Origin of the sequence: Pantoea sp. B270, assembly GCF_018726825.1 — a bacterium.
Lineage (GTDB): Bacteria > Pseudomonadota > Gammaproteobacteria > Enterobacterales > Enterobacteriaceae > Pantoea > Pantoea dispersa.
This window is the reverse complement of sequence record NZ_JAHCSX010000004.1, coordinates 57,672-105,344: the sequence shown is the minus strand read 5'-3', so window position 1 is coordinate 105,344 and position 47,673 is coordinate 57,672. Positions and strand designations below refer to the sequence as shown.

The 47,673-nt window shown below is 50.4% G+C and carries 44 protein-coding genes and 5 pseudogenes (1 of these 49 cut by a window edge); 10 read left to right on the top strand and 39 right to left on the bottom strand.

What is annotated here, in order from left to right; genetic code table 11:
* Positions 1 to 669: 669 nt before the first annotated feature.
* The 3 genes from KOL70_RS23015 to KOL70_RS23005 all read right to left on the bottom strand — a co-directional run bounded on the left by KOL70_RS23015 (position 670) and on the right by KOL70_RS23005 (position 5,410).
* The gene (locus tag KOL70_RS23015) at positions 670 to 1,680 is read right to left on the bottom strand and encodes a DUF4365 domain-containing protein (protein WP_215481710.1); all 1,011 of its coding nucleotides are present in this window, start codon (positions 1,678 to 1,680) and stop codon (positions 670 to 672) included.
* A 260-nt stretch (positions 1,681 to 1,940) separates the two neighbouring features.
* Positions 1,941 to 4,484 carry a DEAD/DEAH box helicase gene (locus KOL70_RS23010; protein ID WP_215481709.1) on the bottom strand — a complete coding sequence of 848 codons (2,544 nt, stop codon included), beginning with the start codon at positions 4,482 to 4,484 and terminating at the stop codon, positions 1,941 to 1,943.
* Positions 4,484 to 5,410: a DUF1837 domain-containing protein gene (locus tag KOL70_RS23005; protein ID WP_215481708.1), complete on the bottom strand. Its 927-nt coding sequence runs from the start codon at positions 5,408 to 5,410 to the stop codon at positions 4,484 to 4,486. The genes KOL70_RS23010 and KOL70_RS23005 overlap by 1 nt, the downstream gene beginning before the upstream one ends.
* A gap of 605 nt (positions 5,411 to 6,015) precedes the next feature.
* On the opposite strand from KOL70_RS23005, the gene KOL70_RS23000 reads away from it, so the two are divergent.
* Positions 6,016 to 7,038 (top strand): tyrosine-type recombinase/integrase, encoded by a 1,023-nt coding sequence (locus tag KOL70_RS23000; RefSeq protein WP_215481707.1) that lies wholly within the window; start codon positions 6,016 to 6,018, stop codon positions 7,036 to 7,038.
* Positions 7,039 to 7,208: 170 nt separating this feature from the next.
* Here KOL70_RS23000 and KOL70_RS22995 read toward each other — a convergent pair whose 3' ends face one another.
* From KOL70_RS22995 to KOL70_RS22960, 8 genes are all read right to left on the bottom strand, one after another.
* Positions 7,209 to 7,877 (bottom strand): zinc ribbon domain-containing protein, encoded by a 669-nt coding sequence (locus KOL70_RS22995; RefSeq protein WP_215481706.1) that lies wholly within the window; start codon positions 7,875 to 7,877, stop codon positions 7,209 to 7,211.
* Positions 7,843 to 8,718: a recombinase family protein gene (locus KOL70_RS22990; RefSeq protein WP_215481705.1), complete on the bottom strand. Its 876-nt coding sequence runs from the start codon at positions 8,716 to 8,718 to the stop codon at positions 7,843 to 7,845. Before KOL70_RS22990 ends, KOL70_RS22995 begins: the two co-directional genes overlap by 35 nt.
* A 306-nt stretch (positions 8,719 to 9,024) precedes the next feature.
* The gene (locus KOL70_RS22985; RefSeq protein WP_371824686.1) at positions 9,025 to 9,207 is read right to left on the bottom strand and encodes an integrase core domain-containing protein; all 183 of its coding nucleotides are present in this window, start codon (positions 9,205 to 9,207) and stop codon (positions 9,025 to 9,027) included.
* Between the two features lie 288 nt (positions 9,208 to 9,495).
* The gene (locus KOL70_RS22980; protein WP_215481703.1) at positions 9,496 to 10,686 is read right to left on the bottom strand and encodes a multidrug effflux MFS transporter; all 1,191 of its coding nucleotides are present in this window, start codon (positions 10,684 to 10,686) and stop codon (positions 9,496 to 9,498) included.
* A gap of 59 nt (positions 10,687 to 10,745) precedes the next feature.
* Positions 10,746 to 11,360 carry a TetR/AcrR family transcriptional regulator gene (locus KOL70_RS22975; RefSeq protein WP_215481702.1) on the bottom strand — a complete coding sequence of 205 codons (615 nt, stop codon included), beginning with the start codon at positions 11,358 to 11,360 and terminating at the stop codon, positions 10,746 to 10,748.
* 39 nt (positions 11,361 to 11,399) lie between these two features.
* Positions 11,400 to 12,809, bottom strand: coding sequence for an efflux transporter outer membrane subunit (locus KOL70_RS22970; RefSeq protein ID WP_215481701.1), 1,410 nt, complete (start codon positions 12,807 to 12,809; stop codon positions 11,400 to 11,402).
* On the bottom strand, positions 12,806 to 15,940 hold the full coding sequence (locus tag KOL70_RS22965) for an efflux RND transporter permease subunit (RefSeq protein WP_215481700.1): 3,135 nt from the start codon (positions 15,938 to 15,940) through the stop codon (positions 12,806 to 12,808). The genes KOL70_RS22970 and KOL70_RS22965 overlap by 4 nt, the downstream gene beginning before the upstream one ends.
* 11 nt (positions 15,941 to 15,951) lie before the next feature.
* Positions 15,952 to 17,094 carry an efflux RND transporter periplasmic adaptor subunit gene (locus KOL70_RS22960; RefSeq protein WP_215481699.1) on the bottom strand — a complete coding sequence of 381 codons (1,143 nt, stop codon included), beginning with the start codon at positions 17,092 to 17,094 and terminating at the stop codon, positions 15,952 to 15,954.
* A 233-nt stretch (positions 17,095 to 17,327) separates the two neighbouring features.
* Between KOL70_RS22960 and KOL70_RS22955 the strand changes: the two genes are divergently transcribed.
* Positions 17,328 to 17,513: a hypothetical protein gene (locus KOL70_RS22955; protein ID WP_215481698.1), complete on the top strand. Its 186-nt coding sequence runs from the start codon at positions 17,328 to 17,330 to the stop codon at positions 17,511 to 17,513.
* On the opposite strand, the gene KOL70_RS23840 is transcribed toward KOL70_RS22955, so the two are convergent.
* The 4 genes from KOL70_RS23840 to KOL70_RS22935 form a co-directional block, all read right to left on the bottom strand.
* The gene (locus KOL70_RS23840; protein ID WP_215481697.1) at positions 17,503 to 17,847 is read right to left on the bottom strand and encodes a zinc ribbon domain-containing protein; all 345 of its coding nucleotides are present in this window, start codon (positions 17,845 to 17,847) and stop codon (positions 17,503 to 17,505) included. The two genes, KOL70_RS22955 and KOL70_RS23840, sit on opposite strands and share 11 nt — an antisense overlap.
* Positions 17,813 to 18,235 carry a recombinase family protein gene (locus KOL70_RS22945; RefSeq protein WP_215481696.1) on the bottom strand — a complete coding sequence of 141 codons (423 nt, stop codon included), beginning with the start codon at positions 18,233 to 18,235 and terminating at the stop codon, positions 17,813 to 17,815. Before KOL70_RS22945 ends, KOL70_RS23840 begins: the two co-directional genes overlap by 35 nt.
* 177 nt (positions 18,236 to 18,412) lie before the next feature.
* On the bottom strand, positions 18,413 to 18,589 hold the full coding sequence (locus KOL70_RS22940) for an integrase core domain-containing protein (protein WP_371824687.1): 177 nt from the start codon (positions 18,587 to 18,589) through the stop codon (positions 18,413 to 18,415).
* A gap of 1,890 nt (positions 18,590 to 20,479) precedes the next feature.
* Positions 20,480 to 21,106, bottom strand: coding sequence for an esterase-like activity of phytase family protein (locus tag KOL70_RS22935; protein WP_215481694.1), 627 nt, complete (start codon positions 21,104 to 21,106; stop codon positions 20,480 to 20,482).
* A 493-nt stretch (positions 21,107 to 21,599) separates the two neighbouring features.
* On the opposite strand from KOL70_RS22935, the gene KOL70_RS22930 reads away from it, so the two are divergent.
* Positions 21,600 to 22,720, top strand: a protein-coding gene (locus tag KOL70_RS22930; protein WP_215481686.1) for an IS3 family transposase whose coding sequence is annotated in 2 segments (ribosomal slippage) — positions 21,600 to 21,858 and positions 21,858 to 22,720 — 1,122 coding nt in all. Because the reading frame shifts where the segments join, the coding sequence is not laid out codon by codon here.
* Positions 22,721 to 22,828: 108 nt separating this feature from the next.
* Here the strand turns inward: KOL70_RS22930 and KOL70_RS22925 are convergent.
* The 3 genes and pseudogenes from KOL70_RS22925 to KOL70_RS23705 form a co-directional block, all read right to left on the bottom strand.
* Complete coding sequence (locus KOL70_RS22925) at positions 22,829 to 23,176, bottom strand: addiction module toxin RelE (protein WP_215481693.1); 348 nt, start codon at positions 23,174 to 23,176, stop codon at positions 22,829 to 22,831.
* 23 nt (positions 23,177 to 23,199) lie between these two features.
* Positions 23,200 to 23,427 (bottom strand): type II toxin-antitoxin system Phd/YefM family antitoxin, encoded by a 228-nt coding sequence (locus tag KOL70_RS22920; RefSeq protein ID WP_004114519.1) that lies wholly within the window; start codon positions 23,425 to 23,427, stop codon positions 23,200 to 23,202.
* A 443-nt stretch (positions 23,428 to 23,870) separates the two neighbouring features.
* Positions 23,871 to 24,086 (bottom strand): annotated as a pseudogene (locus KOL70_RS23705) (reverse transcriptase N-terminal domain-containing protein); the annotation flags it as partial.
* A gap of 12 nt (positions 24,087 to 24,098) precedes the next feature.
* On the opposite strand from KOL70_RS23705, the gene KOL70_RS22915 reads away from it, so the two are divergent.
* Positions 24,099 to 24,467, top strand: a complete 369-nt coding sequence (locus tag KOL70_RS22915) for a hypothetical protein (RefSeq protein WP_215481692.1) — start codon at positions 24,099 to 24,101, stop codon at positions 24,465 to 24,467.
* A gap of 68 nt (positions 24,468 to 24,535) precedes the next feature.
* Positions 24,536 to 25,339: a DsbA family protein gene (locus KOL70_RS22910; protein ID WP_215481691.1), complete on the top strand. Its 804-nt coding sequence runs from the start codon at positions 24,536 to 24,538 to the stop codon at positions 25,337 to 25,339.
* A 277-nt stretch (positions 25,340 to 25,616) separates the two neighbouring features.
* On the opposite strand, the gene KOL70_RS22905 is transcribed toward KOL70_RS22910, so the two are convergent.
* The 13 genes and pseudogenes from KOL70_RS22905 to KOL70_RS23695 all read right to left on the bottom strand — a co-directional run.
* Complete coding sequence (locus KOL70_RS22905) at positions 25,617 to 25,904, bottom strand: hypothetical protein (protein WP_215481690.1); 288 nt, start codon at positions 25,902 to 25,904, stop codon at positions 25,617 to 25,619.
* A 274-nt stretch (positions 25,905 to 26,178) separates the two neighbouring features.
* On the bottom strand, positions 26,179 to 26,472 hold the full coding sequence (locus KOL70_RS22900; protein WP_215481689.1) for a hypothetical protein: 294 nt from the start codon (positions 26,470 to 26,472) through the stop codon (positions 26,179 to 26,181).
* Positions 26,473 to 26,534: 62 nt separating this feature from the next.
* On the bottom strand, positions 26,535 to 26,840 hold the full coding sequence (locus KOL70_RS22895) for a hypothetical protein (protein ID WP_215481688.1): 306 nt from the start codon (positions 26,838 to 26,840) through the stop codon (positions 26,535 to 26,537).
* Between the two features lie 234 nt (positions 26,841 to 27,074).
* Complete coding sequence (locus KOL70_RS22890; RefSeq protein WP_215481687.1) at positions 27,075 to 27,395, bottom strand: hypothetical protein; 321 nt, start codon at positions 27,393 to 27,395, stop codon at positions 27,075 to 27,077.
* 365 nt (positions 27,396 to 27,760) lie between these two features.
* Positions 27,761 to 28,881 (bottom strand): IS3 family transposase gene (locus KOL70_RS22885; protein ID WP_215481686.1). Its coding sequence is split into 2 segments (ribosomal slippage): positions 27,761 to 28,623 and positions 28,623 to 28,881, totalling 1,122 coding nucleotides; the frame shifts between segments, so codons are not numbered across the junction.
* Positions 28,882 to 28,944: 63 nt separating this feature from the next.
* Positions 28,945 to 29,028: pseudogene (locus KOL70_RS23835) on the bottom strand (Tn3 family transposase); the annotation flags it as partial.
* Positions 29,029 to 29,056: 28 nt separating this feature from the next.
* Positions 29,057 to 29,365: pseudogene (locus KOL70_RS22875) on the bottom strand (ATP-binding protein); the annotation flags it as partial.
* Positions 29,366 to 30,014: 649 nt separating this feature from the next.
* Positions 30,015 to 30,239, bottom strand: a complete 225-nt coding sequence (locus tag KOL70_RS22870; RefSeq protein ID WP_215481684.1) for a YegP family protein — start codon at positions 30,237 to 30,239, stop codon at positions 30,015 to 30,017.
* A gap of 310 nt (positions 30,240 to 30,549) precedes the next feature.
* Positions 30,550 to 30,924 carry a hypothetical protein gene (locus tag KOL70_RS22865; RefSeq protein ID WP_215481683.1) on the bottom strand — a complete coding sequence of 125 codons (375 nt, stop codon included), beginning with the start codon at positions 30,922 to 30,924 and terminating at the stop codon, positions 30,550 to 30,552.
* An 867-nt stretch (positions 30,925 to 31,791) separates the two neighbouring features.
* A complete protein-coding gene (motA, locus tag KOL70_RS22860; protein WP_215481682.1) occupies positions 31,792 to 32,694 on the bottom strand; it encodes a flagellar motor stator protein MotA in 903 nt (300 codons plus the stop codon).
* Between the two features lie 1,048 nt (positions 32,695 to 33,742).
* A complete protein-coding gene (locus KOL70_RS22855) occupies positions 33,743 to 33,958 on the bottom strand; it encodes a DUF2767 family protein (RefSeq protein WP_215481681.1) in 216 nt (71 codons plus the stop codon).
* A gap of 1,181 nt (positions 33,959 to 35,139) precedes the next feature.
* A complete protein-coding gene (locus KOL70_RS22850) occupies positions 35,140 to 35,370 on the bottom strand; it encodes a hypothetical protein (protein ID WP_215481680.1) in 231 nt (76 codons plus the stop codon).
* A gap of 475 nt (positions 35,371 to 35,845) precedes the next feature.
* Positions 35,846 to 36,094 (bottom strand): annotated as a pseudogene (locus KOL70_RS23695) (DUF905 family protein); the annotation flags it as partial.
* A gap of 1,091 nt (positions 36,095 to 37,185) precedes the next feature.
* Here KOL70_RS23695 and ltrA point away from each other — a divergent pair.
* Complete coding sequence (ltrA, locus tag KOL70_RS22840; RefSeq protein ID WP_215481678.1) at positions 37,186 to 38,853, top strand: group II intron reverse transcriptase/maturase; 1,668 nt, start codon at positions 37,186 to 37,188, stop codon at positions 38,851 to 38,853.
* 294 nt (positions 38,854 to 39,147) lie between these two features.
* On the opposite strand, the gene KOL70_RS22835 is transcribed toward ltrA, so the two are convergent.
* The 5 genes and pseudogenes from KOL70_RS22835 to KOL70_RS22810 form a co-directional block, all read right to left on the bottom strand.
* The gene (locus KOL70_RS22835) at positions 39,148 to 39,465 is read right to left on the bottom strand and encodes a HigA family addiction module antitoxin (protein WP_215481677.1); all 318 of its coding nucleotides are present in this window, start codon (positions 39,463 to 39,465) and stop codon (positions 39,148 to 39,150) included.
* A gap of 178 nt (positions 39,466 to 39,643) precedes the next feature.
* On the bottom strand, positions 39,644 to 40,009 hold the full coding sequence (locus KOL70_RS22830) for a type II toxin-antitoxin system PemK/MazF family toxin (protein ID WP_123803252.1): 366 nt from the start codon (positions 40,007 to 40,009) through the stop codon (positions 39,644 to 39,646).
* Entirely contained in the window at positions 40,009 to 40,281 is a 273-nt protein-coding gene (locus KOL70_RS22825) for an antitoxin (RefSeq protein WP_215481676.1), read from the bottom strand. The genes KOL70_RS22830 and KOL70_RS22825 overlap by 1 nt, the downstream gene beginning before the upstream one ends.
* A gap of 412 nt (positions 40,282 to 40,693) precedes the next feature.
* Positions 40,694 to 40,891 (bottom strand): annotated as a pseudogene (locus KOL70_RS23830) (conjugation system SOS inhibitor PsiB family protein); the annotation flags it as partial.
* A 173-nt stretch (positions 40,892 to 41,064) separates the two neighbouring features.
* Complete coding sequence (locus tag KOL70_RS22810; protein WP_215481674.1) at positions 41,065 to 41,595, bottom strand: JAB domain-containing protein; 531 nt, start codon at positions 41,593 to 41,595, stop codon at positions 41,065 to 41,067.
* A gap of 50 nt (positions 41,596 to 41,645) precedes the next feature.
* Here KOL70_RS22810 and KOL70_RS22805 point away from each other — a divergent pair, with 50 nt between their 5' ends.
* The 3 genes from KOL70_RS22805 to umuC (KOL70_RS22795) all read left to right on the top strand — a co-directional run bounded on the left by KOL70_RS22805 (position 41,646) and on the right by umuC (KOL70_RS22795) (position 45,415).
* Positions 41,646 to 42,473 (top strand): fimbrial protein, encoded by an 828-nt coding sequence (locus tag KOL70_RS22805; protein WP_215481673.1) that lies wholly within the window; start codon positions 41,646 to 41,648, stop codon positions 42,471 to 42,473.
* A 565-nt stretch (positions 42,474 to 43,038) separates the two neighbouring features.
* On the top strand, positions 43,039 to 44,313 hold the full coding sequence (gene umuC / locus KOL70_RS22800) for a translesion error-prone DNA polymerase V subunit UmuC (RefSeq protein ID WP_215481715.1): 1,275 nt from the start codon (positions 43,039 to 43,041) through the stop codon (positions 44,311 to 44,313).
* A gap of 22 nt (positions 44,314 to 44,335) precedes the next feature.
* Positions 44,336 to 45,415 (top strand): translesion error-prone DNA polymerase V subunit UmuC, encoded by a 1,080-nt coding sequence (umuC, locus tag KOL70_RS22795; protein WP_371824685.1) that lies wholly within the window; start codon positions 44,336 to 44,338, stop codon positions 45,413 to 45,415.
* A 196-nt stretch (positions 45,416 to 45,611) separates the two neighbouring features.
* On the opposite strand, the gene KOL70_RS22790 is transcribed toward umuC (KOL70_RS22795), so the two are convergent.
* The 3 genes from KOL70_RS22790 to KOL70_RS23690 all read right to left on the bottom strand — a co-directional run bounded on the left by KOL70_RS22790 (position 45,612) and on the right by KOL70_RS23690 (position 46,947).
* Positions 45,612 to 45,911, bottom strand: coding sequence for an XRE family transcriptional regulator (locus tag KOL70_RS22790; protein ID WP_065647948.1), 300 nt, complete (start codon positions 45,909 to 45,911; stop codon positions 45,612 to 45,614).
* Positions 45,908 to 46,267 (bottom strand): type II toxin-antitoxin system RelE/ParE family toxin, encoded by a 360-nt coding sequence (locus tag KOL70_RS22785; protein ID WP_215481672.1) that lies wholly within the window; start codon positions 46,265 to 46,267, stop codon positions 45,908 to 45,910. The genes KOL70_RS22790 and KOL70_RS22785 overlap by 4 nt, the downstream gene beginning before the upstream one ends.
* A 230-nt stretch (positions 46,268 to 46,497) precedes the next feature.
* A complete protein-coding gene (locus tag KOL70_RS23690; RefSeq protein ID WP_254185916.1) occupies positions 46,498 to 46,947 on the bottom strand; it encodes a hypothetical protein in 450 nt (149 codons plus the stop codon).
* A gap of 49 nt (positions 46,948 to 46,996) precedes the next feature.
* Between KOL70_RS23690 and KOL70_RS22775 the strand changes: the two genes are divergently transcribed.
* On the top strand, positions 46,997 to 47,673 hold the 5' portion of the coding sequence (locus KOL70_RS22775) for a hypothetical protein (RefSeq protein ID WP_215481671.1). Its footprint extends 625 nt past the window's final position; the window shows 677 of its 1,302 coding nt (coding positions 1-677); the start codon lies at positions 46,997 to 46,999; the stop codon falls past the right edge of the window.

The window sequence follows — 47,673 nt, the reverse complement described above, 5'->3', positions numbered from 1 at the left end:
GGGAAACCCTGGAAAAAGGACGATAATGCGGACATCTCAATATAGCCAGAGGCGGACATCTGAATTTAGCCACTACAAAATAAATGCGCATAATGCTATTTATGTTAAATATGGTGACTGCTAAGTTTTACAGCGCGGCGACGATCCGGGACAAAGCTTGTATGTGGCCCCGATTGTCGTCTGCCGAGTGAAGGCTGGAGAGGCCCGCAAACGAAGGAAGAACGCTTTGTTGCACTGATACTGAAGGCGCCGCAAGGTTTGCATGACAGCATAGAACAAGGGCTGGGAAGATAGTTGGCAAGGCGGGAATGAGCAACGCAGTGCTAGCCGTAGCAGCTAGTCACAGCGGGCGAGCATGAAGCCTCTCAGCGGAGGCTACAGGCCTAGTTTTTCAGAGACGATGACGTGGTCGACGCCGACGCGTGGGACGCACGCCATAATGCAGATTATGGGTATACGAGCACATTGCGCAGTTTCAGGAAGGGTTAAGGAGACGGGCGAGAGAGTGCGTGTAATCTCCGGAATTATAGTTGAAGGCCATGCTTTGATATGGCAGGACACTAGCGCCGCTGCGCGGACATTGCCCCCTCGCACCTGAATACCCGCTAATTCATTATGGATATATTTATAGCTGCACCGCTGGATAAACAGTCTGAACAGTCGAATTTATTAAATTTTTCTGTTATGCCATGGGGCTATACTTATGAATTCAGGTTGCCCTACGTTTATCTCAATTAAACCAATTTTGGTCATAAAAGTTATCCACTCAACCATTTGTTCACCGAGTTCATTTAATTTCATACCACACTTGTATTCGATGTACTCATTGGCTGCGTTAACACCTGTTAGTGTATCTCCATTCGACAAGATCATTTCAATAGAATCTTCATCCTCGTCGTCCCACCAGTCTCTTTCACTCTCTTCAACAAAGAATTCTGCGTATGGATAGGTTTCTTCAAGGTCTTCAATAGACATCATGTACTGCCAGTGATCTCGTAAAATGAAATTAGATTCTGCGCTTTCCTCAAAAATTTTAAGCTGGCTCCGTGTTTTCGTCATCCAGTCCCAGAAAACTAAATTGTGTTTAACATTCCTTTCATTTGCGGTGCTTAAGTGCCAAATCAGGTCATAATCTCTGTAACAATAATTTATTTTTTCATCACTAACATTAAGCACTTTCCTCCATTCTTCAATATCATTTTTTTCCAAAATGAGTCGAAAAACCTGACCGTCTAACTTGGCATTTTTGGGAATATTAATGGTGAGCGTTTTTTGGTCCATATTCATGATGTTATGGCCGAAATTATCCTGAACATATGAAGAAATATTTAGTATCAGAAATTCATCTGCTGCCTCTATGTAGAGTACGAGATATGTTGGTAAGGGTTGTAAATACCAATAGGTAAGGTGTGTAATTTCAAAGGATAATTTAACTACATCCTGAGCGTTATATTCATCAATTGAAAGAGTGCTAGCCATTTTACCCTTCATCTGGAACCAGATTAACGCACTGGTCATCTGCTCTTTACCAGATGAAAACTTCCTGGTTAAATGCAGTCCAATATCTCTAGCCCCGCGGTCGTGCTCATAATGTACAAACTCACCATACTGTGAGGCAATAGCGCGAAATTTTTCCATGTAAACGCGCTCGAAAGCATCATTTTTCCCAATGTTAAGCATTAAATTTTCCATCCAGAGTTGATAATCAAAACGTTATAAAATTACATCTGCGGCGATTTGAAATACAGTAGTTAGGAGGGTAAATGCTTTAAAGCAATCAAAATTGGTGATTTTATCCTCCTTACCAAAATCTCTCTTACAGGATCCTCTACACGCATCAAAAAAAAGGAAGACAAAGTGTATTTCACCTAGAATGTTGATAGTCTAGTGTTTTAGCAAAAACATTCTAATAAATTCATATGGTTAAAAGCAGATCATAATTATGCAGATTTTTTATCGACTAAAAGATTTAACTCTCTAATTTGGAAATTAGGCAAGTCATAACTATTAAAGTCTTTCTCTCTCAAATATTCTAAAGTTTGTTCAGGAGAAAAGCTTTTGGGGATTTTGAATTTTCTTCGTAGAGCTATAGCGGTACTACGAGAGATGCCTAAAGACATAAGATTTAATTCTATTGAATTGCAAGAACCGAATTCAAGATAAGCACTAATATTTTCGACTTTTTCGGCTTTATCTTTCATACCTGCTTCGATCAACACATGAATAAGGACCTCTCGATATACTTTAAGGTATCTCACAAGATTATATCTGACTTGATTTTCAAGCGTGTTAAGAACTTCTCTTATCAAAGTGGATATCTTTTTCTTTCCTTTGGGGTTGTTCAATCCATCATGCAAAATGCCATTAAGTAACTTATATTTATTTATTTTATAATTTATCATTGACTTCAGTGACTTAGATGTCATCCACTGATGTGCTATAGTACTAATTAATTTGGCATAGCCTTGTGAAACAGGCCATTTGAATATATCCATAATGATATCAATTGCTTTATCAACTCTGGCTTTTCCTCCTTTTTGATATGGTGCTGTTAATATTAAATCATCTAAAGACTCATGGTTTTTAAAATAGTCGTATAACCTTTGAATACAATCAGGCCTAGTCCCGCTATTAATTTTGATAAGTTCTTCAGGGACTGTTATTTTCATGGAAGAAACCTTTTCATAGTTGTACTCAAGTATCTCATGTGCTCCATCAACAAAATCACTATTAAAATAAGACAACTGATAGCCATCACGTTTTACTTCCTGATAAAACCTCGCGAATGCTACTTCAGCTAATTCTATGTTATCCTTTTCTCCATAAAGATTATCTATAGCGTTCGTTATTAAACTTCCACCATCTTCCATAATTTTAGACATGGATGATTTAATTTCATGTAATCCTTGACCTTGAAACGATTTCTCATCCCAATTGTCACTCCGTATACACCAGACATTGCCTTGGAATTCATATTTAAGCCTGCCAGCACGCCCAGCCAGGTTCAGGAAATCAGACCGTGTCATCGGCTGTTCACCACTATGTGGATTTTCAATTATAAGATGTTTTGCTGGCAAATTAACACCTTGTAGCAAGGTGCTAGTGCAAACTAAAAAATTGATCTCTCCAAGTTTGAAAAAGTATTCAATTCCATTTCTTATTATGGATGGCATATTACCATAGTGAAAAGCTGATCTGTTTTTCAGGCACTCGATTAATATATAGTCTTCGTGCATTTCCTCAGCAACTAAGGCTATAAACTCAAGGTAGTCATTACTCAAAGCCTTCGACTCGCTAATTTTAGGTATAAGAGATGCGGTTTCTTCAGCAGTCGATGGATTGTTGTCAAAGATAATAACTGCACCTCCCGATTTTGAAATCATTTTAGCGAAAAGGGCTTTTTGAAGAGTCTTCTTTCCTCTTAATTCAAAATCAATTGGAATTACCCCCAACTCTACTTTGTTTTCTAGGTTTATAAGATTGGCCCAAATCTGCCTTGGATGATTCTTTTTTTCATTAATTAAGATCAGATTTTGAGTGACCGGTGAAACAGTCTCAACAAAAGATTCACCATTTCTTCGCCATCTGAATATAGAAAAGAAATATTCAGGGTTACTAATTAGAGGGCTTGAGAACATAACTTGCATGTGAGGGTGTTGCTCTAGAGCTAACTCTATTGAATTTTGAAGTACAATGCCGCGCTTGCCTTTTTGAATTTCATGTGCTTCATCAATAAATAACGAATTTATGAAAAAATTTTTAGAGTTATAAGATGCTGATAAAAGACTAATAACCCTTTCTTGTGTGAGTACGTATATTAGCCCTTGAGCAATATTTTCGATCTCAACTGGCTCGGGTATTGTTCTCACGATGACCTCATTCAAGCCAGCCGAAATGCACTCATTTCTTATTTTTAATGATACTTCAGTAATTAATGCTCTAGTTGGAACAACATAGACAATGCATTCCTTTGCATGAAGCTTTATTTTATTTATTATGGCTAAGGCTAAGACGAAACTTTTTCCAGCGGATGTAGGTGCTGAAACGCTCAAGTAATTACTCTCGATCATAGATCTCAATAGTTTATATTGAAAGTTAGTTAGCATTATATCATCATGTGTATTTTCCGACTCTCTCCCTATTCTTTCTAATGATAGAGGAATATTTAGCCTAGGCATAACCCCATTATTATACTTTTTTCTCAATAGATCTCTTCCTGGGAAGTTACCTATCCTTGATAGAATTATATCACATGCTGAAATTATCTTTTCATCATGGCTGTCCTCTATGTCTAAAACTCTACTAATGATATCATATGCCCTTTTGACATCATTATCTTCATCGGATAAAGCTAGCAGTGAAGAATAGGACAATAGTTTTAAAATTGTTTTCCCATCCAATTTTTCTGTTTGTGAAATGTTAAGGTATTTAGATATACTTTGCTTGATGAGTTTTTCATAAATAATTTCAATTGACTCTTCCATTAATCAAGTGCCTTATTAAATTCATTTCTAAAATCGATTACTGATGGGAAAGGAACAAAGAAAACTTCGAACCTTAAATGTTTCCTTTCGAATAGACTGAATTTTTTATCAAGTAGGGCTATCCATCTCGGCATTGCTTTTTTTACTAGCTCTATGAATTGATGGTTTATTGCTATAGATGAAGATATATTTAGTTTTGAAAATTGGCTCCAATTGAATCCGATCAAACAAGCATGATTTATTCTAACCCTAGAACCGGGCTCTCCAGAAACAAAAAGTTCTTTTATTGCTTGCTTTACCTCTTCTTGAGCGTATTTGAAGTGTTTTGTTGCCATCGTAAATTCATGGCTGTACATTTTATTTTCATGAAAATCATTGATGCTTATCAATGCTGCATCAATAGCATCAGACATTTTTTTATATAACTTTGATTCGCCAAAGTAGAAGTCAACAATATTATCACGGTCATTCCATTTTATATGGATTCCGTCTGAACCTTTAACTTCATCATTTGAATTTGTTTTCAGTTCCATCTTAGAAACTAATTGTGGTGCACCAATTATTGCTTCCATCAAAAAGAATAATAATGTTTCGCCTGCTTCTCCAGTTTTGTCAGGTGACTCGTCACTAATTTCAGGGTGTCTGAAAAGTGAGCGGGCTTCTTTTGATAACGACATAGCCTGTTGTGCTGTCAACTTATCTGGTCTGTCTTGCATCGAAAGACAATAATCAATTATAAATTCAAAAAGTTTATTAGCTAAAGCAGCAACCATTGGCTTTCCGTTCCCATCAAACTTTAAATGATGAAGACGTATCTCAGCTGTTAAAGAATCAACTTTCAATTCATGTTCTATTATGTTTAAACATGAATCAAAATCTGATCTACGCACAGCAATCATTTCATCAAGATTTTTTATTATGCTCATTTAAATCTCGGTATATTAGTCGTGTGTAAGATATTGTTTGAGGTTTTTTAATTTTAACAAAGCTACCGCCCTCAGCGATAAGCCGATTTAGCATTTAGGGTTCGACAACGTTGTAATGACATTAAACAATATTCGGCCATAACACAATGAATTTAATGAGAATTCAATTGATTTTTATACGAGAGGGTTCTAGTAGAAAAATATTTCATTATTAACCAAATACTAACCTTCCTCTTTATGAATGTCCCATCCCATTTAACATATCCTAAAGCATAGAAGAAGCTCAAAAAAGTTATGCTTACTAACTAAGAAAGACGGTCTCAAGGCGTACTTTTTGCTGAATCCCACCTCTATATGATTAGGGTTATCAGCCGCTCCACTCCCTAACCTGCCACTATCGGCTAACTGTGCAAAATGGTGACTTTATATAATAGGGTTTATATGAAGCTGGGATCCGACTGAGGATCCGGGTATGATGGGGATCCGGCCTGCACGGGGCAAAAACGAATAAAAATGCGGCAGCGCTGCGCGAATTCTGCAGGGGTAAGGCCCTGCTTTTTTCTCAGAATTCACGTAGCGACGCCAGATGAATAATCGGTGGAAACATGACACATACTGCACTCCTGCCAGGCCTGACCGGCCCGGAGGACGGCGACATCACCGGGCGGCTGCGTGAATTCGTCAGCGATAGGGAAGCCTTCTCGGACAACACGTGGCAGCAGCTGCTTAGCGTGATGCGCATTGCCGGCCGCTGGGCGGCGGAGCACGGCCGGGCACTACTGCCGATGGCACCGGCCGATCTGCGCGATTATCTTTTGTGGCTGCAGGCGTCCGGACGCGCCTCCTCCACCATCAGCACGCACGCCGCGCTCATTTCTATGTTACACCGTAACGCCGGACTGATACCGCCTAACGCATCGCCGCAGGTATTCCGGGCGGTGAAGAAGATCAACCGCACTGCTGTTATTGCCGGCGAGCGTGCCGGTCAGGCCATACCCTTCCGCCTGCAAAACCTGCTCTCGCTCGACGAGTGCTGGTCAGTTTCCGATCGCCTGCAGCAGCGGCGCGACCTGGCTTTTCTGCACGTGGCTTACGCCACCCTGCTGCGTATCAGCGAGCTGGGCCGCCTGCGCGTGCGTGACATCTCGCGCGCGGCGGACGGCCGGGTCATCCTGGACGTGGCGTGGACCAAAACCATTGTGATGACCGGGGGGCTTATCAAGGCCCTGGGCGACCTCTCCTCACAGCGCCTAACGGAATGGCTGACGCTTTCGGGGCTGGCCGGCGAACCCGACGCCTTCATCTTCGGTCCGGTTCATCGCTCGAACCGGGCAGTCGCTGCGGCTGAAAAGCCCCTTTCCGCCCGGGCGCTGGAGGATATTTTTGCCCGCGCCTGGCTGGAAGCCGGCGATGCCAGCAGTGTGCGGCCAAACAAGAACCGTTACCGCGCCTGGTCCGGTCACAGTGCGCGGGTCGGCGCCGCCATCGATATGGCCACGAAAAAATACAGTACCGCGCAGATCATGCAGGAAGGAACCTGGAAAAAGCCGGAAACGGTGATGCGTTATATCCGCCACGTTGACGCGCACGCGGGGGCAATGATCGATCTGATGAAGCAGTTCGACTGATTTCCGGTACCAGATGCCGTAAGTGACTAGTGCTGAGTCTCAAGATGCAGGCAAGGCACAAAGCGGAGCCGTAAAACGAAAACCGCGACAGATGAGCGTTTAACCCCTTATGCGTGAAACCGTGCTCACCGCAGCAAAAATGTGGCTGATTATCAACGCCCGCGCCGCTATTACATATAAACCTCTTCTTCTCCAAGGTAAGCCATCGCATCAAGAATGGATGACCAGCTAACCTGTCGGGCCAGCGGAAAGTTGTATATCCTCATGCCGTTGTTGAGAAATACGTCGCACGTTTTTGCCTCGGTATGCATCCTGATCTCCCGGATGAGGCTTCTTGCCGTCAGCTGGCACGCCTTGCGATCGTTGATATCCAGCAGGTTCAGATCCGTTGCGCAGTTACGCATCTGTCGGACGCCAGCCATCTCTCCTTCCAGTCTTTTTATCTCTCCGGAAAGGCTCTTTGCCCGCTCACAGAGTTCAGTCACGTCCGGCGCGATTTCAATCGCCCTGATGACATTGTGCAGACTTCCGGTCAGCTGCAGATGCCGCGCCGTCAGCGGCCGCAGCGTATCTTCAGCTGAAACGCGCCCGTTAGTGGCGGATGCCCCCTGCACCAGACCACTTATCAGATAACGATCGGTCAGGTCTCGGCGTATCGTGACGGCTTCACAGCGGTTCTGCCGGCGCATTGAACATACGTAGTAGCCATAGCCCTTTACCGAGATTCCGGTAAGGATCACCGCGTGACCGCAGAGGCCGCACCGCATCAGCCCGCGGAAAATATTGATAAGGTAAGGGTTAAAATTACCATCCCTGCGGCTTTCCGGTTCCCGGTACATCAGCTGCGCGCGCGAAATCCTCTTCGCTCATGATCGACGGGTAGTAACCGGGTATCTCCTCCGCCTCTGTCGCGGTGCACTGATGTGACGGCACGAGATACCCTATTACCGCCTTTTTTCTGACCAGTCGTTCAATGGATGAAGAGTTCCACTGTGATACTTTTCCCTTCAGATTCTCCTTCCCCTGCGCGTTCAGCGTGCAGCTGATCCTGACAAAGGACATGCCCTCAAGACGCATGCGGAAAACTGAGCGGGTTACCTCTGCGCGCTCTTCCAGCACCTCAAAGCCGTCCCGTGCAGCGTTAACCTTCAGCCAGTAGGGGCACTTCGCTGTCATGATCGTTCCCGCTGCAGCCGCCTTCCGCTTTTCCGCCCATGCGGCGCGCATGCGCCTGGACTTCATTTCGCTCTCTTCATTCGCCCGCTGGGCAATCATAATGGCCCTGATAAGGGCGAAGGGATCGTCCAGCGAACCGCGGGTATATCGAACATTATCGCTGAGCGTGACGACGTCAATGCCGGCTTCCAGCACCGCCCGCAGACGGCCTGTAGATTCACCGATTTTCTCGCGCGACAGCCTGTCGAGGCTTTCAATCAGCAGTACCGTACCGCTCTCGACGAACCCCCGCTCAACCGCTGCCATAAAAACGGCGAAGGCACCCCGGACGGCATGTTGGCCACGCCATGCGCTCAGCCCCATGTCCTCATATGTAACAGGATCAAGGTAATAGTCGGGATTGTGGCTGAGCCATTCACCGATAAGTTTTTTCTGGCGCCTGGCTGAGTCACCTTTCGCCTGCTGCAGCGAGGAAAAACGAAGGTATGCAATCGCCTTTTTCATGGAAACACCACCTGAAAAGTCAGTTCAAGACGTGCAGCGTACGCGTGTCGTGCAGTCTGACTACAGCGTCTTTCCACCGGTAAGATTAACGGTACAGTTCCGGCAAAACTGTCGTTCGGCTCAGATTTTATCGCTGACTAACAAGGTTTTGCCACAGCGGTCTGCTGCGTCAAATCAGGCTTGGGGTGATCATTAAAATGACTCTGAACTATGGCCTGCTCCAGTCTTAGACAACGACCAGTAAGTGATGTTATTTTGTGACCCTGGCCCGGAATATAACCCATTCATAATCAGGAATAACCGGCTTCAGGTTGCAAGCTTATTCTGGCAACCGGCAGATTTTTCGGTGAATTCTGTTGGGGTCATCCAGCCCAGCGCGGAATGGGGACGGCTCGGTTTATAGTTTATGCGCCATGCTCCGATCTTGCACCGGGCATCCTCCATAGACATGACGGAATTCTGTTTCTGAATGGAATGGACCAGGGGCATTTGTCCATGGGCTCGGGGTTACTCCACTAAATGACTCTGGGGTGTCTGTTAAACCCGTGGCGATTCACTGTTTCAAATGGACGGAATAAACTCTAGCTGCTGCGGAGCAGCCGTTAGACGATGACTTAGATATTTCCCTATGCATAAAATGCCTACTCCCCGCACAAAGCGAAATGACACGCAGGCCGATATCCGCTATGAGCTTAAAGCGAAAAGCGAACACAAATTTTCTGATAATAGTCAGGGTGAACAAAAACTATGCAATTAAAAAACAGATTTGATTAATAATCATTGGAATCTCTGCAAATCTGACTGATTGTAGTATGCTCGCTTACCGAACAAAAAGAATATAAAAGCCAGACAGTAGCTCACCAGGATCACTGCGCTCATTGATACGCCGGACGTTCCGACTATACCTGTCAGGGGCGCGCTGATGCCGCCCATAGAATACATCAGCATCCCCAGCCATGCTGACGCCGTGCCTGAATGCCTGCTCTGTTGCTGTAGGGCAATCGAGCTGGCAAGTGTGCAGATGCCGCTGTTAATGGATACGGCCAGAAACAGCAGTATGATCGCCGACCAGAGCGGCATAGTTATCCAGAATGAAGTGAACAGCAAAACACTGAAGACAAGCGCCAGCATCAGACTTACACCAAGCGTTTTGACTTCACCTGCCGTTCTGCTGATCCGGGCAATGATAAGTGAGGACAGGATAAGCCCTACGCCATTTACGGCAAATGTCATACTGAATGCCATGGGGGACATGTGATAGATGTCCTGAAACACATATGAAGACGCACCAATATAAGCAAACATCCCTGCCATCATAAAGCCCTGCAGCAAACTGAAACTCAGGAAGGTTTTGTCTTTCAGGACACCTAAAGCACCAGCTGGCTGGTTATCAGAGGAAGAGGCTTTTATACGGGTTTCTTTAAGACCCAGAGCGCTTAACGCCAGAATAACTGTTCCGATCATGCCAAGAGAGATGAATAAACCTCGCCATCCAGTGTACGTAAGCTGCAGACTACCCATTACCGGCGCTAATACCGGAGCGACGCCATTCACCGTCATCAGCAGTGCAAGAAATCCCGTCAGGGAAGTGCCACTGTACATATCTCTGGCAATTGCGCGAGAGAGTACAGCGCCACCGGCTCCAGCTACTCCCTGAAAAAATCGGGCCACTATTAGTTGCGAAATATCCTGAGCAATCGCGCAGGCTATAGATGTAATGATAAATAGTACCAGTGATGCAATAAGAGGTGCTTTGCGTCCAACCCGATCGCTCAGAGGACCAAATGCAAACTGGCCAAATCCAAGACCGACGAGCGAAGCGGTAAGGGTGAGCTGTGCGCCTGAAGTTGATGTGTTTAATGATTGCGTCATTAAGGGAAGAGCGGAGAGATAAAAATCTGTGCAAAGCGGACCCAGCGCAGTTAATGTCCCGAGGATAACTGCTGCTTTATATTTTACTGTGTTCATATTGCTCCTAATTCAGGGGAGTTCATATTACCGGTTTGAATTCCCCCTGCAGTTAATAATCAATCAGAAGGGGGTTCATTGTTTAGGGGGTTCTTATGGAAAATAAAATCAAACACCGTAAGGTATAAATCACGCATTTCGGTTTTATAAGCGAAGTGCTCCTGAAGCCCCTGACGATACAATGCTCCCTCTGTCAGCACAGCAATAAATTCCGCGATAACCTGGGCGTTTTTTTCACTCATCTGAGGATGCGAATTACGTATCAGCTTTCCGCCTTCCTCCTTCAGCCTGTCATCAGCTTTTTTCAGTATCTGCCTGAGACGGGGATTACGGGTTGACTCAGCGTTAATCTCCATCAGCAGATAGTCATCCTGCCGGCTGTCAGAATAAGTGAAGCTAAGTCCAGAAAGAATTCTCGCTTTATTATATAAGTCGTGATTTTCATCCAACATTCTTTTGATGCGAGCAGAGGTTATTTCATAAACAATTTCCTCAATAATCTCCTCTTTGCTGTCAAAGATGCGATAAACCTGTCCGACGCTGAGTCCGGCCTCATTGGCTACATAGGCCATTGTCGTGCCATGAAGCCCCTTTTCCTCAAGGCATCGCCTTGCCGCATCCAGGATAATTTTATGGCGTGCCTGTCTTTTCAGATGGGCAGTTTCTGGCTTCATTTATAACTCCTTTTCTATGTCGCGCAGCTCAGGGCAGATTTACTTCCAGCCTCCTCCAAGCACTTTGTACAGAGTGATCTTCTGGTCAAGAGAGTCTGCTAAGGTGCTCAGGTAATTTTGCCTTGCAGAATACAGGGAACGCTGAGCAGTTAACACCTGCAGATAATCATCCGCGCCATTGTTATAACGGAGTGCGGCCAGCTGATAATTTCGGGTGTTGACCTCAAGATTTTCTTTCCTTGACCGGACCTCTGCATCGTATGTTGCCATTCCGCTTAATGCGTCTGAAACCTCTTTGAAGGCTTGCTGGATCGCCTTTTGATAGTTAACAATCTCTGTCCGCTTCGACACTTCAGCGACATCGAGGTTGGCCCTGTTCTTTCCGCCTTCGAATATCGGGATATTGATGGAAGGGCCGAAGCTCCACGCTCCGGTCCCCCCATCAAACAGCTTGCTCAGACTGGAGGATGCAGAGCCGCCAGACGCCGTCAGGCTTATGGTGGGAAAGAACGCCGCTCGCGCAGCACCAATATTGGCGTTAGCTGCTTTTAATGTATGCTCGGCCGCGATGACGTCAGGTCTGCGGGTAAGGACATCTGAGGGTAATCCGGATTCCAGCTCAGGGAAGACCCAGCGCTTTTCAAGCGTGGCGTTTTCAGCCACCCCTGCCGGCAGCGATGTGCCGAGCAACAGCTGCAGCGCATTAGCCGCCTGCCGACGCTGTCTCTCGTATTGTGAAACGTCCGCTTCTGCGCTTTTAACTGAGGTCTCCGCCTGCAGCACGTCCTGTTCAGTGACGATACCGGCAGCAAATTTCTGCTGCGCAAGCTTCAATGATTCCTGCTGACTCCCGGCCGTATCTTCTGCCACTTTCTTGAGATCTGCATCGGCACAAAGCGTTATGTAAGCTTCTGCGACCTCGGCAATCAGCGACAGTTGTGTCGCCTGCCGCGTTGCTTCGTATGATAAATAAGTTTCAAGCGCCTCATCTTTAAGGCTGCGTATCCTGCCGAAAAAATCGAGTTCCCATGAGCTGACGGCAAGATTTCCTTCGTACTGCTGATAGGTTACAGGGCCTGTTGTCTGTGTTGAATAAAGGCCGCCGGGCAGATGTTCAGCTGTTTTAGTCAGGCTGGCATCTACTGACGGAAACAAATCTGCGCGGGTCACGCCATACTGCGCCCTGGCCGATTCCACGTTGAGAGCAGCGACCTTCAGATCGCTGTTGTTTCTAAGCGCCAGGGTGATGAGCTGGCGCAGGGTGGGGTCAGAGAAAAACTCTGACCATGCCAGTTCAGATGCAACGGCGCCATGGGTGGATTTATCATTCCACTCTTTGGTTACGGGTACTTCAGGCCTTTTGTATTCGGGTTGAAGTGTGCAGCCAGACGTGACCATAACGATCAGAGCCGGTAAGGCAGCCAGTTTAAAATGCGCGAAATTGATCATTGGGCTGAAGCCTCTACCTGAGATGATTTTTTAAACAGACGCTGAGATATTTTCATAACCAGGACATAGAACATCGGAACGAAGAAGATGGCCAGGAAGGTGGCCGAAATCATGCCCCCGATAACCGCTGTACCAATAGAGTGCTGACTGCCCGCACCTGCGCCACTCGAGATAGTGAGCGGGAGTACGCCCAGAATAAAGGCCATCGAGGTCATGATGATGGGGCGAATACGCAGCTTCGCAGCCTCAACGGCAGCCTCTACCAGATCCTTTCCGTCACGCTCATGGAGCTCTTTGGCAAATTCGACAATAAGGATGGCATTTTTGGCCGCAAGCCCGACAGTTGTCAGCAAACCCACCTGGAAAAATACGTCATTCTGCAGGTCTCGCATCAGCATGGCACTGACCGTTCCCAGAATACCCAGCGGAACCACGAGCATGACAGACAGAGGGATAGACCAGCTTTCATACAGCGCGGCAAGGCAGAGGAAAACGATCAGCACTGACAGCAGGTAAAGGGTTGTCGTCTGAGATCCTGACATTTGCTCTTCGTAGGACAGACCGTGCCACCCAACTTTGTAACCCTCGGGCAGCTGTTTCGCGATTTCTTCAACCGCACTTACCGCATCACCGCTGCTGTAGCCATCAGCTGGGGAGCCCTGTATGTTTACCGCCGAAACGCCATTAAAGCGCTCGTAACGAGGCGAGCCATACTGCCACTCTCCACGACCAAATGCAGAGAACGGGACCATTTTGCCCTCATCGTTTTTGACGTACCATTTATTCATATCATCAGGCGTAATGCGCGAAGATGCCCTACCCTGGATATAGACGTCCTTAACGCGACCGTTATAAAGAAATTGATTTACATAGCTTGATCCCCACGCTGCTGAGAGCGTGTCATCAATGTCAGAGCTGCTTACGCCAAGCGCGTTTGCTTTTTCCTCATCGATACTCAGGTGATACTCGGCCTCATCAGCCATGCCATTATGCCTGACCATTGAAAGCCGCTTATCTTTAGAAGCGAGATCAAGGAATTTATTCATAGCGGCCATCAGCGCGTCATGTCCTTGGTTATTTTCATCCTCAAGGTACATGTCAAACCCGGTACTGTTGCCGAGTTCCATCACGGCAGGAGGGACCATGGCTATCACTTTTGCATCTGGATTATTGGCAAAATGTGCCATCGTACGGCTGGCCAGAGCCTGAACCTTCTGATTCGCGTCTGAACGCTCAGACCAGGTTTTCAGCTTCACAAAAGATATGGAACTGTTCTGCCCCCGGCCGGCAAAGCTGAATCCGTTAGCGGAAAATACTGAGTCTACAGAATCCTTCTCATTCTTTAGGAAATAATCATTGAGCTCGGAAATGACTTTTTGAGTTCGCTCTGCGCTGGCATTCTGAGGCAGCGTTGTCTGAACCATCATTACGGCCTGGTCTTCATCCGGCAGGAAAGTGGTGGGTAGCCTGGTAAAGAGGAAGCAGGTTCCTGCCACAATGCCGAGATAAACAATCATGAAGATGCCGCGGCGATGAATAACGTGCCTGACGCTGCGGGTGTAATGGATTGTTCCGCGATCAAAATTTCTGTTGAACCAGCCGGCAAAACCATTTTTCTTTTTGTCATGCTGGACGGGCTTAAGGAAAGTGGCGCACAGGGCTGGGGTAAAAATAAGCGCAATCAGCACTGAAAGGGCCATTGCCGAAACAATGGTAATAGAGAACTGACGATAGATAATTCCTGTAGATCCGCTGAAGAAGGCCATAGGCAGTAATACAGCAGAAAGCACCATGGCAATACCAAACAGTGCACTCTGTACCTGCTGCATAGACTTGATAGTGGCCTCTTTTGGTGGGAGCCCCTCTTCTTCCATTACCCTCTCTACGTTTTCCACCACAACGATTGCGTCATCAACCAGCAGTCCTATAGCGAGAACCATACCGAACATGGTCAGGGTATTAATGGTGTAACCGCAGGCATAAAGCACACCGAAAGTACCCAGCAGCACGACCGGTACGACCATCGTGGTAATGATGGTTGCGCGAAAATTCTGGAGGAATATCAGCATGACAAAGAACACGAGGATAATCGCCTCAATCAGCGTTTTCACTACCTCATGAATGGAGGCGCTGACCACAGGTGACGTGTCGTAAGGATAAACGATTTCAACGTTATCAGGCAGTGTGGTTTTCAGTCTGTCTACGGTCGCACGAACCGCATTGACAGTTTCAAGAATATTGGAACCCGTAGCGAGACGTAGCGCAATGCCCGTTGAAGGCCGCCCGTTATAGGTAGAGGAGATGCTGTAATCTTCTGGTCCCAGGTCAACTGAGGCGACGTCTTTCAGGCGCACCTGTGATCCATCGCGGTTTACTTTCAGAAGAACGTTTCTGAACTGCTCGACAGAAGTAAAGCGGGTTTTACTGATAATTGACGCGCTCAGTTGAGTACCCGGGGCGGTTGGCAGACCACCAATCTTACCTGATGAAACCTGGGTGTTCTGATTTTTGATAGCAGTGCTGACGTCGCTTGGGTTCAGACCATATTTAAACAGTTTCGACGGGTCGAGCCATATACGCATAGCGTATTCCGCTCCCATGACCATGAAGTCGCCAACGCCTTTGGTTCGGGCGATGGGATCTTGCATTTTTGAAACTAAAATATCACTCAGGTCCGCATCGGATAATTTTCCATCCTTTGAAACCAGGCCCAGTACCATCATAAAATTTGCCTGATACTTGGCGACCGTCACGCCCTGTTCAGTCACTTCAGTCGGCAGAGATGTTTCTGCGACAGAGACTTTATTTTGCACCTGAACCTGTGCTATGTCGGGATCTGTTCCCTGATTGAAGGTGGCAATGATAGAAGCACTGCCATCACTGTTACTGTTTGATTCCAGATAACGGAGGTTATCGATACCCGTCAGCTGTTGCTCAATCACCTGAACAACCGTTTCCTGTACCGTTTCGGCGCTGGCGCCTGGATAGGTAACAGAAACGGAAATCGCCGGAGGTGCGATATTCGGATACTGGTTGATGGACAGGCCTGAGATAGACATCACTCCGGCAACCATAATTAATATTGCCAGCACCCAGGCAAAAACAGGGCGCATAATGAAAAACTTTGACATAAAGCCCTCTGTTATTGTGCTGACGGATCTGTCATGGAGAGAGAGATTGTCGAATCAGAACTTTTCTGCTCAGGTTTTTTGTACTCGCTGGTTTTAACTTTTACGCCGGCAGAAATACTCTGAAGATTGGAGACAATTACCTGCTGGCCAGTTTTAAGCCCATCAGTGATCTGCCACTGACCATTTGTCATCTGACCGGTAGAGACCGCTTGCTTTTTAGCCTGATTTTTATCATCTACGACAAATACATAAGGGTTACCCTTGTTATCTCTCATAATGGCAGACTGGGGTACGAGAATACCTGCCTGTTCAACACCCTGCAGGATAGTGCTGTGAACAAACATGCCGGGAAGCAGGATATTATCAGGGTTAGGAAACTGTGCACGGAGGGTCACCGTACCGGTCCCTTCATCAACATTCACTTCAGAAAACTCCAGCTTTCCTTCGTGGTTATAAGCCGTTCCGTCTTCAAGTGTCAGCTGGACCGCAGCTTCATGAGGACTGACCGCCTTCAGCTGCCCCGTGGCCAGTGCGCGACGTAGCTTCAGCAGATCACTAGAGGACTGACTGACATCGACGTATATTGGGTCAGTCTGCGTGATGGTTGCCAGCGCATCGCTTTGCCCGTCAGTCACCAGAGCGCCTTCGGTAACAGATGACCGGCTTATCCGCCCACTTATGGGGGCTCTCACCTTGGTGTAATCCAGATTAATTTGGGCTGTCTTGAGATCAGCCTCAGCCTGAGCGTAATCAGAAACGGCCTCGTCATAAGTCTGCTTGCTGACCGCGTTTGATTTAATTAGCGATCGGTAGCGATTAAGCACGAATTCAGCGTTTACTTTTTGTGCTTTTACTTTTTCCAGGCTTGCCTCATAGGTAGAGGCATCTATCTGATAAAGCTGGTCGCCTGCTTTAACTTCACTTCCCTCTCTGAAAAGACGCTTGAGAATGATGCCGCTTACCTGAGGCCGCACTTCTGCAGTTCTTATCGCAGTAGTTCTGCCCGGCAAAGACATAGATACCGCTACGGGCTGAGACTGGAGCGTGATGACGTCAACATCTAAAACATCACCCTGTTTATTTTTACTTTTTTCCTGGTTGTCACATGCGGTGACCATCAGACTCAGGCATAACAACATCAATCTAAGCTTCATAAGTTACCTGTTTGAGATTTGTTGTTCTCTTTTTTGAGAATGATCATTCTCAGCCTGAATCAACAGAAGATCAATGTCATTACGAAACATTTACATCTGGAATGGTTTGAGGAGTATTCGCTCACCAGTTAACGCAATGAAAAATAATTGATGTCGAAGAAACAAACGGTTTGCAGGATGGTCATCTTCGGCAAGAATGCGAAGGCTTCTATGTCTGTCAGGAATTTCCTGTCATGGCTTTATTCTATGCTGAATTCGTCCGCAAGCAGGTGGTGCAGTTGTTCATCAGAACCTCCGGCCGCCTCGCGTCGCCAACCCGAACGCTGCAGAAGCTTATTGAGCGCGCGAAGCTCGCCGGTGATGCGCGCGTCCAGGGGACTATGCTGCCGTCCGCGTTCGTCAAAGCCGTTATCCAGTGAGCTGCGCCGGAGGTAAATACCAGAAACGGACGGGCTGAGCCGTAGCTGGCGGCGGCCGCAGCGTATCTTCAGCTGAAACGCGCCCGCTCGTGACGGATGCCCCCTGCACCAGACCACTTGTCAGATAACGATCGGTCAGGTCCCGGCGTATCGTGACGGCTTCACAGCGGTTCTGCCGGCGCATTGAACATACGTAGTAGCCATAGCCCTTTACCGAGATTCCGGTAAGGATCACCGCGTGACCGCAGAGGCCGCACCGCATCAGCCCGCGGAAAATATTGATAAGGTAAGGGTTAAAATTACCATCCCTGCGGCTTTCCGGTTCCCGGTACATCAGCTGCGCGCGCGAAATCCTCTTCGCTCATGATCGACGGGTAGTAACCGGGTATCTCCTCCGCCTCTGTCGCGGTGCACTGATGTGACGGCACGAGATACCCTATTACCGCCTTTTTTCTGACCAGTCGTTCAATGGATGAAGAGTTCCACTGTGATACTTTTCCCTTCAGATTCTCCTTCCCCTGCGCGTTCAGCGTGCAGCTGATCCTGACAAAGGACATGCCCTCAAGACGCATGCGGAAAACTGAGCGGGTTACCTCTGCGCGCTCTTCCAGCACCTCAAAGCCGTCCCGTGCAGCGTTAACCTTCAGCCAGTAGGGGCACTTCGCTGTGATGATCGTTCCCGCAGCAGCTGCCTTCCGCTTTTCCGCCCAGGCAGCGCGCATGCGCCTGGACTTCATTTCGCTCTCTCAGCGGTCTGCTGCGTCAAATCAGGCTTGGGGTGATCATTAAAATGACTCTGAACTGTGGCCTGCCCCAGTCTTAGACAACGACCAGTAAGTGATGTTATTTTGTGACCCTGGCCCGGAATATAACCCATTCATAATCAGGAATAACCGGCTTCAGGCTGAATGCTTATTCTGGCAACCGGCAGATTTTTCGGTGAATTCTGTTAGGGGCATCCAGCCCGGCGCGGAGTGGGGACGGCTCGGTCTATAGTGTATGCGCCATGCTCCGATTTTGCACCGGGCATCCTCCATGGACATAAATCCGTTCCCTTTCATACACTCCTGACGCAGCCTGCTTATGGGCGGAAGAGGTTACGCAAATTAGCGAAACGCAGACTTCTGATGAAGCTTAAACCGCAGCGCTTTCAGTATTTGGTGAAAAAGAGTTCGTAGAATGCCACTATGAAGTCCATCAATCGTATGAGTATATGTTATCGAATGAAGCCTCTGGCTAAAGCTTAAAACGACAATATCCCGTTAAGTCTGTGACGGGAGTGAACTCCACTTTCCATAAATGAAGGTGGCACCGGTCATGGTGCAGTGACCTCAACACAGACGGGCGATCAGCGGAGCAAACAGGGGCAACACCGGAAGCCGCACGAGCCGCCGGAGCGGTCTGAATGTCCCGAGCACGACGGGGAACGGGTGAGGTGGCGACGAAGTTTCTTTTGTTTGCGAGGCCGCCCGGCTAACCCGACACCTTCGGTTCAGCCGCCATAGCAGGCCACGTTGTCAATAATCCAGTCTGGCCCGGTCACGTCACGGTAACCGTCTTCATCTTACTCTTCGCTCCACTCCAGCGAGTCACAGCGCTCCTCCTGCTGGACGCCGCCAGAGTAGGTTGCCCGTCCGCAGTAGTCGCAGCCCGCGGCGACATACCAGTGTTAAACGATGACGCCGTAACGTCCCGTCAGCGCACACAGCACCCAGGGCGAGGGCGGCGACTAGGGCGTATCGAAGTCGGCGTCATAGGGCCTGCTGCGGAGTACAGGAGGTTAAACGGCTTCTCGGGGAGATGACGGATAGCTTGAATACAGAGGGGTACCCCGGTCTGTTCCGGCTGACGTGCAGAGCAAAAAAACGCGCGTTGAAGCCCGTGAGCAACATTCACTCCATTGACTGGCCCGCTCCGTTCAGTCCCGCCGTTCGTCTGAGCACCAGTTGAACATCCGGGGGCAAAGCCAACTGGAAGAGGAAGGCAGACTCCACGCCTGTTCCTGGATGGCGTTTAATTTTATATAATGGCTAATATCGAAAAGTCCTGCGCCGTATAAGTGATTAACTGAGGGCTATGTTAAAACGTAAAGTAACTCCAGCGGAATGAACACCGGCAATATAATGCCGCTCCCAGGAGTCAGAACGGAAATATTTCACTGTCTGGGCAACTGGTACGCTATCGTGCTGGTATATCTGGCGCACACAGGGACACATATTCGTTTAAGTTATGAATAATATTTCGGTATAAATCAGAGGCAGCGACGGGCATCTTTTCTTCAGTCAGGACTCACTTTTAAATTAAAAAGAAACCCTTAAAGATATCGCTCATTATCATTTGCTGGATACCCCGCGCGGTGAATACACTCCTGCCAGCTTAAGGCGCCCGAAGAGTTGTATAAGCATGATACGTTGCTATGGTGAACCTGATACGGGCAGATGGGTTCTGCCAGCCTTGTGAAAGTATTTCTACGTGCATGGTCTGATACAAGAACACCTGAAGCTAACGCACCCGAAATCCGTATAACACGAAAAAATAATCAGATTACTTCTATAAACAGCCGCACATCAGTCACTTATATCAAACCACAAAGGTTCATTATATTTTACCTTATTTATCTATAGGTCATGGCGACAGATGGAATTTAATTAACCCCATCCCATTTGCTATAATTAAGATTTGGTTAACATCATTCTCATTATTTAAGCGAGGTGTAAACGTGTTGTACAGCGAAGACATGACCGGTCACGCAGTTATTGGTGAAGCAGCTGTCAATCTTGCCGTGCGTGAACAGGAAATAACCGTTGACTCTCTCCTGACGGAGCTTAACGTTATGCTGAGAGCTGAGGAGCTCAGCAGTCGTATTGCTCGCATCAGTGCGGCAATAGCCTGGCTGCGTGATTTCCGCACCGTGGACGCCCGCGGCGGTGCGGCTCAGAGCTGGATGCTCTCCGATGCTGGAGACCTCAGTGGCGGCGGCGAGGCGACCATTCACCTGCAGGCTGATGAAGACGATGGGATGAGATACCCCCGCTGCCGGTCACGGTTTCCGGCGGCCGGATGGTATCGCGTGTCGTGCCGTCAGAGTGGATGTGATACAGCACATTTTCGGACTCCGAGCTCAGCCACAGGCCGTCACCGGACGGGTCGTAGCGCACCGACTCGAGCCCGTTGGTTTCGGGCTTCCAGGCCGGGTCATTTAACGGGGTGACGCCGGTGAACCGGATGCCGTAGCCCGGCTGTCCGGGCGTGAATACCGGCTCAAGCGTGAAGAGGGATGTCTGCCCGGCCCCGCCCGGGCCCAGCCCGGGACGGGTGTTGTCGCGCGCGGTAATGAACTGCCCGCTGCCGCGGTTCAGGTCGATACCCGACAGGCCACCGATGGTCCAGTCGTCATAGCGCATTCCTGTCGCGAACGTGACATTGTTCTGGTAGCTCAGCCCGTTTATTGCGGGGATGTCTGCGCCATAACTGACTGTACTGTCAATGAATCTGCCGTCATCAGCCTGTGACGGCAGTGATAATGCCATACAGACCGCGCACAGCAAGCCGCGCCAGGAATCCTGATGCTGCTCCCCGAAAAGAAATTCCATAACAGCATCCTTAACGTAAAGAAACTGTAAAGCCGAATTTTTGTTCAGGGGTTATAGAGGATTACTGTTTCGTTTTCATGTCAGGAAAAGAGAAATTTCAGGTATTCGACCCCGGAGGGAGGACTGAAGGGGTAAAAGCCTGAGCATACGCATCGGGGGACGTGTGAAGGGCAGAAAGATCAGTCGGGCCGGTCAATGATGCACCGGTAATGACGATATCGCGCGCAGATATACGGGCATTATTAATATGCTGGCGCACTATACGTTCACGTTGCCGGATGATATTCAAAAGGGAGAAATAAGGGCGTTAAATTTCAATTATAACAATAAATTATCTCCTAAACGTACGTTTCCGTTCCATTGGCCCTCAAACCCCATTACCTGGTCATTACCAACTAAAAATCATGCTTAGATAGAAGGTCTGACCTGCTCCCCGTTGATTAATACACCGCGATGTTAGTAATGTCTTCATAAGCCACATGAGGACATCCCCATGAAGAAGCGATTTTCCGACGAACAGATCATCAGTATTCTCCGCGAGGCAGAAGCCGGGGTTTCAGCCCGGGAACTCTGCCGCAAGCATGCCATTTCAGACGCCACCTTTTACACCTGGCGCAAAAAGTTCGGCGGCATGGAAGTTCCCGAAGTGAAGCGGCTCAAGTCGCTTGAGGAAGAGAACGCTCGTCTCAAGAAGCTGCTCGCTGAAGCCATGCTGGATAAGGAGGCGCTTCAGGTGGCCCTGGGCCGAAAGTTCTGACGACAGACCAGAAGCGGGAAGCCGTGGAGGTCATGTGTGATGCAACGGGTCTGTCGCAACGCCGTGCCTGCAGGCTGGCCGGTTTGTCACTTTCAACCTGCCGTTATTCGGCCCAGCGTCCGGCTGCTGACGCGCAACTGTATTTACGCATCACAGAGTTGGCACTTGAACGCCGGCGATTTGGTTACCGGCGCATCTGGCAGTTATTGCGCCGGGAGGGTCTGCACGTCAACCACAAGCGGGTTTACCGCATCTATCACCTTAACGGTCTGGGTGTAAAACGCAGGTGCCGCCGTAAGGGCCTGGCGACTGAACGGCTTCCGCTTGTTCGCCCGGATGCGCCGAACCTGACATGGTCGATGGATTTTGTCATGGATGCACTTGCCAGCGGCCGCCGGATTAAGTGCCTGACCTGTGTGGATGATTTCACGAAGGAGTGTCTGACGATCACCGCCGCTTTCGGGATTTCAGGTGTTCAGGTCGCGCGTATTCTGGACAGCATTGCGTTATTTCGTGGATATCCTGCGACGATAAGAACCGATCAGGGCCCGAAATTTACCTGCCGCGCGCTGGATCAATGGGCCTTTGAACATAGTGTTGAGTTGCGCTTAATCCAGCCGGGTAAGCCAACTCAGAACGGATTTATTGAGAGTTTCAACGGTCGCTTTCGGGATGAATGCCTGAATGAGCACTGGTTCAGCGATGTTCTTCATGCCAGGAAAATCATTAATGACTGGCGGCAGGACTATAACGAATCCAGACCTCATTCATCGCTGAATTACCAGACGCCATCTGAATTTGCAGCAGGCTGGCGAAACGGGAAGCATGAAGAAAAATCAACCGACATTACTAACTGAAGGTTGTATCTAATACTGGGGGCAGGTCAGGTCTACTCAAGTTAACAATCGGCTGGTAAAAAATCGCAGATAAAATTAAAGCCACTAAAGTGGCTTCATTCATCTGCTTTACAAAGCGATTAGTCTCTCGAAAAGACACTGAATGACTGACTGTCGTTTGCCAAGAATGACATGGGCAGTTAGTTCCTCCTGTTCTGTATCGTAGGAGTAAAGGATGCGATAACCATCCCTGGTAATACATTCACGATAACGGTCACAGCCTAATTCAAGCAAGTCAGGTGAAATCTGACAACTCTCAGGGAAAATATCAACTTTCTTTTCAAACTCATCGAGTTGTTTATTAAGTACTTCTTTTGGCTCTTCAACACTGGTCGAAAGAAAATTCAAAAGATTGCGAGCAGTGAGTTTGAACGTTTCGGTGTAAATAACACCTTTTTTTGTGTTGCTTTTAGGCATGTGCCCTCCAGTCATAGCAAGTATTAAAGACTTGCCATTAACTGGTCACGACTATACGTGCGTCCCTCGCTTTTGTCCTTTTCAGAGATAGTTAAGAGTTTCAGCAATGCGATTGCATTATCTCTTTTCAAGCGCTCTTCATACGACTCAACAACATAAGCGGGCACACCGTTTTGTGTGACCAATAATGGCTCTGCAAGATCAAGCACCGCGGCGTGCTTTTTCAGATAACTAATGGTTTCGACTCTCATAGTCTTTCCTCTTAATAAACCTCTATTTAACGAAGCAACTCATTTCATTTGAGTATCATTTAACTCCGTGCTGACGCTAAGTGGTCAACAAATCATCGGCACTTAAGCCGCTTTTAGTTCAATCATCATATTGTGACCCCATCCGCATGGGGTTACCCGAAGGTGGTCTTAATTTAGACCTAATTAAGACCAGTGTCAACCCTTGGCATGTTTTTTTTAGTGGGCAAGTTTTTTATGGTTTTACGAAACCAAAATGTGGGGCGTTCACCTTCACTACTACGAAGGGCACGTTTTAACATCCTCTGAACACTGGTGAGGATGTGGGTAGATGCCCATGATTCCTATGACGATGAAGGGCTAAGCCCCAAATATAAAGAACCTCAATGAGCGAAAAGCGGACATTGCTAACAGCAGTCTGTGTGAATCAACAGGGAGCAGGTCACCAGCAGGAACAATGCCTGCATGGCGCGGTCTCTCATTGTCGGTATACCTAAGGGCCGCAACTTGCCATTGGCCTTCGGTATATTGATGCGCCTGAGCGGAAGGGGCTTGTATCCGTTTCTTTTCAGGCGGGTAAGAGCATTCCATTTTGCTTCCGGCGTACTCCAGGTTTGTTTGTCAACTCCGGGAGTTCTCATCCCGTTATTCTCGGTTAACCGGTCACGGTGCCGGTGCTGGAGCGCGTCAGCGGCGGACGCCACGACTTTAACCGCATCGGGGCGTGGCAGGCCGGGCAGGTGGTACTGAGCGGCGACCGGTACCTGAGCGTCACCGGCGTGAGCGTCAGATTGTCCACTACCGCCAGCGGTGACGTTGCCGTCCCGGCCACTGTGATCCGCCAGATTCAGGAAGAACTGACCCCGTCGCGTGCTGCAGATAAAAGTGCGCAACCGGATATTCCGTCCTCAGTGCTGGCAAATACTGCCCGGGAACTTGAGCGGCAGACTCAGCTCAGCCTGCCGCCGGAACCCCGCGGGCGGGAGCCGGACAGGGAGCTGCCGGCGCCAGAAATCACCCGTCATATCCAGAAAGAACGTTAATTTATGCGGCACGCCCCGTGCGGCCGCCTGACCTTATGCTTGCCCCGCGCAGGCCTGTGAGAGAAATAATGAAACCATTCCTGAAACTGGCCGCCATTGCGCTGGCCATGAGCACCGCTTTGTCCTCAGCCTCATCGAATGCAGCTGACACAGCAGACTTTACCCCCGCGCAGCAGGCCCGCATCGGCGAAATTGCCGCAGACTACCTGGTGGCACACCCTGACGTGCTGATTGAGGTAAGCAAAAAGCTGCAGGCGCGCCAGCAGGCGATGCAGCAGCATGCTTACGTCCAGTCCGCGCTGAAGGCCCACCGTCTGCTGATGCAGCTCGACGGCGTGCCCGTCAGCGGGGCCAATGATTCAAAAGTCATCGTGACAGAGTTCTTTGACTACGAATGCATTGCCTGCAGCATGATGGCGCCGGTGATGGAAAAGGTCATGGCTGCGAACGCCGGCGTGCGCTTCGCGTTCCGCGACTGGACCATCTTTGCCGCCCGCTATCCCGAATCGACGCAGGCTTCTCACCGCGGGCTGGGCATTTACCGCAGGCAGGGGGCTGAGGCGTATATGAACTACCACAACGGCATTTACCGGACCGGGCACAACGAGGGGAAACTCACGGCAGAGGATATTGAAAAGGTGGCCACCGCCGCCGGCGCAGGAGCGGCTTCCGGTGATGACAGTGCCGCTTCCGACAGGCTCATCGAAAACAACGACGCGCTGGCAGAGATGCTGGGGCTGACGGGCACGCCGGGCATTATCGTGATGCCCGCTGAAAATGCCACGGCAGACAATACCACCGTCATTCCTGGCGTGGTCAGTGAAAAGGTGCTGCAGCAGGCCATTGCGCGTGCGTCCGGCAACGCTCAGTAACCCTTTCTGATATCCAAAAAAATCCCGGCACACAGGCTGGGAAAATGGATTCGTCAATGCGGTCCTGCGAGTGGAGTCGCTGGCCGTATGAGAAGTATCGGCCGTTCCGCCAGAACCTTTACTTCATGACGCCCATGCTGCTCAGGCAGTTCGTTCCGCGTCCCACTATGACTATGAGTGATAGAGAATTAATCAGATGATTCAGGTTATGAAACTATGCAGGTCGCCGAATAGTGACGACCTGCGTTATCTGACTAAGGACAGAATAAAGGACATTCTATGAACCAACGTGGGGGGAAATGTTAATGTCATTTTTTGGGATAAGATGATTATCCGTTTCCTCCATCTCCACCGTTTCCTCCATTGCCGCCATTGCCGCCATCACTTCCACCATCGCCTCCACTTCCGCCATTGCCTCCATCTCCACCATTTCCTGCGTTGCCTCCATCACCGCCGTTTCCGCCATTACTGGAGCCATCGCCATTACCCCCGTTTCCTCCGTCCGCACCGTTAGCGCCATCACCACCCTGTCCACCTGGACCCCCATCACCACCTGGGCCTCCATTCACGCCGGGTCCACCATCACCTCCACGACCGCCGTTTTCGCCGGGGCCTCCCGGACCACCCGCGCCCCCGTTTTCACCTGGCCCACCATTTGCACCAGGTGTACCATCAACAAGCTCCACTCCATAACCCGCTCGCTTCAGTGATGGTTGGAATGTATATGCATCCGCGTGATTGAATATTGCTGAAGAGAGGTAAAAAAGGGCCGGGAGAGTGAAAAAAAGTTTGTTACGCATAAGCTATGCCTCGATAAAATGACATGAACTAACACTTATTTAATTGTTACATGGACCAGCAGCGCCACCTTTACCTGCGGCACCACCTTTACCAGCAGCCCCCCCTTTACCACCTTTACCGGCACCATTCTTACCCGGCTGCCCATCCTGTCCTGGACGCCCGCACTTAACATTGATCAGCGAGACAGAGCTGCCTTGATAAGATGATACGTATGCGGCAGATGAGTTATCATTCGAACTGATATTCACTGGAGACTCTTCTGCATTTGCAACAACAGAAAAACTGAGAAAAGAAGCTAATAAAATTGCAACTGATGAAATGTGTTTTTTCATGAAATAACTCCTGAAATATTATGGCCTGACAAGGCCAGGCCGGAATATCGGAATTGCACGCATCAAATAATATTAGTCACCGCCATCACCGCCATCACCGCCATTATCACTGCCACTTCCTCCACTACTTCCATTTCCATTTCCATCATTGGCTCCGTTGCCACTACCGTCATTACTTCCATTTCCGTTTCCATCATTATTACCGTCGTTACTGCCGTTGCCGTCATTACCACCGTTACCGCCATTGCCACCATTACCACCATTACCACCGGTTCCGCCTGCACCTCCTGCGCCACCACTTCCGCCGTCGCCCACAAGAATGAAGGCGTGGCCGGCTTTATTTTTGGCGGGGTCTGAATTTGTGGCATGGTAATAATCGCTCAGGAAAACCTCAGCCTGAGCCGAAATAGTGGCGCTAAAAATTATCGCTGTACCAATTAACCCTTTGACTATATTACGCATGGCTTATCTCCAGTTAACTATTGAATGACACATTTATGTCAGGTTTACTTTAAAAGAGTCGCACTGTCTTTAATTCATAAGTCTGGATTGAGTTGAGCTTGAATTATTTAAAAAACATCTCCTCAATAACTTGGTTTATATCAAGAACCACCACCACCGCCAGCATCGGAATTGCCACCCCCATTGCCGTCTCCATCGTCCCCTCCATTATCACCATCACCATCACCGCCGCCGTGGCCACTTCCATCATTGTCGCTGTCATTACTACCATCAGAATCACTATTAGTTTGAGAATTCCCACCACTGCCATTTGGACCGTTATCAGTACTGGATGCTTTAGAAAACAAATATTCTGTATCAGAAGCAGGAATGTGCGTGTCAATAGGAGTTGGGGATGTTGAAGCTCGTGACAAGCCTGCAAAAGAAATGAGTATAAGAGCTGAGATTTTATTTAATTTCATGATTAATCCTTACAAGCAAGTTGTAATGTAATTTACATCTTTACTAAAATAAATCTTCGCAAGAATTAATATATCAAGAAGATAATAAATATTAGTGTGCATATGTAATATTTTATTTCTTTTTTCATTAGCCTGTTATTTATTAGCATCTTTTTAATTTCAGTGCCAACTAAAATATTGGCAGTTATATCCATGTGGAGAGATTAATAAACCTGATATTAATGGTTTTTAATTATAATGTAATGTGCGGGTTGATTTTTACAGTGCATGATTCTGTAATTATCCTGTAATAAAACCATAGGTATGAGATTCTTGAGGTGCTGTTTTTTTATATGATGACCTGCCCCCAGTATTAGATACAACCTTCAGTTAGTAATGTCGGTTGATTTTTCTTCATGCTTCCCGTTTCGCCAGCCTGCTGCAAATTCAGATGGCGTCTGGTAATTCAGCGATGAATGAGGTCTGGATTCGTTATAGTCCTGCCGCCAGTCATTAATGATTTTCCTGGCATGAAGAACATCGCTGAACCAGTGCTCATTCAGGCATTCATCCCGAAAGCGACCGTTGAAACTCTCAATAAATCCGTTCTGAGTTGGCTTACCCGGCTGGATTAAGCGCAACTCAACACTATGTTCAAAGGCCCATTGATCCAGCGCGCGGCAGGTAAATTTCGGGCCCTGATCGGTTCTTATCGTCGCAGGATATCCACGAAATAACGCAATGCTGTCCAGAATACGCGCGACCTGAACACCTGAAATCCCGAAAGCGGCGGTGATCGTCAGACACTCCTTCGTGAAATCATCCACACAGGTCAGGCACTTAATCCGGCGGCCGCTGGCAAGTGCATCCATGACAAAATCCATCGACCATGTCAGGTTCGGCGCATCCGGGCGAACAAGCGGAAGCCGTTCAGTCGCCAGGCCCTTACGGCGGCACCTGCGTTTTACACCCAGACCGTTAAGGTGATAGATGCGGTAAACCCGCTTGTGGTTGACGTGCAGACCCTCCCGGCGCAATAACTGCCAGATGCGCCGGTAACCAAATCGCCGGCGTTCAAGTGCCAACTCTGTGATGCGTAAATACAGTTGCGCGTCAGCAGCCGGACGCTGGGCCGAATAACGGCAGGTTGAAAGTGACAAACCGGCCAGCCTGCAGGCACGGCGTTGCGACAGACCCGTTGCATCACACATGACCTCCACGGCTTCCCGCTTCTGGTCTGTCGTCAGAACTTTCGGCCCAGGGCCACCTGAAGCGCCTCCTTATCCAGCATGGCTTCAGCGAGCAGCTTCTTGAGACGAGCGTTCTCTTCCTCAAGCGACTTGAGCCGCTTCACTTCGGGAACTTCCATGCCGCCGAACTTTTTGCGCCAGGTGTAAAAGGTGGCGTCTGAAATGGCATGCTTGCGGCAGAGTTCCCGGGCTGAAACCCCGGCTTCTGCCTCGCGGAGAATACTGATGATCTGTTCGTCGGAAAATCGCTTCTTCATGGGGATGTCCTCATGTGGCTTATGAAGACATTACTAACATCGCGGTGTATTAATCAACGGGGAGCAGGTCACTCTGGCAACGGCATGGCGGCTTTCTCCCCGGTTTAGTTGGGTCAGAATGCGCCGACGATAATCTTCATCATCAACAACAGCAGTTGTAATTTGACCCATCTCATTACTCAGGATTCGGTTCCGTTATCAGTCCTGCCTTACGTTTCTGTTTCAGTCGATAGCTCTCTCCTTTTATCTGCACTACGTGTGAGTGGTGTAGGATCCTGTCCAGCATCGCTGATGTCAGAGCGGCATCGCCTGCGAACGTCTGATCCCACTGACCGAACGGCAGATTCGACGTCAGGATCGTGGCGCTTTTTTCGTAGCGTTTCGCCACCACCTGGAAGAACAGCTTTGCCTCTTCCTGACTGAACGGCAGATAGCCTATTTCGTCTATGATGAGCAGGCGGGGTGTCAGTACGCCCCGGTGAAGAATGTTTTGCTACCCGACGTGGATGAGCCAGAACAACACATCTGATAGTATGCTAGGCAAAGCCTCAGTGGTTTAATGAGACCCAAGGGTATCTTTAAATACGAGGGGTTTGAGGTCCAACGGAATTTAATTGCACGTTAAACGGTAAGATTATAATTATATGTTTTTTTATTTATATTTTAATCTATGCCATCGGTTCGTTGAAAAAAATTGTTAACTTATTTTAAACCAAGCTGATGCTCTGTTGAATGAGAAATCACGTTACTGAATTTCTCAAAGGCCAGTTATCACTACAGGTATCAGATTTATTTCCAGCACTGGAACTTGTCATATGGCCATCACCAACTGAGCCTCGCCAGCCTGATGGCGGTACTCCGTTAGTGAGTGACTGAGTTTTCCCTGAATGCACGAGAAAAATAAGCCATATCATTGAATCCAAACTTCCATGCAATCAGGCTGATGGGAACATCTGAGTACAGGGGGACTGTAAAGCCCGCGAAGCTTTTTTCAGCCTCTGAGTCAGGACATACCGGCCAAAGGTGGTACCGTCATTTCTCAGGAGCATGTTCAGATAATGTGTTGAAATACGCAATGAATCAGCAACATGCGATATTGGAAGCGTTGTATCCAGTAGCTTTAAATATTATAGTCACTGTTTTTTATCAGTGACTACGTTGGTGTATTCCGTCAGATCATTTACTGTAAAAGAGGCAGCGCTTTGTCGCATTGATTTTATGCCCGTAAGCGCGGCCTCACGCGAATCGTATAATTCACTGGTGGCCAGTGTGCTGCCGTCAGATGATTTCAGCACAAAGTACCAAACCGAATAATCCGGGGTGCCACCCTTTCTGAGCTCATACTTTGGTGCATTCATATATTTCACCTTCTGAATACAGAAACCTATTTAACTCTGTACCATATCTCATAACAGCAAGCTGAGACAACTGGGTATGTCTCTGAAATAAAGAGAGCAGGCCTGCTAAAGCGCTGGCCCTGCAGCAACCAGATGCGGTCTACCATCATGGTCACCGTCAATCCACTGGCAACTAAGCGTGATGTGCGGATAATAAACGTGACGCCAGGATGAGTGAGCGAATTCAGGATGAAAGCGTCCCATGAAATAAATCAGTCACGTTCAGACTATCTTCCTGAAAAAGTAATCATCGCACATTGCATTTCACATATTATGCGCCAGGTCCTTTATCTTCTTTTCTTGAAACCGGACAGGCAGGTTCATCCTGCAGAGCATTCCCCGCGAAATACATAAACGAGGCCGTTCGCACGATGGCCAGTGGCATAACAGGTGCGAAAACCAGTTTCAGCAATGCCCGCTTTGTTTCCGGCTCATCCGCGGGTGATTCGCCCGGGAGGATCACCCAAAGGTCTTCCTCACTATACCATATTTCGCGCATGGTTTTTTCATCATAATAGATGTCAAGAGCTTCTGTCCACGCCGGACAAACAGTTTCAAAGTGATAAAGCCAGTCACAGTTCATAACCAGCCCCATATCGGCAAGGCCACCGCCGCGTTTTGACAGTGCGAAACAGCGATTTTTCATGAAAACTCTCCTGAGTTATCACCGCAGCTGATATTAATTAAACGACTCAGAATTCCCTCTGCAGCAGCATTTATCGTGAGCACTTTGACATCCCAGCGCTCACGATAAATGCCCCAGAGCGTAACCTTAACATTTAGTTATGAATATTTTTTTACCGACTTTATTAAATTTTTTCTCTAAAAATAAGAATATGATGAGAACAATCCATCACGTTACAGGATTTTAACTAAAATATATTATCTGCTTCCTTCGCCAGCACCTGACCTGCCTCCATCAGATACAGAGAAGGATGTATGAATCGCATCAGATTAAACATTTGTAAAACAGCACTTCAAAAGTATGTTAAATTTTCAGGAGCCAACCAGACGGCAGCCACCATAATGTACCACTTTTAAAGTTCATTATCCTTCATCTATTCCCGGTGAATTAATCACTAAAAAAACCTCCCGTACTTGGGGGTACGGGAGTAAAATATCATTTATGATATAAAATTTTACGGATGACTCTATGTAAGAGTTGTTTATAATGTATTTTTAGAACATTAAGATAACCTTAATACGGGAATATAAGAGCATCAGAAATTTTATCATCTGATCGATGTCTGTCTCGCTGCCGCAAACTTTCTCCCGGATAACGTTATCCCAGAACCTCATGCGATGTCGTTCACTATAGTCACAGAAGACCTTAACGCGGCCTTTTACCGTAATAAAGCAGCGTTCGGATTTAAATTACCCCTTATTCCCGCCTGCAATGCGATACGCCGTCAGGTCATTGACCACCCGCGACGTCTCGCGCCGCCTCATAGCCGCAATGTCCGTCGGTGCCGCCTTTTCTCAGCTCCTATTCCCCCCCATCGACTCCCGCACGTTAACTGTCACTGTATTTTCGCTCAACCACGGCGGCGAAGTTTTCAGCATGCCGTACCGTCCTGATCGTCTGTTCCAGTTCCTCAAATGAAGGACGTATGTCTGAATACAGCGCTTTGCGACCGGACTCCACCGCCACCTGAGGCACGCAGCCCCGCATGTCTGCCACCATTACCAGCCTGACGCAGTGCATCATCCGCACGGTCTCCGCGTACTGCTGGCGCAGGCGGGCGGCCAGCGGCGCCACGCAGCCGTAGGAAAGCAGGATACCCAGAAAGGTCCCGACCATGGCCTGCGCGACCAGCGCGCCCAGCTCGTGCGCGCCGTGGTCAGTCACCCCCAGCGCGTGAACGACGCCCAGCACAGCCGCCACGATACCGAAGGCAGGGAGGGCGTCCGCCAGGTGGGTTACCCCCTCTGCGGGCCGCTCGTGCTCCTGCTCCAGCGTATCGGCCTCCATGTTCATCAGCGCCTCAATGTCGCGCGGGGCGAGGTTTCCCGCCAGGCGCAGGCGAAGGCAGTCAGTGATGCAGGACACGAGAAGCGGATTATCGAGCGTGCGCGGGTAGCGCTGAAAAAGGGGGCTGTCATAAGGGCGGCTGATTTCCGCATCCAGCACCAGCATACCGCGGTGGCGGGCGCGGCTCAGCAGGTGAAAAAGCAGGGCAAGCAGCTCGGAAGCCAGCGCGGCACTGTATCGGCTGCCCCGGAGGGTTTGCGGCAGGGCGCGCAGCACGGCCAGCAGGGCCGGGCCGGTATTGCCGGCCATAAAGGCACCGGCCGATGCGCCGATAATGACGAGCAGTTCGGCGGGCTGAATGAAGGCGGAAAGTACGCCGCCCGACAGCGTGTAGCCGGTCAGCACGGACGCAATGACCACGCAGTATCCCGCAAATACGGGCATGATGTTTTCCTCCCTGTGGGTGAGCAGGACCGGGCCCGCTTCGGTATTGTGTGCTTCACCTGCGTCATTGCACAGGACGCAGGAATGACGCCGTACGCTTCACGCATGCCCGCCCCCTCCTGAAGGATGTCGGGTGCCTCTGTCCACGCCGGGCAGGCGGTTTCAGAGTGACAGAGCCAGTCGGAGACATGCCCCGTGTCGCAGGCCTTCGCCGTGCTTTTACCAGCGCGCAATACCGGCTTCTCACGTCGTTTTCCCGGTTATCCGAACTGCAGCTTATGATGAAAGGTCAGCGTTTTTCTTAACAGTGAAGGACTTAATTCTGGTGCGTCAGTTCTGTCCCTCAGGTCACTGCAAAAAAAACACTCCCGCGCAGGGCGCGCGCGGGAGCTAAAGGCCATCAACAATATTCCACAGCAACACCCCTGGCACAGGGGCATAACCATTATCGGCTACAGAGCCCGTCAGCTGCAGCCCGGGCACATGAATTTTTTGTGAAACAATTCATCGGCTGCTCAACTTCACAGAACCGTTTTCCCCGCGAGCGATCTGCCCGCTGATGTGCCGCATGGCAGAGCTGAACGTCCGGCACAGGGTTCTTCCTGTCATTGCAACAGAACGACCTCACGCCCTGTCAGAGCAGCTTAGTGATAAATGCCTGAATGTCAGCAGCCGTCCGCATCCACACACCCGCTGAAAGAAAATTGTGTCCCGCCCCGTTCACTGTATTCTGTCCGCTCAGTCGTCACCAGGCTCCAGTGCCCGGTCTTACACTGCACCGGGTTTCCGTCACACACTGGTGCGCCTACATCGTAAGGAACTTGACGGGCTTGAGCACGATTTCATCAGTCCGCCCCCCCGGCAAGCAGCCAGCCGATGTTATGGGCCAGCGTTTTGCGGAACCGGCGCTGTTTTTAGGCGATGGACCGCCGGCGTCAGAAACAGGTTGTCCTGTGCGGCAGAGGCCGTAAACCCCCGTCGCGCCGGGGGTGTGCAGAGCAACAAGCCTGCAGCCAGCCCGGCGCTTCAGTATTCATGCGTCATCACCTCAGTCCTGAACGGCGTTACTCTCCAGCAGCCTCACGGCCCGGTTCATAGCCTGCAGCTCGTTTGGGTCGTACCGGTTGTGCTTCAGCATCTCCGTGCGCAGCATGTCTGCAAGGGCGGCGCGACGGGTTTCGTGCCCCTCAGACACCAGCGAAAACACCGCGTCACCCACAATCAGGCACATGGTTTCATAGCGGCGCAGGGCGTTGTCATTCATGACCGTACTCCCCTCTGCCGGACCCCCGCCGTTTCTCAGTGCGGGGAACGCCGTCGCGCCAGACAAGCCGGCGCGTGGCGGAAATGCGCTCCGACATACACAGCAGCCTGCGGGCTGCATGATTGCTTACCATGCTGAAAGCCTCCAGAAAAAAGGTGACTGACTTACCACGGATACACAGGGTAAGCCCGCCCGGCGGGAACCGCAACCCCCTCAGACACAGCCGGACGGGAGAGCAGCGCGCAGCCCGTCCTGTGAATGCCGCGAGAGCGGCATGGAGGCGCCAGAAATCGTAGAGGGCGGCTCCGATGTCAATGGGCGCCGTCAGCCCGGCAGAGCCGGTTACAGGCTCAAATAAGGCATAATCCCCACCCCGCCCTGACCGACGCCGTTTAAGCAGCGGCCTGTCAGCAGCTTATCAGTCAGACGGTCGGAGACGAAAGAAAGAAACCGCGGGCCTCCGGTCTGAAAGCAGCTCAGAGTCTGTAGTTACAGCATCCATTTATCAGCCACTGCAGTACCGGCCCTGCGGGCCGGGCGGCCGGGGCTGGTCAGTGGGGGCAACCCTGCTTCAGGTACGGCGCAGGTCTGGGTTGAGAGGGGCGCGCGGTTTCAGGCCTGCTCTAAGGATGTTGTAGAAGGCTATTAATGTTTGTTGTAACTAATATCTGGATCTTCTCTCCACCTCATACTCTAAGCGTCTCTTCAGGATTGCGACCGTGTCTGGGAAGTGAATCTTTCCACAGGGCTGGTGGATGAATAGCTCATATATTTAAAAGTAAGTAATAACAGTCTTTTAAAAGAGAGATAAACGGGTTTTTAAACGGATCATCGCGGTTTGTAAAAGTCTCCCCCGGTAGTTTAATGCCAGTGCGGTCAGTAGCTAATCAACTCACCCTCTCGTGGTTAATGTGGATAACTCAGAGTTGCACCGGCGTGCGATAGCGTTCAACGTAACGGGTGATTTTCTGTGCGCCCATCCGCAGCAAACATGGAGGGTCAGGAGCAATTTTGCAGAGTATTTGTTCAGAGAATTTTCAGCGGACGTGCGAAGGCCTCCGGCGCGAACCGGATAGTTGAAAAGGATTAGGTGGGGATTCAGGATGGTCATGATGGCTGGATATCAGGAGGGACAAATCCAGCGTGTTACGATAGATAAGGCAGTCGGATATCAGCGAACGTCAGGTTGTAACCAGCAGAGCATCATCCAGTCGCGCATAATGGCCACGCGAAAGTTTCATGCGTTCCGTAATGCGGCGCTCTATCTCCGCCCGCACCGCATCGAGTCCGCCAAAGAAACGACCGTTACGGATTTCTTTCTGGATCTGCAGGCGAACCAGCTGTTCAATATCTTTCCGGGTACGTGGTGCATCCTTCCGGGCGCGATAACGGTGGTGATGAACTGCTGCCACAGGGCAAACGGCATCGCGGGAACGTGGGCCATCTGGCCGGAGCGCAGGGCGTTTACAAAATGGATTGCGTGTGCGACGATTTGCGGGTCAAAAATCATTTATCTCTCCAGAGTGTTGATTTTGATGAGGCAGCCAGCTCCAACTGGCCGCCGTGGAATAAGCAGGGGCAACCCTGCTTTTTTTACGCCTGTACGTTGCCGCGCTGTTCCAGCTCACTGGTCAGCCACTGGCCCGCCTTAAACCAGGCCCTTTCCCCCGGAAGCCCGAAGTGCGCCAGCGCGATTTGCCCTGCCCGCTGCCATGCCCCGAACACCGCCGCTGGCATCAACACAGAGTTGTCCGGCACAGCTGCCACAGCCGTCCGGGCGGCATCGCGCATAATGGCCGCCATTGACTCCTGACGCTCTGCAAGGGTCATCGTGATGGTGTTCAGCGCGGTCAGCGCTGAAAGGTACGCATCCAACGACACCTGGTGCACGCCCCGGCTGTTGATGTAACGACGCAGCGAGTAGCCCGCATCGTGTTCAAAATTAAACGCGCGCCAGATCAGCCCGCCCGCCGGCTCCCGGACAACCAGGCGAAAATGACTGCCCTGATCGTCTTCAATAAAAACGTTGCTGAAAGCGGCCGTTACGGATACCGCCTGCGCGCGCGTAAACGGTCCGTCGCCCAGCGCGGCCACGCTGTGCAGTTCAGGTAGGGTGCTGCCCGGAATTGAGGTCATGTTGTGCTCCTGTCAGAAATGAATGATCCGGCTGACCGCCGCGCGGTGCCCGAAAAGCCCTTCTCTGACGCGGGTTTCTTCTTTCCGGTCTGGCCTTTCGCGGCAGGGGCAAAGGAGCAACGACGAAGTGAAGGCATAAAGGGGCGACGACAAAAAGTTTTTGACGCCCCGGCAAAAAGTTTTTGGCGGCGTACATTTCACCCCTTTCTGCCTGAGCCGGCGGTGCTACGACCAGCCCTCCGCGCAAGGGCTGGCCGGGATGCAGGGAAGCGTCAGAAGGGAAGTTTCAGGCCGCCCCGCGGACTGACCTTAAAGTCCCGGCGACAGGCCGGGACGGTGAACGCGACGGCGCAGCAGTCTGCAGCCGTTGACCCTGGACATCAGCCCGAAACCGCTCGCGGCCGAAACCCGCAGGGGTTCGGTGGCGCTTGGCGGCTTTGCCGCTTAGCGACATAGGGCTCGACGACCCGGCTTGCCGGGGAGCCGAAGGGGGCCGTGCGACAGGAAGTCGTTTAACATATTGTTTTACATTGATAAAACCAGCTATTCCATTAGCTGTAGCCTACCGGAACAGGCGTTGCTGGCAACGGCGGGGTCTGAAGCTTCCGGGACAACGAGATCGGGCGTCAGCCCGGGGAGGACCCCGTGAGGGAGCCTCCCTTGCTGCAAGCATCATGCGGCTGGATTGCCAGGCTGGTCAGAAGGGTTAACACATGTGAACTGTTGATAAACGCCGTTATCGGCAACAGGCCAAAGATGCTGAAAGGCCTGAACCAAAAGGTACGAGATCTGGTTGCTCCACAGGGCCTCCCGGAGCACATGGACACAGAGATCTCCGGTGAAGAGACAGAACCCGCCCTGACCTTGTGTATGTTAAACGGAACCTGGTAAACCCGTATCGCTGCCTGATGGCAGGTGAACCGCGAGGAACACTGTTGGCGGTGCGGGCAGAGGAGGACGGAAAAAGCAAATGCCTGATAGTAATCATCGGGATACGAAGCGGATCATGCTTCGACGCGAAAGCGGGCAGACTTCCGTCTGGTCTTTAACTGCATGAAATACTGTAAAACTTTCAACAGGATCTCTGCGAGATGAATACACACACCAGTGTGTCCACGATATCCCACCCGGCAGGCTGGCACGCCATTGACTGGCGAACCTGCCATGCCCGGGTGAGAAAGCTACAGCTACGGATTGCAGAGGCAACCCGGCAGCAAAAATGGCGGCAAGTCAGGGAACTTCAGCGCATTCTCACGCGTTCATTTTCCGGCAAAGCCGTTGCTGTCAGGCGTGTGACTGAAAATACCGGGAAAAGGACGCCCGGCGTGGATGGCAAAACATGGAGCACCCCGGAAGAAAAATGGAAAGGGACTGTCAGCCTGAGTTCGCGGGGTTACAGACCGCTACCGCTCAGGCGCATATACATCCCAAAATCGAATGGCAAAAAACGACCGCTGGGCATCCGGACAATAAGGGACAGAGCCATGCAGGCACTATGGTTGCTGGCTCTGGAGCCTGTGGCAGAAACAACGGCTGATAATAACAGCTATGGCTTCAGGCCCATGCGCAGCACTCATGATGCCATCGAGTCCATATTTCACCGGATGAGTCAGAAAGTATCTCCGAAATGGATTCTGGAAGGCGATATCAAAGGGTGCTTTGACAACATCAGCCATGACTGGCTGCTGTCCAACATACCAATGGACAAGCGGATCCTCAGTAAATGGCTGAAAGCCGGATATATGGAAAAAGGCGTATTCTTTCACACTGAAAGCGGCACCCCGCAGGGAGGCATTATTTCTCCCCTCCTCGCCAATATGGCACTCGACGGTCTGGAGGGAGAGCTGATGCGCACGTTCAGGAAGAGCAGGTATCACGGGAAAAAGCATCAGGTGAACTATGTGCGCTATGCCGATGACTTCATCTGCTCAGGGATCTCCCGCGAGTTACTGGTGAATGAGGTCAAACCCCTGATAGCGGCGTTCATGCAGCAACGGGGGCTCACGCTGTCTGAAGAAAAAACAGCGATAACGCACATAGAAGAAGGCTTCGATTTTCTCGGTCAGAACGTCAGAAAATACGGCGGCAAGATGCTAATCAAGCCTGCTAAAAAGAATCTGAAAAACTTCCTGAGTAAAGTCAGAAGATTAATTAAGGGTAATCCGACGCTTCCGGCATGGAAACTGATTAACCTGCTCAACCCCGTGATCCGCGGATGGGCTAACTATCATCAGCATATCGTGGCCAAAGATATCTTTAATTACGTCGATACCCATATCTGGCGGGCAATATGGCAGTGGTGTAAACGGCGGCATACTCGTAAAGGCCGGCGTTGGGTTGCAGATAAGTATTTCACGTTCGGGGACAGGCGCTGGCAGTTCAGCGCCACGACCCCGGAGGGTAAAACGCTGCTTCTCACCCGGGCGATGGATACGCCCATCAAACGCCATATCAAGATCAGAGGGGACGCGACCCCCTATTCGCCCGGCATGGAAATCTACTTCGAGCGCCGTCTGGACCTGATCTGGACCGGGAAACTTAAGAAGATGAAAACCGTGGCGGCATTGTGGAAACGTCAGGGTAAGTGCTGCCCTCGTTGCAGGCAACTCATCACTAACCAGACAGGCTGGAATATACACCACCGGATCAGGAAGGTTATGGGCGGCAGCGACGACATGTCCAATCTTGAACTGCTACATCCCAACTGCCACCGTCAGTTACACAGCAGGGAGGCCGGTGCCTATAGCGGGCATTTATAAAGGCTTGAGCGGTATGCGGGGAAACCTGCACGTACCGTTCTTAGGGGGCGGCGGCGCAGTAATGCGCTGCTGCTACCCGACCCGGCTGTTGCTGTTGCTTTTGCTGTTGCTGTTAATGCGACTTTTCCGGCGGCAGGCTGAAACAGCTGAACAGAGAACTGATGACTCTGAATCCATTAAACGCGTGAAGGGTATCCCCGGCCCGCAGGGAGTCGGTGTTGCTGTTCACATGCTGGCAGAAAATCAAAAAAAACCGCGCCAGGTGGCGCGGTCTGCGGGTATCAGTTGCCGGGATTATTTGCCCGGTTGTTCCTCTGCAGGAGCGGCCAGCACGCCCGGGTGCAGGTGTACGCCTGAAACGTCCGTATTAGCACGTGCCTTGTGCAGATCGCAGGCTATCTGCATGGATAACCAGAGACGCGCCGCAATACCCAGCCCCGCCTCCAGCCGCACCGCCATTTCCGGACTGACAGAAGCCTTACCGCTGGCGACTTTGCTCAGCGCCGAAGCGGACACACCCAGCTCTTTCGCCAGCACGCGCAGGCCAATATTACTGTCTTCAATGTACTCAGTGATCAGGCCGCCCGGATGCGGAGGATTGAACATGCCCATCAGTGATAATCCTCCAGGTTGAGAATATAAGTATCACCGTCCGTGAATTCGAAGGTGATGTACCAGTTAAGCCCTGAACGTGATGAAAAAATGTTTTTCCTGTCGCCCTTCAGGACATATATCCAGAATCGATAATCTTATTCTTCAACAGCAGGCTACGTTTTAAGCTCTACATTGATTAACGCGGATCGATAAGATCAACCACCAGCGACAATATTTCATCCATAACATGTGGCTCAACCGTAGCGGCATAACTTGCTCTGCGCGCAGTCAGGTCAAGCGAGCGCAGCTGATAGCACAGCGCTACGCCGGTCACTTTACCGGTGTCCGTGCTGTTGCCATCCAGATATACGGTCACACCCTGCGAACGTGACGCGCCGCCGCCGCTTGTTACAGGCACGCAAACCGCTGTTCCCAGTGCGGCCACCAGCTCTCGCTGCGAGATTACCAGGTAGTAGTGCGGTCCCTTAAATTCACGGCCTTCCACCGGATCGCCGTTTACGTGCCAGATTTCGCCCTTCTGTGGCACCCTCCTTGAAACCATCAGATATGCTCCCTGCCCTGCGGCGCGTCATTCAGGCCATCAGATGTTTCTTCGTTATAGCCATGAATTTCCTGCTGATTAATACCAGCCAGCAGCTGTGCCAGTGTGCGGCGACCACGGGGTACGCGCGCTACCGGCACAATATTTACGGTCTCGCCCTCAGCGGTCACGTCCAGCTCGATGCCTACTGTCCAGCCCGCTCTTGCTGCAATGTCGCTCGGGATGGTCAGCACGACGGCCCCGCCCTGCTGACGAAGTCTTGTTGATGCCATATGCCCTCCGATATGTGACTTAGTAACACATAGACTACCACAGGGTAACACTAAGTCACACTACATTGTTTGTTTTTTCAACGCATAATTTCTACGGAACATTTATAGCTGACGTTCTGCTGCACACGATCTCCCGGTTTAAGAAGCCATGCATGCGATGTATCTCTAATGCTGCGTCAGTTCTTAGCCCCATAGAGAGTTTTGTCACTCCGGCAGTAGTAGCACCAGTGCCTGTGAGGTCCGGTTCATACCGTGTGCTCCCCATCCGAATCGCGGCGGCAAGCTCACCGGCGCCTGTGAAGCCCGCCCGCGTGTACTCTGCGATTTTTGCAAGTATCACCTGCTGCGCCGCTGGTTCAAGACGATCGCTGACGTACAGGCGCAGGCGGATGCGGGTGTCTGCGACGATTGCTCACCATACCGGCGAACAGCATGACGGGCTGACCAGCCCGACAGCCAGCGGAGCAGCATCCGCGCGAGTCAGCCGCAGGTGTACCGGATACGCCCCGCCCCCCTCGGCCCGCATTTTACAGTTCATGCGCCAGCTGTCAGGCAACTGCAGCGCGTTAAGTAAGGCTGCGCTCATGCGCTGACGGAAGATTTCGCCGCACTCACGGTAGGCTTAAAAATCGCAGCCGGTTAACGCATGTAGGGTACTGAGTGTAAATTTTTCTTCTCAGGTCATAGTATTCAGCTTTGTCTCTCGTCACGGATCCGGCCCGTCTATCGGGCCGGTGCGGCATTCTGCAGGGGCAGTTCTGCCAGCCAGGTCATCGCAGCGGCTTAACCGTCGATATGCCCCATTTGTGCCAGTGAAACAGTCTCGTTGCCTGCAACAATGATATGGTCAATCAGCCTCACAGCGACCAGCTCAAGTGCCTTTTTCAAACGCCCCGTGATCGCAATGTCAGCCCGGGAAGGCTCTTTCAAAAATGAGGGATGATTATGGCTCACGATTATCGCCGCCGCGTTCAGCTGCAGCGCCCTGTACACCAAAACCCGGGGATGCACTTCGACGCTTGAAACAGACCCCTGAAACATCTCCTCGTAAGCAAGCAGCTGATGCTGGTTATTCAGAAAGGCAACTGCAAAAATTTCCCGGTCGCGGCCAGCAAGTTTTGCTCTGAAAAATTCTTCTGAAACCGCCGCTGAGGCAAAAAAGGTCCCGGTGGGATAGCGATGCTCGATGGCGCGTGCGGCTTCTTCCAGGATCTGATCCTCAGTGGCCATCACGTAATTCCCCTGCGCATCACGAACCTGCAGACGAGTAAAAAAACTAACGTTATCACTCAGGGTTTCTACTCGATCAGCCATAGATTCAGAGGCGGCAACGGGCACCCGGCTGGGGCGGAAAGTACGCAGGCATGCTTTACCAGACGTCTGTACTGGGAATTGGCGTTGCGGTGATTAATGAGGATGGTAATGCAGCAAGTGTGGGTCAGCCGCTAGGCATTTCGCCCATGTTTAAATGGTCTTATCCATCGACTCAGTTCGGTGCAAACCCTGTGCTAATCCGTAATAATTTTTCGCTGGTTTTCGTCAAGACTGGTCCGATTGCCGGGGGGAGTATAAACGGCGCCCAGTTACCAACGGTTATTCTTGACGTGAAAGGCTCAAGAAGCGTAACCGGGCTCCCGATAGAGGCTTATCGGGAAAATTTCATCGGGTCAATTAACGTCATTGCAGGCACGTGTAAAACGCCTGACGTAACGGTTCAAATGGGCAGTTACAGCATGGACAAGTATTTTAACGGGAGCGTAAAAACCACCCCGTGGAAGCCCTTTAACATTACACTGACGGACTGCCCGGCATTCTATGGCTCTTACACAGACGCGGGGAATTCCCCTGGTTTTACCGTGGGAGGGGCCAATACGCCGGGCCTTCGGGGGCTGAACCGCTTCGCATTGAACATCTCCCCCACCTTCGGTGCTATCGATGCGCTGCAGGGCATTATCAAGTTAGATGGTGCGGCTGATAGCGCCAGAGGAATTGGTATTCAGCTGGCAACCGGCGATGCTTCTGCCCCCTCACCGGTTCCGTTTAACCTGAATAATGCGCATCAGACAGCGGTAGACAGCAGCGCGCCGGGCACGCATACCATCCCGATGCAGGCACGCTACTATCAGACCGAAAACCGCGTAACGCCCGGCACAGCCAACAGCAAAGCAGTGTTCACCATTAATTATTACTGACGCGAGACAACAATATACGCTGTGGATCGCCTGTACAGTCATCGTACAGGCGGACTTCGCAGTCTGAAGATAATGCGGCGTAACAAGGTAAAGATTTCCTGTATCCGGAAAGTCTAACCGCGTGAAGTTGACTTCAGACTCATTGCCTTCATCAGACAGATGATTGAATGTGCCTGATCAATCAATCGTCTCTATCTCTTAACAGGGCTTTGTATGAATATTCCCAGCATCTGCATTTTTTCTTAAAGCGATCGTTTCTGTCCGTCAGATTGTGAGTTTTGTCCTGCCGGATAAAAAATCGTACGTTAACCACTTGTCAACGCGTTACGGCCCATCAATACTGTCTTTATGTACAGTATTTTTAAGTGTCATTTAATGCGTGTTCTGGAATTTTTCCCATCCTGGCGTCAGCAATATCCGCGGCGCTTACAGAAGATGAAAACCGCGTTTATCACGCAGATTGTCATCCAGCCTTCACTCCACATTGTTCAGAGCAACACTCTGCAGCCCAAAATGTCGTGGATATTTTTATCTACATGCCTGCCTGCCGGAGGTGGTTATGCCTATGTTTGGACTTGCTGACGTGAATTCCTTTTATGCCAGCTGCGAAGCACTTTTTCGACCAGATTTGCGTGGTAAACCTGTTGTAGTGCTCAGTAATAATGACGGCTGTGTTATTGCCCGCAGTGCGGCCGCAAAAGCGCTGGGTATAAAAATGGGGGCGCCGTGGTTTCAGATAAAGAATCAGACCTATTCCGAAAAGGTGTTTATTTTCAGTTCGAATTACGGGCTTTATCATAATCTGAGCCAGCGCGTAATGACTGCGCTGGAAGAGATGACGCCGCGCGTCGAGCAGTACAGCATCGACGAAATGTTTCTCGACCTGACGGGAATAGACGGCTGCGAAGATTTTGAACATTTTGGCCGCCGCCTCAGAACCCACGTGCTGAACACCACTGGACTGACTGTTGGAGTCGGAATGGGTCCAACGAAAACTCTCGCAAAATCAGCTCAGTGGGCGAGTAAAGAATGGAAGCAGTTTCGGGGTGTACTAGCGCTGACATCAGGCAATCCAAAGCGAACCGCTACTCTTCTGGAAAATCAGCCGGTGGAGGAAATCTGGGGCGTGGGCCGCCGCATAGGCAAACGTCTCAACCTTATGGGTATCCACAATGCCCTGCAGCTGGCACGTGCCCACCCTGCCCTCATCCGGAAAAACTTTAACGTGGTGCTGGAGAGAACAGTACGCGAGCTAAACGGTGAATCCTGTATACCTATTGAGGAATTACCTCCTGCCAAACAGCAGATTTGCTGTTCAAGGTCCTTTGGCGAACGCATCACCTCAAAGGTGGCCATGCAGCAGGCGCTGTGTCAGTACGCCACGCGCGCGGCAGAGAAACTCCGCGGAGAACGTCAGTTCTGCAGGCGCATAAGCGTTTTTATCCGGACGTCTCCGCACGCCGTGAACGAAGTATTTTATGGCAACAGCGCTGGTGAGAAACTTCCACTGCCCACACAGGATACGCGCGACATCATTGAGGTGGCCATGCGCAGCCTTGATCGCATCTGGATTGATGACCGGCGCTATATGAAGGCCGGCATTATGCTCGATGACTTCACCCCCAATGGAGTCAGCCAGCTCAGCCTCTTTGAGGAAAAACAGCTACGGAAGAATAGTGCGCAGCTGATGAAGGTGCTGGACGGAATCAATCAGTCCGGGTTGGGAAACGTGTGGTTTGCAGGACAGGGGATTAATACCGAATGGAAAATGAAGCGGGAAATGCTTAGCCCGTCCTGGACTACTCGCTGGTCAGATATTCCAGTTGCGCGGGTATTGTAACTTGGCCTGTCATGCAAATTGGATGTCTACAGGATTTGAAATTCCATTCCACATAAACCATAGTATGTCGCAGCGCGTGATGACCGCCCTGGAGGAGATCACACCCCGCGTCGAGCAGTATTTCATTGACGAAATGTTCCTGGACCTGGCCGGCATCGATCGCTGTGAGGACTTTGAGCATTTCGGCCGGCGCCTCCGTGCGCACGTGCTGGCCACGACCGGCCTGACTATCGGCGTGGGCATGGGGCCGACAAAAACCCTGGCAAAATCGGCGCAATGGGCCAGCAAGGAGTGGCCTCAGTTCCGCGGGGTGCTGGCGCTGACGCCGGGCAATCCGAAACGTACTGCAACGCTGCTGGAAAACCAGCCTGTGGCGGAGATATGGGGGGTTGGCCGGCGCATCGGAAAAAGACTCAACCTGATGGGCATTGAAAACGCCCTTCAGCTGGCGCGCGCGCACCCTGCCCTCATCCGAAAGAACTTCAGCGTGGTGCTTGAGCGCACCGTGCGCGAGCTCAACGGCGTATCGTGCATTACCCTTGGGGAGTTTGCGCCGGCAAAACAGCAAATCGTCTGCAGCCGCTCTTTTGGAGAGCGCATTACAACAAAAGTGCCCATGCAGGAAGCGCTGTGTCAGTACGCCACACGGGCGGCGGAGAAACTGAGGAAAGAGCGCCAGTTCTGCCGGCGCATCAGCGTTTTTATCCGGACCTCGCCGCACGCGCAGGGAGAAGTCTTCTACGGCAACAGCGCCGGCGAGAATCTCACTATCCCCACGCAGGATACGCGGGATGTGATCGGGGTGGCCATGCGATCGCTCGACCGCATCTGGCTTGACGGGCGGCGCTACATGAAGGCCGGAATAATGCTCGATGACTTCACACCGAACGGCGTCAGTCAACTGAACCTGTTTGATGAGGATAAGCCGCGGGCAAACAGCGCGCAGCTGATGAAGGTTCTGGACGGCATTAATCAGTCCGGGCTGGGGCACATGTGGTTTGCCCGTCAGGGTGTCAGCAATGAGTGGCAGATGAAACGCGAGATGCTTTCGCCGGCATGGACCACGCGCTGGGAGGACATTCCAGTTGCCCGCGTATTATAGCCGGGCAAACAAACGGAATATCGCCTGTTTTCTTCTCAGAGGGGCCTGTATGTCAGATTTCTTACCGTACAGGCCCTGAAGCCAGGCATAACACCCTTGTTTTGCGCAACTAACAGAGTCAGCGCTCACCGGCACTTGTCGAAAAAATGCGTCAGGCGTATTTCCGCTGACGCACCTCCCGGGATATCAGCATCAGTCAGAGGGTAAAATCGACGTGCTCACCGCCAGGCATATTAACTCCAATCGTCAGCTGACCGCCAAGGGCTTCAACATAACGTTTGAGCGTGGCTATTTTCAGATCTTCACCGCGCCCTTCAATAGCCGCAACGGAAGGCTGTGCAATACCCATGGCTTCAGCCTGCTGCTTTTGTGTTTTCGACAGCGCCTCACGCAGTTTATACAACTGAGAATCAAGTCTCATTGCCGCGACTTTTTCATGTACCTGAGTGAGTTCATCAGGTGTCAGATCAGCCATCAGGTCATCAAGCGTTTTCATTTCCCGCTCCGTTTAAGTTGATCCAGATGTCGGTGGTACTCATTTTCCGCTGTTTTAATCATGGTCTTGTAGAAGCGCTTTTCATCTGCGCCTTCTTTATTACTCGCACACAGGACAATCGCTTTACGCATAGGGTCAAACACAAAGAACCCTCTTACGGGCCGCCCGTTGCTCTGCACCCTCAGTTCTTTCATGTTCGGGATTTTTGAGCCGTAAAGCGTATCCACATGCGGCCGGCCAAGATGCGGACCTTCCTGCTTCAGAAGGTTCAGTGCGGCAAGCACATCCAGCTGCATCGCCCTGTCCTGCTCTTTAAGCCATTCCGCAAATAAATCCGTGGTTTCAACGATCCACACACGCCCACCTTTATATATTACAGTCTATACAGCATATATATCACAGTCTATTTTTTCAATACCGCGCTCTGTCTGCATTACCAAATTCTTTTACCGCCAGAGTTTCATATCTGCGCAGGTGGCAGGCTGTATAAATGCAATATGCCGGACATCAGCCCGACTGAATGCGCTCAGGGTAAGCGTCAGGCCCCGGCCTGCTAAACACTGGGTATGTCCTGCACGCAGAGCCCTCAGATTGATTCTTTGCCCTGCGGCGCGTCATTAAGTCCGTCGTGACTTTCTTCGTTAAGGTAGCTGAGCTCACTCTGATCAATACCGGACAGCAGATGCGCCAGCGTTTTACAGCCGCGGGGCAGGCGTGAAACAGATGTCAGTGACACTGTCTCACCCTCAACGGTGACGATAAGCCGGATGCCAGGCGTCCAGCCGGCCCGGTCAGCCACATCATCCGGACCGTGATGACTAAAATACCGTACTGCTGGCGTAATGTCAGGTCTGCCATATTTCCTCCCCTTCCCCTCTCTGATAATGCGCTCGGCGCCAGACAAGCGATATATGACTTTACTGTGAGGTTTGCTAAAGCCGGTTTTAGTCAGTAACAAGACGCTGTCAATAGCTGTAAGCCTGCCCGTTAACGTGATCTGAAGATACAGCGCAATTCTTTCCAATACCAAAAACATGCGGACTGGTTAAGTGAGTGTCTCGTTAATCATTATGGAAGGGAATTTCATGTTTACGACACCATTCTGGCCTGCTGCTGATTCATATCACATTCATATGATGGATATTCCTCTGCCAGACTCACTTTCTCCCGCTGTGCTGGATCTTATCCATCAAGCTACCCGGCTTGCCGATGCGGCAAATCATATCCATCCGGTTGCCACGCGAACCGGCACCACATTGCTTCAGTCCGTTGAAGAAAAGCTCAGCATTATCTGTTTTAAGCTCGCCCGGGAATTTACTGACCCGGACACCCGAAAAGCATTGCAACTGCGTGCTGATGTTCTTTCAGATCCCCGTACCGCAAGCGAACTGCTCCCGCAGATAGCCGGTCTTGATGAAAAGGAGCTGGTGCAGGGTATTGGTTATATGTCGACATGGGTGGGAAAATCCAGGGCACAGCATTATTCCGCATGGTTTGGATTACCCAATCGCGGACTGCAGGAAGTTTCCGATGTGGTGGACGAACTTTTTTCAGATAACCTGGCCTGGCTGCAGCGCCAAATTGATGAGCGGCTGATTGCCTTGCCCGGCTGCCGTTACAAAATCGTTGACCTGTTTGCGATTGCCGGCGAAGCCAACAGCTATCCAAAACACTTTGCTTATTTCTTCCCTGAAGACGAGGGCGTCAAGTACGCGCCTCAAAAACGCACCATCGTGTTTGCAAACACGTATCTTAACCTGTT

Excerpts from the sequence above, each read along its gene's own strand:
- KOL70_RS23015 (WP_215481710.1), bottom strand. The coding sequence starts at position 1,680 with ATGCTTAACATTGGGAAAAATGATGCTTTCGAGCGCGTTTACATGGAA.
- KOL70_RS23010 (WP_215481709.1), bottom strand. The coding sequence starts at position 4,484 with ATGGAAGAGTCAATTGAAATTATTTATGAAAAACTCATCAAGCAAAGT.
- KOL70_RS23005 (WP_215481708.1), bottom strand. The coding sequence starts at position 5,410 with ATGAGCATAATAAAAAATCTTGATGAAATGATTGCTGTGCGTAGATCA.
- KOL70_RS23000 (WP_215481707.1), top strand. The coding sequence starts at position 6,016 with ATGACACATACTGCACTCCTGCCAGGCCTGACCGGCCCGGAGGACGGC.
- KOL70_RS22995 (WP_215481706.1), bottom strand. The coding sequence starts at position 7,877 with ATGTACCGGGAACCGGAAAGCCGCAGGGATGGTAATTTTAACCCTTAC.
- KOL70_RS22990 (WP_215481705.1), bottom strand. The coding sequence starts at position 8,718 with ATGAAAAAGGCGATTGCATACCTTCGTTTTTCCTCGCTGCAGCAGGCG.
- KOL70_RS22985 (WP_371824686.1), bottom strand. The coding sequence starts at position 9,207 with ATGCCCCTGGTCCATTCCATTCAGAAACAGAATTCCGTCATGTCTATG.
- KOL70_RS22980 (WP_215481703.1), bottom strand. The coding sequence starts at position 10,686 with ATGAACACAGTAAAATATAAAGCAGCAGTTATCCTCGGGACATTAACT.
- KOL70_RS22975 (WP_215481702.1), bottom strand. The coding sequence starts at position 11,360 with ATGAAGCCAGAAACTGCCCATCTGAAAAGACAGGCACGCCATAAAATT.
- KOL70_RS22970 (WP_215481701.1), bottom strand. The coding sequence starts at position 12,809 with ATGATCAATTTCGCGCATTTTAAACTGGCTGCCTTACCGGCTCTGATC.
- KOL70_RS22965 (WP_215481700.1), bottom strand. The coding sequence starts at position 15,940 with ATGTCAAAGTTTTTCATTATGCGCCCTGTTTTTGCCTGGGTGCTGGCA.
- KOL70_RS22960 (WP_215481699.1), bottom strand. The coding sequence starts at position 17,094 with ATGAAGCTTAGATTGATGTTGTTATGCCTGAGTCTGATGGTCACCGCA.
- KOL70_RS22955 (WP_215481698.1), top strand. The coding sequence starts at position 17,328 with ATGGCTTTATTCTATGCTGAATTCGTCCGCAAGCAGGTGGTGCAGTTG.
- KOL70_RS23840 (WP_215481697.1), bottom strand. The coding sequence starts at position 17,847 with ATGTACCGGGAACCGGAAAGCCGCAGGGATGGTAATTTTAACCCTTAC.
- KOL70_RS22945 (WP_215481696.1), bottom strand. The coding sequence starts at position 18,235 with ATGCGCGCTGCCTGGGCGGAAAAGCGGAAGGCAGCTGCTGCGGGAACG.
- KOL70_RS22935 (WP_215481694.1), bottom strand. The coding sequence starts at position 21,106 with ATGGAATTTCTTTTCGGGGAGCAGCATCAGGATTCCTGGCGCGGCTTG.
- KOL70_RS22925 (WP_215481693.1), bottom strand. The coding sequence starts at position 23,176 with ATGCCTAAAAGCAACACAAAAAAAGGTGTTATTTACACCGAAACGTTC.
- KOL70_RS22920 (WP_004114519.1), bottom strand. The coding sequence starts at position 23,427 with ATGAGAGTCGAAACCATTAGTTATCTGAAAAAGCACGCCGCGGTGCTT.
- KOL70_RS22910 (WP_215481691.1), top strand. The coding sequence starts at position 24,536 with ATGAAACCATTCCTGAAACTGGCCGCCATTGCGCTGGCCATGAGCACC.
- KOL70_RS22905 (WP_215481690.1), bottom strand. The coding sequence starts at position 25,904 with ATGGAGGCCCAGGTGGTGATGGGGGTCCAGGTGGACAGGGTGGTGATG.
- KOL70_RS22900 (WP_215481689.1), bottom strand. The coding sequence starts at position 26,472 with ATGAAAAAACACATTTCATCAGTTGCAATTTTATTAGCTTCTTTTCTC.
- KOL70_RS22895 (WP_215481688.1), bottom strand. The coding sequence starts at position 26,840 with ATGCCACAAATTCAGACCCCGCCAAAAATAAAGCCGGCCACGCCTTCA.
- KOL70_RS22890 (WP_215481687.1), bottom strand. The coding sequence starts at position 27,395 with ATGAAATTAAATAAAATCTCAGCTCTTATACTCATTTCTTTTGCAGGC.
- KOL70_RS22870 (WP_215481684.1), bottom strand. The coding sequence starts at position 30,239 with ATGAATGCACCAAAGTATGAGCTCAGAAAGGGTGGCACCCCGGATTAT.
- KOL70_RS22865 (WP_215481683.1), bottom strand. The coding sequence starts at position 30,924 with ATGAAAAATCGCTGTTTCGCACTGTCAAAACGCGGCGGTGGCCTTGCC.
- motA (WP_215481682.1), bottom strand. The coding sequence starts at position 32,694 with ATGCCCGTATTTGCGGGATACTGCGTGGTCATTGCGTCCGTGCTGACC.
- KOL70_RS22855 (WP_215481681.1), bottom strand. The coding sequence starts at position 33,958 with ATGAATGACAACGCCCTGCGCCGCTATGAAACCATGTGCCTGATTGTG.
- ltrA (WP_215481678.1), top strand. The coding sequence starts at position 37,186 with ATGAATACACACACCAGTGTGTCCACGATATCCCACCCGGCAGGCTGG.
- KOL70_RS22835 (WP_215481677.1), bottom strand. The coding sequence starts at position 39,465 with ATGGGCATGTTCAATCCTCCGCATCCGGGCGGCCTGATCACTGAGTAC.
- KOL70_RS22830 (WP_123803252.1), bottom strand. The coding sequence starts at position 40,009 with ATGGTTTCAAGGAGGGTGCCACAGAAGGGCGAAATCTGGCACGTAAAC.
- KOL70_RS22825 (WP_215481676.1), bottom strand. The coding sequence starts at position 40,281 with ATGGCATCAACAAGACTTCGTCAGCAGGGCGGGGCCGTCGTGCTGACC.
- KOL70_RS22810 (WP_215481674.1), bottom strand. The coding sequence starts at position 41,595 with ATGGCTGATCGAGTAGAAACCCTGAGTGATAACGTTAGTTTTTTTACT.
- KOL70_RS22805 (WP_215481673.1), top strand. The coding sequence starts at position 41,646 with ATGCTTTACCAGACGTCTGTACTGGGAATTGGCGTTGCGGTGATTAAT.
- umuC (WP_215481715.1), top strand. The coding sequence starts at position 43,039 with ATGTTTGGACTTGCTGACGTGAATTCCTTTTATGCCAGCTGCGAAGCA.
- umuC (WP_371824685.1), top strand. The coding sequence starts at position 44,336 with ATGTCTACAGGATTTGAAATTCCATTCCACATAAACCATAGTATGTCG.
- KOL70_RS22790 (WP_065647948.1), bottom strand. The coding sequence starts at position 45,911 with ATGAAAACGCTTGATGACCTGATGGCTGATCTGACACCTGATGAACTC.
- KOL70_RS23690 (WP_254185916.1), bottom strand. The coding sequence starts at position 46,947 with ATGTTTTTGGTATTGGAAAGAATTGCGCTGTATCTTCAGATCACGTTA.